Annotated in this window: 50 protein-coding genes and 1 riboswitch (1 of these 51 running past the window's edge); of the genes, 31 read left to right on the top strand and 19 right to left on the bottom strand. The window is 35.6% G+C overall.

Translation table 11 applies throughout. The features are described 5' to 3' along the window. Window positions 1-397, bottom strand: partial view of a DNA/RNA non-specific endonuclease gene (locus ACIQ1E_RS01235; RefSeq protein WP_396167994.1) — the 5' portion only. The gene continues 305 nt to the left of window position 1, outside the view; only the first 397 of its 702 coding nucleotides appear in the window; it begins with the start codon at window positions 395-397; its stop codon lies beyond the left edge, outside the window. 153 nt (window positions 398-550) lie between these two features. Beyond that, entirely contained in the window at window positions 551-2815 is a 2265-nt protein-coding gene (locus ACIQ1E_RS01230; protein ID WP_396167967.1) for a carboxy terminal-processing peptidase, read from the bottom strand. Window positions 2816-3005: 190 nt separating this feature from the next. Here ACIQ1E_RS01230 and surE point away from each other — a divergent pair, with 190 nt between their 5' ends. The 3 genes from surE to lpxB all read left to right on the top strand — a co-directional run bounded on the left by surE (window position 3006) and on the right by lpxB (window position 5278). After that, window positions 3006-3785: a 5'/3'-nucleotidase SurE gene (surE, locus tag ACIQ1E_RS01225; RefSeq protein WP_396167965.1), complete on the top strand. Its 780-nt coding sequence runs from the start codon at window positions 3006-3008 to the stop codon at window positions 3783-3785. Then, the gene (locus ACIQ1E_RS01220) at window positions 3778-4050 is read left to right on the top strand and encodes a hypothetical protein (protein WP_396167963.1); all 273 of its coding nucleotides are present in this window, start codon (window positions 3778-3780) and stop codon (window positions 4048-4050) included. The genes surE and ACIQ1E_RS01220 overlap by 8 nt, the downstream gene beginning before the upstream one ends. A gap of 103 nt (window positions 4051-4153) precedes the next feature. Then, entirely contained in the window at window positions 4154-5278 is a 1125-nt protein-coding gene (lpxB, locus tag ACIQ1E_RS01215) for a lipid-A-disaccharide synthase (protein WP_396167961.1), read from the top strand. Window positions 5279-5508: 230 nt separating this feature from the next. Here the strand turns inward: lpxB and accD are convergent, their stop codons facing one another. From accD to ACIQ1E_RS01200, 3 genes are all read right to left on the bottom strand, one after another. After that, on the bottom strand, window positions 5509-6363 hold the full coding sequence (gene accD / locus ACIQ1E_RS01210) for an acetyl-CoA carboxylase, carboxyltransferase subunit beta (protein ID WP_396167959.1): 855 nt from the start codon (window positions 6361-6363) through the stop codon (window positions 5509-5511). 105 nt (window positions 6364-6468) lie between these two features. Then, window positions 6469-7536 carry a class II fructose-bisphosphate aldolase gene (gene fbaA / locus ACIQ1E_RS01205; protein ID WP_396167957.1) on the bottom strand — a complete coding sequence of 356 codons (1068 nt, stop codon included), beginning with the start codon at window positions 7534-7536 and terminating at the stop codon, window positions 6469-6471. A gap of 65 nt (window positions 7537-7601) precedes the next feature. Further along, complete coding sequence (locus tag ACIQ1E_RS01200) at window positions 7602-10154, bottom strand: BamA/TamA family outer membrane protein (RefSeq protein WP_396167992.1); 2553 nt, start codon at window positions 10152-10154, stop codon at window positions 7602-7604. Window positions 10155-10189: 35 nt separating this feature from the next. Here ACIQ1E_RS01200 and ACIQ1E_RS01195 point away from each other — a divergent pair, with 35 nt between their 5' ends. Next, the gene (locus tag ACIQ1E_RS01195) at window positions 10190-10918 is read left to right on the top strand and encodes a TrmH family RNA methyltransferase (RefSeq protein ID WP_396167956.1); all 729 of its coding nucleotides are present in this window, start codon (window positions 10190-10192) and stop codon (window positions 10916-10918) included. A 47-nt stretch (window positions 10919-10965) separates the two neighbouring features. On the opposite strand, the gene ACIQ1E_RS01190 is transcribed toward ACIQ1E_RS01195, so the two are convergent. The 4 genes from ACIQ1E_RS01190 to ACIQ1E_RS01175 all read right to left on the bottom strand — a co-directional run bounded on the left by ACIQ1E_RS01190 (window position 10966) and on the right by ACIQ1E_RS01175 (window position 13372). Next, window positions 10966-11685: a porin family protein gene (locus tag ACIQ1E_RS01190; protein WP_396167954.1), complete on the bottom strand. Its 720-nt coding sequence runs from the start codon at window positions 11683-11685 to the stop codon at window positions 10966-10968. 1 nt (window position 11686) lies between these two features. Next, the gene (gene ubiE, locus ACIQ1E_RS01185; RefSeq protein ID WP_396167952.1) at window positions 11687-12418 is read right to left on the bottom strand and encodes a bifunctional demethylmenaquinone methyltransferase/2-methoxy-6-polyprenyl-1,4-benzoquinol methylase UbiE; all 732 of its coding nucleotides are present in this window, start codon (window positions 12416-12418) and stop codon (window positions 11687-11689) included. A gap of 123 nt (window positions 12419-12541) precedes the next feature. Continuing rightward, a complete protein-coding gene (locus ACIQ1E_RS01180) occupies window positions 12542-13027 on the bottom strand; it encodes a dihydrofolate reductase (RefSeq protein WP_396167950.1) in 486 nt (161 codons plus the stop codon). Between the two features lie 6 nt (window positions 13028-13033). After that, window positions 13034-13372, bottom strand: coding sequence for a 2TM domain-containing protein (locus tag ACIQ1E_RS01175; protein ID WP_396167948.1), 339 nt, complete (start codon window positions 13370-13372; stop codon window positions 13034-13036). Window positions 13373-13612: 240 nt separating this feature from the next. Here ACIQ1E_RS01175 and ACIQ1E_RS01170 point away from each other — a divergent pair, with 240 nt between their 5' ends. Continuing rightward, entirely contained in the window at window positions 13613-13909 is a 297-nt protein-coding gene (locus ACIQ1E_RS01170; protein WP_396167990.1) for an isoamylase early set domain-containing protein, read from the top strand. Window positions 13910-13990: 81 nt separating this feature from the next. On the opposite strand, the gene ACIQ1E_RS01165 is transcribed toward ACIQ1E_RS01170, so the two are convergent. The 5 genes from ACIQ1E_RS01165 to ACIQ1E_RS01145 form a co-directional block, all read right to left on the bottom strand. Next, window positions 13991-14416: an HIT family protein gene (locus tag ACIQ1E_RS01165; protein ID WP_396167947.1), complete on the bottom strand. Its 426-nt coding sequence runs from the start codon at window positions 14414-14416 to the stop codon at window positions 13991-13993. Window positions 14417-14483: 67 nt separating this feature from the next. After that, window positions 14484-15308, bottom strand: a complete 825-nt coding sequence (locus ACIQ1E_RS01160; protein ID WP_396167945.1) for a thymidylate synthase — start codon at window positions 15306-15308, stop codon at window positions 14484-14486. 55 nt (window positions 15309-15363) lie between these two features. Next, a complete protein-coding gene (locus ACIQ1E_RS01155; RefSeq protein ID WP_396167944.1) occupies window positions 15364-15987 on the bottom strand; it encodes a bifunctional nuclease domain-containing protein in 624 nt (207 codons plus the stop codon). A 164-nt stretch (window positions 15988-16151) separates the two neighbouring features. Next, window positions 16152-17117 carry an electron transfer flavoprotein subunit alpha/FixB family protein gene (locus tag ACIQ1E_RS01150; RefSeq protein ID WP_396167943.1) on the bottom strand — a complete coding sequence of 322 codons (966 nt, stop codon included), beginning with the start codon at window positions 17115-17117 and terminating at the stop codon, window positions 16152-16154. A gap of 73 nt (window positions 17118-17190) precedes the next feature. Then, a complete protein-coding gene (locus ACIQ1E_RS01145) occupies window positions 17191-17937 on the bottom strand; it encodes an electron transfer flavoprotein subunit beta/FixA family protein (RefSeq protein WP_396167941.1) in 747 nt (248 codons plus the stop codon). Window positions 17938-18179: 242 nt separating this feature from the next. Here ACIQ1E_RS01145 and ACIQ1E_RS01140 point away from each other — a divergent pair, with 242 nt between their 5' ends. Both ACIQ1E_RS01140 and ACIQ1E_RS01135 read left to right on the top strand, forming a co-directional pair. After that, window positions 18180-19157, top strand: a complete 978-nt coding sequence (locus ACIQ1E_RS01140) for a pyruvate dehydrogenase complex E1 component subunit beta (RefSeq protein ID WP_396167939.1) — start codon at window positions 18180-18182, stop codon at window positions 19155-19157. 110 nt (window positions 19158-19267) lie between these two features. Further along, the gene (locus ACIQ1E_RS01135; protein WP_396167937.1) at window positions 19268-21754 is read left to right on the top strand and encodes a DUF5686 family protein; all 2487 of its coding nucleotides are present in this window, start codon (window positions 19268-19270) and stop codon (window positions 21752-21754) included. 128 nt (window positions 21755-21882) lie between these two features. Here ACIQ1E_RS01135 and ACIQ1E_RS01130 read toward each other — a convergent pair whose 3' ends face one another. Both ACIQ1E_RS01130 and ACIQ1E_RS01125 read right to left on the bottom strand, forming a co-directional pair. Then, the gene (locus tag ACIQ1E_RS01130) at window positions 21883-22155 is read right to left on the bottom strand and encodes a hypothetical protein (RefSeq protein ID WP_396167936.1); all 273 of its coding nucleotides are present in this window, start codon (window positions 22153-22155) and stop codon (window positions 21883-21885) included. 17 nt (window positions 22156-22172) lie between these two features. Next, window positions 22173-22724, bottom strand: coding sequence for a hypothetical protein (locus ACIQ1E_RS01125; RefSeq protein WP_396167934.1), 552 nt, complete (start codon window positions 22722-22724; stop codon window positions 22173-22175). Window positions 22725-23341: 617 nt separating this feature from the next. Between ACIQ1E_RS01125 and ACIQ1E_RS01120 the strand changes: the two genes are divergently transcribed. From ACIQ1E_RS01120 to ACIQ1E_RS01110, 3 genes are all read left to right on the top strand, one after another. Continuing rightward, entirely contained in the window at window positions 23342-23944 is a 603-nt protein-coding gene (locus ACIQ1E_RS01120; RefSeq protein WP_396167933.1) for a DNA-3-methyladenine glycosylase family protein, read from the top strand. Between the two features lie 87 nt (window positions 23945-24031). Continuing rightward, the gene (locus ACIQ1E_RS01115) at window positions 24032-24559 is read left to right on the top strand and encodes an inorganic diphosphatase (protein ID WP_396167932.1); all 528 of its coding nucleotides are present in this window, start codon (window positions 24032-24034) and stop codon (window positions 24557-24559) included. 134 nt (window positions 24560-24693) lie between these two features. After that, window positions 24694-27294 carry a sodium-translocating pyrophosphatase gene (locus ACIQ1E_RS01110; protein ID WP_396167930.1) on the top strand — a complete coding sequence of 867 codons (2601 nt, stop codon included), beginning with the start codon at window positions 24694-24696 and terminating at the stop codon, window positions 27292-27294. Between the two features lie 153 nt (window positions 27295-27447). On the opposite strand, the gene ACIQ1E_RS01105 is transcribed toward ACIQ1E_RS01110, so the two are convergent. Continuing rightward, the gene (locus tag ACIQ1E_RS01105; RefSeq protein ID WP_396167929.1) at window positions 27448-28062 is read right to left on the bottom strand and encodes a deoxynucleoside kinase; all 615 of its coding nucleotides are present in this window, start codon (window positions 28060-28062) and stop codon (window positions 27448-27450) included. Continuing rightward, complete coding sequence (locus ACIQ1E_RS01100; RefSeq protein WP_396167928.1) at window positions 28062-28856, bottom strand: hypothetical protein; 795 nt, start codon at window positions 28854-28856, stop codon at window positions 28062-28064. The genes ACIQ1E_RS01105 and ACIQ1E_RS01100 overlap by 1 nt, the downstream gene beginning before the upstream one ends. A gap of 179 nt (window positions 28857-29035) precedes the next feature. Here ACIQ1E_RS01100 and ACIQ1E_RS01095 point away from each other — a divergent pair, with 179 nt between their 5' ends. Further along, window positions 29036-29956, top strand: a complete 921-nt coding sequence (locus ACIQ1E_RS01095; protein WP_396167926.1) for a GLPGLI family protein — start codon at window positions 29036-29038, stop codon at window positions 29954-29956. 44 nt (window positions 29957-30000) lie between these two features. Continuing rightward, window positions 30001-32703, top strand: a complete 2703-nt coding sequence (locus ACIQ1E_RS01090) for a carboxypeptidase-like regulatory domain-containing protein (protein WP_396167924.1) — start codon at window positions 30001-30003, stop codon at window positions 32701-32703. A gap of 148 nt (window positions 32704-32851) precedes the next feature. Here the strand turns inward: ACIQ1E_RS01090 and metK are convergent, their stop codons facing one another. Beyond that, window positions 32852-34102, bottom strand: a complete 1251-nt coding sequence (gene metK, locus ACIQ1E_RS01085) for a methionine adenosyltransferase (protein WP_396167922.1) — start codon at window positions 34100-34102, stop codon at window positions 32852-32854. Between the two features lie 697 nt (window positions 34103-34799). On the opposite strand from metK, the gene ACIQ1E_RS01080 reads away from it, so the two are divergent. The 19 genes from ACIQ1E_RS01080 to metF all read left to right on the top strand — a co-directional run bounded on the left by ACIQ1E_RS01080 (window position 34800) and on the right by metF (window position 57657). After that, a complete protein-coding gene (locus ACIQ1E_RS01080; RefSeq protein WP_396167920.1) occupies window positions 34800-36080 on the top strand; it encodes an O-acetylhomoserine aminocarboxypropyltransferase/cysteine synthase family protein in 1281 nt (426 codons plus the stop codon). 84 nt (window positions 36081-36164) lie between these two features. Further along, entirely contained in the window at window positions 36165-36377 is a 213-nt protein-coding gene (locus ACIQ1E_RS01075) for a hypothetical protein (RefSeq protein WP_396167919.1), read from the top strand. 174 nt (window positions 36378-36551) lie between these two features. Then, window positions 36552-36657: riboswitch (SAM riboswitch) on the top strand. Window positions 36658-36739: 82 nt separating this feature from the next. After that, on the top strand, window positions 36740-40126 hold the full coding sequence (gene thrA / locus ACIQ1E_RS01070; RefSeq protein ID WP_396167917.1) for a bifunctional aspartate kinase/homoserine dehydrogenase I: 3387 nt from the start codon (window positions 36740-36742) through the stop codon (window positions 40124-40126). 110 nt (window positions 40127-40236) lie between these two features. Continuing rightward, complete coding sequence (locus ACIQ1E_RS01065; protein ID WP_396167916.1) at window positions 40237-40671, top strand: OsmC family protein; 435 nt, start codon at window positions 40237-40239, stop codon at window positions 40669-40671. Window positions 40672-40695: 24 nt separating this feature from the next. Further along, entirely contained in the window at window positions 40696-41868 is a 1173-nt protein-coding gene (locus ACIQ1E_RS01060; protein WP_396167914.1) for a trans-sulfuration enzyme family protein, read from the top strand. A 38-nt stretch (window positions 41869-41906) separates the two neighbouring features. After that, on the top strand, window positions 41907-42485 hold the full coding sequence (locus ACIQ1E_RS01055; protein WP_396167912.1) for a hypothetical protein: 579 nt from the start codon (window positions 41907-41909) through the stop codon (window positions 42483-42485). Between the two features lie 125 nt (window positions 42486-42610). Further along, window positions 42611-43444: a Bro-N domain-containing protein gene (locus ACIQ1E_RS01050; protein ID WP_396167911.1), complete on the top strand. Its 834-nt coding sequence runs from the start codon at window positions 42611-42613 to the stop codon at window positions 43442-43444. A 28-nt stretch (window positions 43445-43472) separates the two neighbouring features. Further along, the gene (locus ACIQ1E_RS01045; RefSeq protein WP_396167909.1) at window positions 43473-43883 is read left to right on the top strand and encodes an RrF2 family transcriptional regulator; all 411 of its coding nucleotides are present in this window, start codon (window positions 43473-43475) and stop codon (window positions 43881-43883) included. A 112-nt stretch (window positions 43884-43995) separates the two neighbouring features. After that, window positions 43996-44907 (top strand): sulfite exporter TauE/SafE family protein, encoded by a 912-nt coding sequence (locus ACIQ1E_RS01040; protein WP_396167907.1) that lies wholly within the window; start codon window positions 43996-43998, stop codon window positions 44905-44907. Between the two features lie 56 nt (window positions 44908-44963). Then, window positions 44964-45665: a phosphoadenylyl-sulfate reductase gene (locus ACIQ1E_RS01035; protein WP_396167906.1), complete on the top strand. Its 702-nt coding sequence runs from the start codon at window positions 44964-44966 to the stop codon at window positions 45663-45665. Between the two features lie 110 nt (window positions 45666-45775). After that, window positions 45776-46675 carry a sulfate adenylyltransferase subunit CysD gene (cysD, locus tag ACIQ1E_RS01030; protein ID WP_396167904.1) on the top strand — a complete coding sequence of 300 codons (900 nt, stop codon included), beginning with the start codon at window positions 45776-45778 and terminating at the stop codon, window positions 46673-46675. A 190-nt stretch (window positions 46676-46865) separates the two neighbouring features. Further along, entirely contained in the window at window positions 46866-48110 is a 1245-nt protein-coding gene (locus ACIQ1E_RS01025; RefSeq protein WP_396167903.1) for a sulfate adenylyltransferase subunit 1, read from the top strand. A gap of 75 nt (window positions 48111-48185) precedes the next feature. After that, window positions 48186-50276 (top strand): HEPN domain-containing protein, encoded by a 2091-nt coding sequence (locus tag ACIQ1E_RS01020; RefSeq protein ID WP_396167901.1) that lies wholly within the window; start codon window positions 48186-48188, stop codon window positions 50274-50276. Further along, on the top strand, window positions 50269-51051 hold the full coding sequence (cobA, locus tag ACIQ1E_RS01015; protein WP_396167899.1) for a uroporphyrinogen-III C-methyltransferase: 783 nt from the start codon (window positions 50269-50271) through the stop codon (window positions 51049-51051). The genes ACIQ1E_RS01020 and cobA overlap by 8 nt, the downstream gene beginning before the upstream one ends. Before the next feature lie 186 nt (window positions 51052-51237). Then, window positions 51238-51882 (top strand): bifunctional precorrin-2 dehydrogenase/sirohydrochlorin ferrochelatase, encoded by a 645-nt coding sequence (locus ACIQ1E_RS01010; protein WP_396167897.1) that lies wholly within the window; start codon window positions 51238-51240, stop codon window positions 51880-51882. 226 nt (window positions 51883-52108) lie between these two features. Continuing rightward, window positions 52109-53110 (top strand): homocysteine S-methyltransferase family protein, encoded by a 1002-nt coding sequence (locus ACIQ1E_RS01005; protein ID WP_396167895.1) that lies wholly within the window; start codon window positions 52109-52111, stop codon window positions 53108-53110. 59 nt (window positions 53111-53169) lie between these two features. Then, entirely contained in the window at window positions 53170-53700 is a 531-nt protein-coding gene (locus tag ACIQ1E_RS01000; protein ID WP_396167894.1) for a hypothetical protein, read from the top strand. 219 nt (window positions 53701-53919) lie between these two features. Beyond that, complete coding sequence (metH, locus tag ACIQ1E_RS00995) at window positions 53920-56604, top strand: methionine synthase (protein ID WP_396167892.1); 2685 nt, start codon at window positions 53920-53922, stop codon at window positions 56602-56604. Between the two features lie 99 nt (window positions 56605-56703). Continuing rightward, the gene (gene metF, locus ACIQ1E_RS00990) at window positions 56704-57657 is read left to right on the top strand and encodes a methylenetetrahydrofolate reductase [NAD(P)H] (RefSeq protein WP_396167890.1); all 954 of its coding nucleotides are present in this window, start codon (window positions 56704-56706) and stop codon (window positions 57655-57657) included. The last annotated feature ends 14 nt before the right edge of the window (window positions 57658-57671 follow it).

The raw sequence follows: 57671 nt of genomic DNA, 5'->3' as shown, positions 1-57671 counted from the left end.
TCGTCGCCCAATATCGTGCTTTTTGCTCCAATCTATTCCAAACACCTCCATTGAAGTCACGAGTTTGCGGTGAAATATTTGAAGTGAAAAAAGTGTCTTTGTAAGCATTAAATGCAAATGCCATATCACCAGCCGGACAAAGATGTCCTTTGTCATAACCTGATTTTTTATAATTTCTCCAATCGGCTGAGCCCGTTTTTACTTTTGGATCTTCAATAAAATAAGGCCGATCATAATTACTACTTCGCACATAACTCCTTTTCAATTCATAAGCTACCCACTCGGCTTGCTCATATTTCTCGTTGTATGATAAAGTATAATAATCGTGTTTTACAATCTGCTTGGTGGTTGATGTTGGCAAATAATCGAACGATCGAGCCATAGTAGCTTGTTCCATTTTTGAACTTTCATCCGAAGAAATCGAAGCCGATATGAAGCTGAAAATTAAAACTGTAATCATCCCAAAAAAAATAACACTCCAGAACTTTAATTTGAATTTCTGGAGCGTTACACTGTTAAACAATTTCGTTTTATTCATTAAATCCTTTTTTTAAGACTTAACCTTCTTGTCTTTTTTTATGGCTACTGGAGTCGATTTCTTCAAGACTGGCTTAGATTGCAAATCATCTAGTATATTCAAAGCCTCTTCTACATAAACATCTTTGGATAAACTTTCGTGCCATCTTTCTCTCTTTTCTTTAAGCGAAGCATCTGTTTTCATAGCTTCGGCTTCTGGAGGTAAAGAAGTGAACTTTAAATGAGAATCGTAATCTCCAATTACCTTGTATTTTTTATTGGTTTCCTCAATGGCTTTCTGATTTTTTTTGAATGTATCAAACTTTAAACTATAGTTGTTTTCTTTGGTTCTTTCATCGATCCATTTGGCGTTTTCTTCAATCAAATTGAACTGCTGATTTTGAGCAATTCTATTCTTACTGTCAGCAATAGCTTTGTTGAATTTAGAATTATTAGTCCAAACATTATAGGATGCAGGATCTATTTTATCCCAAGGCATCGCGTTATCAAGATCGCGTTCTCCCATTTTCAAATAGGCATATCGGTCTGGCATAACCACGTCGCTACTAACTCCTTCGAGTTGAGTAGAACCACCATTTATTCTATAAAATTTTTGTGTAGTAGTCTTCAACGCGCCTAAATCTCCTTTGTCACTACTTCTGACAAACTGATTCAAATCGATTACATTTTGAACCGTTCCTTTGCCGTAAGTTTGCTTGCTTCCTATGACAATCCCTCTTTTGTAATCCTGAATAGCTGCCGCTAAAATCTCAGAAGCCGAAGCCGAAAAACTATTTACTATCACCACTAAAGGTCCATCCCATTCGATTTTCTTATCTCTATCGTATAAAACTTCTTTTTGTCTTCCAGCCGATTTCACTTGTACAATTGGGCCTTGTTCGATAAATAATCCTGCAATATCCACCACGGTCGAAAGAGAACCTCCGCCATCATCACGCACGTCAAACGCAATCCCGTTAACACCTGCTTGTTTCAACAATTCTACTTCTGCAGCCACGTCTTTTCCCGCGTCGCGACCGTTTCTATCTTCGAAATTAATATAAAATTTTGGCAAATAAATGACCCCATATTTTACGCCGTTTCTTTCTACAACGCTTGATTTCACATAGGTTTCTTCAATTTCAACAATATCCCGAATGATAGAAATCGTTTTGATTGATCCATCTACTTTTTTCACTGTTAAACGAACTTCGGATCCTTTTGGCCCTTTGATTTTTTTGACAACGTCATCCAAACGCATTCCCACAATATCAACGGGTTCTTTTGCACCTTGAGCCACTTTCATTATTACATCCCCTGCGTCAAGTAATTTACCTCTCCACGCAGGTCCTCCAGAAATAAGTTCGGTAATTTCGGTGAAATCATTTTTCTTTTGAAGACGTGCTCCAATACCTTCGAATTTTCCGCTGATACTCACATCAAATCGCTCTTTTTCCTCTGGTGGAAAATAATTGGTATGTGGATCGAATCTTGCAGTTATGGAATTGATGTATACAGAAAACCAATCATTCTGAGTTAATTCCTCCATAAAACCAAAGTATTCATCTAATGATTTCAGCGAACTTTCACGGGTAATTTTTTCTAATTCTTCGAATGTTTTAGGTTTTCCATTAGCTGAATTATCTTTTTCCGAAGGAGTCGTATTTTCGATGATATCTCCAGATTTTAAAACATCAGAATCATTTTTGTCCACTTTATCGACAATTCCTTTTTCTTTATTTTCTTGAATTTTCAAACGATCCGTCAAGGAAGAAAGTGTAGACAGTTTAATTTGTTTGCGCCACCTTTCTTTTAATTCAGCGGTGTTCTTTGCGTAAGGAGCCTTTTCATAATCTGTATTGAAAGATTCATCTATCGAATAGTCGAATGGAGAACTTAAAACACCTTTATAAAAGCCTTTACTCTCCGCCATTCGTTTTAGCAAACGATTGTAAGTTAAATTGAAAAAACTTAAATCTTTACTGAGTAATTGATTGTCTAAAAGCAATTCGTACTTAGAAAATTCATCAATATCTGACTGCAAGAAAAAACGTTTGGAAGGGTCTAAAGCTTCAATATAATCTTTGTATACTCCTTTAGATAAAGCATCGTCAATTTGGGTTGGATTGTAATGCCCTTTTTCGATTACAAACGTCAATAATTCTAGTAGCATCTTATCCTTTTCGGGATCTTCTGCTTTACCAGAATTCATCTTAAACGCAAATAAGCTTGCCGACAATAAGACAACAGCGATGAGGATTTTATAATTTCTTTTCATAAAGTTAATAATTGTATCCATAAATATTCAAAATTCAAATTACGGTAAAAACTATGCCATCGTTAGTATAACCTCCTATAAAATTTTGTTAAAGATATAAAATTGTTCTTTTTATAAAAGGAATAATCTTCGAACGTGATTAATTTTGTTTCTTTGCTAACATAAAATCAGATTTCTGCAGAAATTTATTAAATTTTAAAACAAATTAGTTGTGGAACAAGCCAAGCCTTTAATTTTAGTGACCAATGACGATGGAATTTCAGCGCCAGGAATCCGCGCGTTGATTGCAGTGATGTCCGAGATCGGGACGGTTGTAGTTGTCGCACCAGACAGCCCTCAAAGTGCTACCGGACATTCGATTACCATTAATAATACCTTGTTTATCAATAAAATTTCTAGTGATACCGATGCTATTCAGGAATACAGCACTTCGGGAACTCCTGTAGATTGTGTAAAATTAGCTACTAATGAAATTCTGCAAAGAAGACCAGATTTGTGTGTTTCGGGCATCAATCACGGTTCGAATTCATCGATAAATGTTATTTATTCTGGAACAATGAGCGCAGCTGTCGAAGCTGGAATCGAAGGTATTCCTGCCATTGGGTTTTCCCTCTTGGATTATGGATGGAATGCCAATTTTGAACCCATTAAATCATTCATTAAATCGATTACATTGGAAGTATTAGAAAAAGGACTACCCGAAAGTGTGGTTTTGAATGTTAATTTTCCTAAATTAGAAGAAAAAGAAATCAAAGGAATTAAAATTTGTCGCCAAGCAAAAGCACTTTGGATAGAAAAATTCGACAAACGTAAAACACCTCAAGGAAGAGATTATTACTGGCTCACTGGCGAATTTGTAAACGAAGACGAGGGCCAAGATACCGATGAATGGGCTCTTGCTAATGGTTATATTTCGATAGTTCCAGTACAATTCGACTTGACTGCACATCACGCGATTCAACAACTCAATACTTGGAAATGGAATGAATAAGAAAGATATAATAATAGGTTTTGTCATTGGATTAATCGCCTGCATTTTAGGTATTTTCCTTTTTATCACTTTTTTTACTGATTTCGATTTTTTAACTGGTGTACAAAGTATGAAATCGGAGGGAAAATTAGGTAAATTGATCACACTGGGAGCTATTCTTGATTTAGTGTCCTTTGGCGTTTTGCTTAAAATGAATAAAGAGTTAATGGCTCGAGGAGTCGTTTTAGCAGTAATTTGTATAGCGATTTTCACGATATTTGCATAAAAAATTAAATCATTAAGTTTGTTAAGAAAATTAAGGTTTTCAGCATTCTTAATGACCCTTAATTTTATTAGTGGATTGAAATAAAACAGCATTAAATTTCAAAATGAAATACTACATAATAGCAGGAGAAGCTTCGGGCGATTTGCACGGATCCAATTTGATGAAAGCATTATATAAAGAAGACCCGACCGCTGATATTAGGTTTTGGGGAGGTGATTTGATGCAAATTATTGGTGGCACTTTGGTCAAACACTATAAAGAATTGGCTTTTATGGGTTTTGTTGAAGTTTTATTTCATTTGAAAACGATTTTGAATAACATCAAAATTTGCAAAAAAGATATACTCGACTTTCAACCTGATGTACTCATTTTTATTGACTATCCCGGTTTTAATTTACGCATAGCCAAATGGGCAAAAGTCGCTGGTTTCAAAACACATTATTACATTTCACCACAAATTTGGGCTTGGAAAGAAAACCGAATTACCGATATTAAACGCGATGTCGATAAAATGTATGTGATTCTGCCTTTCGAAAAAGATTTCTACGAAAAGAAACATCAATATCCAGTTGAATTTGTTGGCCATCCGCTGATTGATGCAATTCACAATCATCCTGTAAAGGACTCGGCTATTTTCAGAAAAGAAAATCAACTGAATGACAAACCCATCATTGCGATTTTGCCAGGGAGCCGCAAACAGGAAATTACCAAAATGTTGTCGGTGATGCTTAGTGTTGTACAGGATTTTCCCGATTATCAATTCGTCATTGCGGGAGCGCCAAGTCAGGAATATTCCTTTTATGAAGGATTTATTTCTAATGAAAATATCAAATTCATTTCGAACAAAACCTATGATTTACTGAGCAATGCCACGGCGGCACTCGTAACTTCGGGAACTGCAACATTGGAAACCGCTCTTTTCAAAGTGCCTGAAGTAGTTTGTTACAAAGGCAGTTCGATTTCTTACCAAATTGCCAAACGTATTATTACCTTAAAATATATTTCTCTTGTCAATTTGATTATGGATACGGAAGTGGTTACCGAATTAATTCAAGGAAACTGCAATAAAAAACAAATTCGAGAGGAATTAAAGAAGATTTTAGACCCAAATTATCGCAATACTCTTTTACAGCAATACGAAGTTTTGGAAGAAAAGTTGGGAGGTATTGGTGCCAGCGAGAAAACCGCTCGGTTGATTATTGAGGATTTAAAAGGATTTATAAAATAAAGAAAGTTACCACGAATTACTACAAATTAAAAATTGGTAGTGTTTTTTTTGTTCTAGCGTGTTGCGGAAAGCTTGGGAGAAGAAGTAAGTAAAGTAAGAAGCTTGTCTTGTAATGTACTACAATAACCAAACAATCCAGTCTGCTTACATTAATAAACTAACCGGGATTTATATAATAAAGGCGCAAAAATTATTTTTTGCGCCTTTTTATATTGCCTAAATTGAAGTTCTTATCTAATATTGATATTTTGTATCAAATCGATATACAAATTAATTTTGTCTTTCAATTCTTTTCTTGGTGTAATGAAATCCAGAAAACCGTGTTCTAATACAAATTCAGCTGTTTGAAATCCTTCTGGTAGATCTTTTCCGGTAGTGTCTTTTACAACTCTTGGCCCTGCAAACCCTATCAAAGCTCCTGGTTCCGATATGTTGATATCGCCAAGCATAGCATAAGAAGCTGTTGTTCCTCCTGTAGTTGGATCTGTACACAACGAAATATAAGGAATTTTGGCATCGGCTAATTGAGCCAGTTTTGCCGAAGTTTTGGCTAATTGCATCAACGAATACGCTGCTTCCATCATTCTTGCTCCACCTGATTTCGAAATCATTACAAATGGTATATTGTTTTTGATTGAATGGTCGATTCCGCGCGCTATTTTTTCGCCCACTACAGCACCCATTGAGCCTCCAATAAAAGCAAAATCCATACAGCAAACTACTAAATCTTTCCCTTTTGATTTTCCAACTCCTGTTCGAACCGCATCATTCAATTTGGTTTTAGAAATAGTGTCTTTCAATCGATCTGAATATTTTTTGGTATCCACAAAGTTCAAAGTATCCTTAGAAGTCATTTTTGCATCTAATTCCTGGAATTCGTTGTTGTCAAACAATATTTCGAAATATTCTTTGCTGCCAATTCTTACATGAAAATCATCTTCTGGACTTACAAATAGATTACGAGCCAATTCGTCGGCATCGATAACTTTTCCGGTAGGAGACTTGTACCAAAGACCTTTTGGAATATCCATTTTGTCCTCAGTAGCTGTCGTAATTCCTTTTTCTGTTCTTTTAAACCAAGCCATAATTAAGTTGGAAGTTAGATGTTAGAAGTTGGGAGTAAAAATCCTTTTCTAAATTCTTATTAATATTTTATTTTACTTCTTACTTCGTATATTGTATTTCGTACTTTATAGAGTATTAACGTTATTTAAATCTGCAAACGCTTGCTCAAGTCTTGCATTGAAAGTTACTTCACCTTCACGCAACCATTTTCTTGGGTCGTAATATTTTTTGTTTGGAGCATCAGCACCAGTTGGATTTCCAATTTGAGTTCTCAAATAGTCAATATTGTTTACCATTGAGTCACGAATTCCTTCCGCAAATGCAAATTGCAAGTCGGTATCAATATTCATTTTGATAACTCCGTAGCTAATTCCTTCTCTGATTTCTTCTAAAGTAGATCCTGATCCACCGTGGAAAACGAAATCAACTGGGTTGTGACCTGTGTTGAATTTGTTTTGAACATAATCTTGAGAATTTTTCAAGATTTTTGGAGTCAATTTTACATTTCCTGGTTTGTATACACCGTGAACATTACCGAAAGAAGCTGCGATTGTAAATCTTGGGCTCACTTTAGATAATTCTTCGTATGCATAAGAAACTTCAGAAGGTTGAGTATATAATTTAGAGCTGTCAACATCAGAGTTGTCAACACCATCTTCTTCACCACCAGTAATTCCTAATTCGATTTCTAATGTCATTCCCATTTTGCTCATACGAGCTAAGTAACCACTACAGATTTTAATGTTTTCTTCAAGAGGCTCTTCAGACAAGTCGATCATATGCGAAGAGAATAATGGTTTTCCTGTAGCTGCAAAATTCGCTTCAGAAGCATCTAATAGACCGTCGATCCAAGGCAATAATTTTTTTGCGCAGTGGTCAGTGTGTAAAATCACAGTTGCTCCATAAGCTTCTGCTAAGGTGTGAATGTGTTTTGCTCCTGCGATTGCTCCAGCAATTGCTGCTTTTTCTCCTGCATTAGAAAGTCCTTTTCCAGCATTGAATTGTGCTCCACCGTTTGAGAATTGAATAATAACAGGTGCTTTTAATTTTGCTGCTGTCTCAAGAACTCCGTTTATTGTATTAGAACCAGTAACATTTACTGCAGGAAGTGCAAATCCTTTTTCTTTTGCATAGTTGAAAATTTCCTGAACTTGATCTCCTGTAGCTACCCCTGGTTTGATATTGTGTGACATTGTAAATTATTTAAGTTGTTTTTATAAGTTGTTTAACAGTTTGCAAAAATAAGAAATTATTAGCATTAGAATGGATAATTTATCCCAAAATTAAAAACAGAATGTGCGAAATCGTAATCGTAAAACCATCGTTTGCCCATTTCATTGGCAGGATTATAGGTTTTGAATCCCATATCAAATCGAACAACGAAAAAGTCTAAGTCGTATCGAAGCCCAAAACCTGTTCCTAAAGCAATTTCTTTTAAATCACTTAGACCGTCAAAAGTTGCTGGTTCATAGGTGGTATTGTCTAGTACATTCCAAATATTGCCTGCGTCGGCGAAAAGGGCACCTTTTATTTTTCCAGCAATTTTAAATCGAAATTCAGCACTCAAAGCAATTTTCATATTGGCCTCATTGAAGTCAAATATGGCGCCACTGCTTCCAGGACCCAAACGATACGGTTCCCAGGCTCTATTGTCATTAGATCCTCCAGCAAAATAACTTCGCGAAAATGGAATGTAATTGGAGTTTCCATAAGGTAAAGCTATTCCAAAAAAGGTCCTAACCGCTAATACTTTCTCTTTTGAAAGATCCCAGTATTTGACATAATCGAATTCGGTTTTTATGTATTCAGAATATTCTAAATTGAAAATTTCATAATTGCCACTTTGGTTTTGCGATAAATCTGCTGCATTGGCAATCAATGACAAGAGTGAGCCTGCAGATTCTATTTTGGTCCTGAATTGATAAAAGGAGTTGTCCTTGGGGTCTGTTCTTGTTGTTTTTGAAAAAGAGTAACTGGTAGAAAGGATAAAATCATTTTCAGTAAGTCTTTGTCTTCGTTCTTCAATACCTAAAACTGTGCTGTATTCCTCTGTAGGTACTGGAATTTTGGCGGTTAAGACATCGTATGTAAAACCTGTCGTTCCTTCCTCTATAATCAAATCGCCTGTTGTAGTGTCAACATAGTTGGGGTTAGTATTATACGTTTTTGAGATGTTATTTAATTCATTATAGGAAGATTCGTATACATTGTAGTAATTTTCAGGATTTAAATTTCGAATATATTGAACATTAAATATGTCGAACCGAGCTGTATTATTTCTTTTTGGATTCCAATTATAGGCTAAAATCCCAGTGGCATTTTGCTTGTCAAGACCAATATTTGTTTGGGTTGAAAAGCCAGCCGATAGTGTCGTCGAAGGGATCATACTTTTAGGAATGATTTTTTCCGTCTTGAAAGGGAACCAAATCCTCGGAAAACTCAGTTTTGCATTTACTCCATATTCAGAAACGTTAAAAAATCTACTTTCTGGATTGGCCAAATCTTTAGAGGACCCAATGTTTCCTCTAACCGAAAGTTCTAATGTCTCAGCGCCGTTTAGGACGTTTCTTATGGTTTCAGAAAGACTTCCAGCGATTCCAATATCCTGAATATTCGAATGGGTTACATCGAATGTAGTTGCTAAGCTGTATTTTTTTCGAGGCGATAAGTATACTTTTGCTATTAATGATTGAGCGGTGCTGTCTCTTTTATCTACTTCATACAAAATAGTAGGATAGTTGAAAACTTTCAGGTTGTTTAGATATCTCGTAGTTAAAACAGTTCTAGTATCGGCAAACAAGCTTCCTTTTGTAATAAAAACTGCATCAGTAATCGCTTTTGGCTTGTATTTTAATTTTGAGTGACTGTATAAATTGAAATTATTATAAGTAGTGCTGTCTGCAAAAACATTGCTATTATTGGTTGCAGAGTAATCAGTATAAATATTTACATCGCTTATTTTATAAATTTTGAAAGGCTCTGTTCTGGTCGTGTCTTTGTCTTGAAATGAATGGTCTTTTATTATGAGGTTAACGTTTACTTTTTTATTGTTATTGAGTGTGTCTAAATCAAAAGAGACATTGTTAGACTGAAAATGATATACACCATTGTTTCTGAATTGAGTGGTAATTCTATCTTTTTCATCTTCAAAATCTTTTGTGTTGTACTGTTTTCCAGACTTTATAACGCTATGTGATTTTCTAGTTTCATATAATGAATCTAAAGCAGGAGTTTGAATTTTTGTTGTTAAAGTGTCGATAAAAAAGGGGACACCCGTGTTAATACTGTATTTTATTTTTGCTCTTTTTGGGCTTAAACTGTCTACCGTGAATTTTGAATTTACGTTAAAGAATCCATTATTGAAATAATAATAATTGACTCTCGATAAAGATTTTTTAGCTTTGGAAGTGTCAATAATTACAGGAGGTTCACCTGTATTTTTCAAAAAATCATCTATTCCTTTATATAAAAAGGATTGACCCAAACGATCTACTTGCTTGGCGGATAACCATTTTGACATCCGTTCGTATTTCCCTGGATGCTTCGTAAATTTTGCCTGATACGTAGAATCCGGATTTGGGTTCGCGAGATTAAATAAATTCAGCCGTAAATGATACCCCAAAAAAGATGTGTTTGGTTTTTGATACAATTGATTTGAAACATCTTCAATAGTTGTAGCCTTCTCATTGACAAAAATCTCATTTTTAGTAAGACGCTGTTTATTGTTGGGAACTCTTTTCTCAGCGTCACAGGCTGAGATAATTATTCCAATTACAATAAATGTTGCTATTTTTGTACTGATATTTTTCAAATGCCCAATTATATTATTCAAAAGTACATTATTTTATGCTTAGTAAAAACCAAATAAAGCTTATTACAAGCTTGCAGCAAAAAAAACAACGAAACATCCATCGATTGTTTTTTGCCGAGGGCATAAAAGTAATTCAAGAATTGTTAGAATCAAAGTTTGAATTGGAACATTTATTTACCACTCAAAATGATTTTCAGGAGGTTTCTACTGATAAAAAAGTGCATATTGATGAAGGGGATTTGAAAAAAATTTCAGTATTGTCAACGCCTAACAGTTGTTTGGCGGTCTTTAAAATTCCTAATGAGAAGAAAATTCAAGATTCAGGATTGATTCTGGCTCTCGATGCTGTTAGGGATCCTGGAAATTTAGGTACGATTTTGCGATTGTGTGATTGGTTTGGAATTAATCAGTTGATTTGTTCGAAAGATGCAGTCGATATTTATAATCCAAAAGTAGTACAAGCTACAATGGGTTCAATAGCTAGAGTCAATGTCAATTATATTGATTTAGAATCTTTAATTAGTCAAACTCCATTGCCTGTTTTCGGAACCTTTATGGAGGGTGATAATATCTATAAAACTGATTTGCCGCAAGAAGGAATTATCGTTTTGGGTAATGAAGCGAACGGAATTTCTCCTGAAATAGAAAAATTAATCAAACAGCGACTTACAATTCCTCGATTTGGTCCAATTCAAAAAACGGAAAGTTTGAATGTAGCCACTGCTACCGCGGTAATTTTAAGTGAATTTCGAAGATTGTCATAAAAGACGATTATCGAGTTGGTTTTCGGGACAGAATGCTGAAGTTCTCGCTAATGAAATGTAAAATTAATCAAAACAGCGCGGCTTTTCAGCGATTCTATATTGCCTGTCCAAGGGCTATCAGGGTTGTTGTCTCGAATCAATTCGTCATTTAAACCAAAAACGCCTCTTATCGAAGGTGAGAAAATAAAGTATTCCGAAAAAATATCTATACCAAAGCCCAACTCATAATTTGTGGTCCAAGACTTAACTCTAAATCGATCTTCGTAATTATCATCGATCGATTTGGCATTGCTTGATAAATTTAGTGTTGCCGAAACGCCACCTACCAAATAAGGCCTTATATTTCCTGTTCTCAGCGAAGAAAACTTCAACAACAACGGAAAATGAATGTAAGTGCTATTTACTTCGCGCAGTAAATCCGACGGAGTTGGTTTAGTTGGGAAATAGCTTGTGGGGTATTGCAAATCTCTTTTGGTGTAATACAAACCAGGTTCAAATCGCAAATCGATGTACTCCTGAAGCCTCAAATTGGCAACAAGCCCAACATTGAAGCCCGTGTTCTTCTTAACCTGAATATCTTCACTAATGGTTTTATAATCTATTTTGAAATCATAAGAATTAAGGCCCAAAAAGAATCCGAAATGCAGCTTTTTCTTTTGAAAGTTTTCTAAGTTTATAATCGGGTCCTTGCCAAAAAGTTTATTTGGTGCTTGTGCGACGCCTTTTGAAGCAAGGAATATAAGGAGAAAAACAACTATTTTTTTCATATTATTTTTTGGAAGCTGAATAAATGGTTGCTACTCCAAACGTTTGGGGGAAAGCAACTACATCTATAAACCCAATTTTTTTTAAAATATTGTTCAAGGCTTCACCATAAGGAAAAGCTGCTGCCGATTCTGACAAATAACCGTAAGCAACATCGTCTTTAGAAAATAATTTTCCAATAATTGGAAGGATGTTTTTACTATAAAAGTTGTATCCTTGTTTGTATGGTGTTTTGTCTGGAACTGAAGTTTCAAGAATGACAAAAACGCCGTTTGGTTTCAAAACTCTCAAAATTTCACTTAATCCTTTTTCTAAATTCTCAAAGTTTCTAACGCCAAAAGCTACGGTTATCGCATCGAAATAATGATCTTCAAATGGCATATTTTCTGAATCAGCCAAAACCATTTCTATTCTTTTTGATAAGTTTTTATCATTGATTTTTTGTTTTCCTACTTCAAGCATCCCAGCCGAAATGTCCAAGCCTATGATTTTTTCGGCTTTAGTTTGCGCCATCAAAATTGCCAAATCGCCTGTTCCGGTAGCAATATCCAATATGGTTTTTGGATTAGTTTTAGATACTATTTGCAAGACTTTTTTACGCCATTTCACATCAATCCCAAAAGAAATTACCCGATTGAGATTGTCGTAATTGCCTGATATGGTATCAAACATCGAGGCAACCTGCTCTTTTTTGCTCAATGATGAATCTTTATATGGTGTTATGTTTTTTGACATTTTCTAAAATTTGAAGGCAAAGGTAAACTAGATTTTCGATTAATAAATAACTAACCGCAGATTCGCAGATTTTTTTTAATAATTTTAATAAATCTGCGAATCTGCTGTTGAATCATGTGTTTTTTATTTTCGTCTCACAAATGTTTGAAAAGTATAGTCATACTGGTGTTTTTCATCTTTTGGATTGAAAGTTTCAGCAGTTACTTCCCAAATTTCCGGGTCAATATTAGGGAAGTAGACGTCGGCTTCGAAGGAGTGATGTACTCGAGTAATGTCAAGTTGATCGGCCAAATGGATAGATTGTGCGTAAATTTCTCCTCCTCCAATAACAAAGATATTTTCAGTTGAGGGACATACAGAAATCGCTTTTTCTAAATCTTGAACGACAATACAGCCTTCGTATTGATAGTCTTTTTGTCGAGTAATGATTACATGAGTTCGATTTGGGAGTGGTTTGGGAAAACTTTCAAAAGTTTTTCGTCCCATAATAATGTAATGTCCTGACGTGATTTCTTTAAAACGCTTGAAATCATTGGGTAAATGCCAAAGTAAATCGTTGTTTTTGCCAAGAGCATTGTTTTCTGCGACAGCAGCAATCAAAATAATCATTTGCTATTATTGTGTTTTAGAAGAATCATCTTCTATTTGGTTTTGCAATTGTTCGATTTTTTGCTGTTGTTTAGCAACTAGTTTATCGATTTGCTCTCTTTCCCAATTTTTATTCATAAAGCGGTCTGTAATGTACACTTTTATAAAATTTAGAACAAATAGAAATGCCCAAAATGTAATTACCCAAATCGCCCAATTGGATTGAATTCCAAAAATTAAAAAATGATTGGCAACAAACATGAAAGCACTTCCCAAAACAAAAAGCACAAAATGAAAGTAGAGTCCTTTTTTTTGTTTTAGCCTTTTTCGGGCATATTCATATTGTTCGTGAAGTTCTTTTTCCATAATTGCAAGATTTAGATTATAAAGGTAAGAATTATTTACAAATTTAGTTATTTTTTGTTCAAGAATATGTTACAAGAAAACGTTTTATGATTTTGAATACAAAAATAAATTTTATATATAATTAGGAATCTAATTTATTTTTATGAGGATTGTTGTCATACTCATAAAAGTTAACCTCAAAAAATGAAAGTTAAAAAATCTATTTTACATTTGCGCCATAATTCTAAAAATGAAATAGTTATGTCTATCAAGAAACAAGTTATAAAAACAAAGCCAGTTTGTAAGGTTACATTTTCAGTTGAAGCTAAAGAAGCAAATTCTGCTGCAGTAGTAGGAGATTTTAATAATTGGAATCCAGCTGAAGGTGAATTGTCAAAATTAAAAAACGGAACTTTCAAAGGAGTTTTTGATTTAGCAAAAGATGCATCTTACGAATTCAAGTATCTAATTGATGGTGCTTACGTAAACGATCCAGAAGCTGATTCTTTCAAATGGAATGAATTTGCTGGAACAGAAAACGGTGTTGTAACTGTTTAGAACAAAATAAAAATCCGCTGAAAAGCGGATTTTTACTTTTTTATACCAATAGTTTTTGCAAATTTTATATTTGAGCTAAAACTAAAGAGCTGCTTTTATCTTTTCGATCATTGCAGCGTATTCCAGATCCGTAAGCGTGATTTTTTGTGGGTTCATTTCAAAAACACCCCCAAAACCATAACCGTTTTTGTATTTAGGAACTACGTGCATATGTAAATGTGAAATAGTATCGGCGTAAGCTCCATAATTTACTTTATCAGGGATAAACGCTTTACTGATGGCTTTTGCTGTTGTTGCTACATCACGCATAAAGGCATTTCGTTGGTCGTCGCTTAGTTCGTAGAACTCTATACCGTGGTCTTTGTAAACTACATTACATCGACCTATATAGGATTGTTCTTTAAATAGGAATAATTGTGATACTTCTAAATCACAAATTTTTATCATTAAATTGTGTAATGTTTCATTGTTTTGGCAATACAAACATTCTGAAACTGGGGTTGGCATTTTATTTATTATTTGGTGAAAAAAGCATTCATTCTGTTTCGGATTGTAATCGTTTTTCTTGAATAATTTACACCGCTACATTTCCCTTAATCAAAGGATGCGGGTCGTAACCTTCTAGGGTAAAATCCTCAAAAGTAAAATCGAAAATGTTTTTTATAGCTGGATTCAAAATCATTTTTGGCAATGGTTTTGGTTCGCGCGACAATTGCAATTCTACTTGCTCAAAATGATTATTATAGATATGTGCATCTCCAAAAGTGTGAATGAATTCGCCCACTCCCAAATCACAAACTTGCGCAATCATCATCGTAAGTAAGGCGTAAGAAGCAATATTAAAAGGCACACCTAGAAAGATATCCGCACTTCGTTGGTACAACTGACAAGATAATTTGCCATCGGACACATAAAATTGAAAGAAAGCATGGCAAGGAGGAAGCGCTGCTTTAGTATTGGCCACATTTTCGGAAAATGATTTAGAGGTATCTGGCAAAACACTAGGATTCCAAGCGGAAACTAACATTCTTCTGCTGTTCGGATTGGTTTTTAATTCTTGAATTAGATCAGCGATTTGGTCTATTTCTTCACTATTCCAGTTGCGCCATTGATGTCCGTAAACAGGGCCTAAATCACCATTTTCATCCGCCCAAGCATCCCAGATTTTCACCCCGTTTTCTTGCAGGTATTTGATGTTGGTGTCTCCTTTTAAGAACCAAAGTAGTTCGTAAATTATAGATTTTAAATGTAATTTCTTGGTAGTTACCATCGGAAAACCATCCGCTAAATCAAAACGCATTTGGTAGCCAAAAACGCTTTTTGTTCCAGTTCCAGTCCTATCTCCTTTTTGATTTCCGTTTTCTAAAACGTGTTTTACTAAATCTAAATATTGTTTCATATCATCCTAAATTCCATACTTCCAACTTCCCACTTCTGACTTCCCACTTCTAAAACTATCTTTTTGAAATTTCGTCTCTTATTTTTGCTGCTTTTTCGTAGTCTTCGTTTTGAACAGCTTGATCCAATAATTCATTCAATTGTTCTAAACTATGTTTTGAATATAAATCCCCTGATTGATTGCTTTCTTCTTCTTGTCTAAAGGTTTCTGGATTAGAAAGGGCATCGTCAATTTCTTGAGAATCTTTTTCTGGATTCAAAGGATTTGCTTTTAAGAATATACCGGCTTTGTCAAGAATGTTTTTGTAGGTAAAAATAGGAGCATTAAAACGCAAAGCCAAGGCAATAGCATCTGAAGTTCGAGCATCAATTATTTCTTCGATTTTATCTCTTTCGCAAATGATACTCGAGTAAAAAACACCATCTACCAACTTGTGGATTATGATTTGTTTGACAACGATATCAAATCGATCCGCAAAATTTTTGAATAAATCGTGAGTCAAAGGACGAGGAGGTTTGATTTCTTTTTCAAGCGCAATTGCAATGGATTGAGCTTCGAAAGCGCCTATCACAATGGGTAATTTTCTATCTCCGTCGACTTCGTTCAATATCAAGGCATAAGCTCCGTTTTGGGTTTGACTATAGGATATTCCTTTGATGGATAATTTAACTAAGCTCATTTTTTTAATTGAAAAAGCAGATCGTGCTTGTTTATAAATAATTATTTTTAATTAAAATAGTGTGCAATTTTAATCAAAAAATGTGGAACTAAAAAGCTACCTAAAGCAAAGATACGATTATCTTATTTTTAGGCAGCTATTTTGAAGTGAGAATTCTATTTTTTTTAATTCTGTGCTTTGAAGGCTTTTAGTTTTTCTATTAATCTTGGCACAACATCAAATGCATCTCCTACAATTCCGTAATCGGCTACTTTGAAAAATGGAGCTTCAGCATCAGTATTGATAACCACTTTTACTTTTGAAGAGTTAATCCCAGCGATATGTTGGATTGCTCCTGAAATCCCAACAGCGATATACAAATTAGAAGCAACCGGTTTTCCAGTTTGTCCTACGTGTTCTGAATGAGGTCTCCAATCTAAATCAGATACAGGTTTCGAGCAAGCGGTTGCCGCTCCAAGTACTTCAGCTAGTTCTTCGATCATTCCCCAGTTTTCTGGGCCTTTCAATCCACGTCCAGCCGAAACCACAATATCTGCATCGGCAATTGAAACTTTTCCAGAACCTTTTTCAACCGATTCTACTTTTATTCCAAAATCATTTTCGCCAACAGAAGGGTTAAAATCTTCAGTCGTTAAACTTGAAGTGTTTTCGAAAATACCATAGGAATTCTTAGCTAAGCCTATAATTTTCAAATCACTACTAATTTCGGTAATATTGAAAGCTTTGTTCGAAAAAGCGGTTCTTCTCACTTGAAAAGGAGTAGTGCTCAAAGGGAGCCCAACAACATTTGAAGCAAGTCCAGCTTCGAGTGAAACAGCAACAAGAGGAGCAAGGTAGATGCTGTCAGTTGTCGAAGATAAAACGACTAGTTTGGCATTTTCTTTTTGAGCCGCTTGTTTGATGACATCAGCATAAGCCTTAGCTGAAAACAAAGCTAGTTTGTCGTTGCTAATTTTTAGTACTTTATCAACACCATACTTTGATAATTCTGAAACATCATCTGTATTTATGGTAACTGCAGTTACAGTTGTTCCTATGGAATCAGCCACTTTTTTTGCATACGAAGCCAATTCGAATGCGATTTTTTTGAATTTTCCTTCGGCAGATTCTGCGTATATTAATATTGACATAAATTTTTTGTTTAAAGTTTCAGGTTTAAAGTTTCGAGTTGCACACTGAATACTAGACACTGAACACTGATTACTATATAACTTTCGCTTCGTTGTGTAATAAATTGATTAATTCATCTAAGTTATCTGCAGCAACTAATTTTACTGCCGATTTTGGCGCTGGTTTTTCAAATTTCACGGCTTTTGTAGCTATTGCTGCATCCACTGCCTCTACAACCGTTAAGGTTTTAGTTCTAGCAGTCATAATTCCTCTCATATTCGGAATACGCAAGTCTTTTTCTTCGACCAATCCTTTTTGACCACCTACTATTAAAGGTAAACTGGTTGAAACTTTTTCTCTTCCACCGTCAATTTCACGGACTGCTTTTGCATTTGTTCCTTCGATAGTTAATTCTGTACAAGAATTTATAAAATTATATCCAAGAATCCCTGCAACCATTCCAGGAACCATTCCGCCATTGTAATCTAAAGATTCTTTACCGGCAATTACTAGGTCATATCCACCATTTTTAATTACTTCGGCAAGTTGTTTTGCTACAAAAAAACTGTCGGTTGGATTAGCATTTACGCGAATGGCGTCATTTGCACCAATTGCTAAAGCTTTTCGCAAAGTTGGTTCTGTGTCTGCTCCTCCAACATTAACAACGGTAACGGTTGCTCCTTGTTGTTCTTGGAGCCAGATGGCACGAGTTAGCCCAAATTCATCATTTGGATTAATAACAAATTGCACTCCATTGGTGTCAAATTGCGAATCGTCGCTGGTAAAATTGATTTTTGAAGTAGTATCAGGAACGTGGCTGATGCAAACTAATATTTTCATAACTACGGTTTAAATTTCTAAAATTGTTGCACAAAATTATAATATTAATTTGAATAATATACTATGCACGCATAATGTTTTTATTAATTATATCGTTTTCGTACAGCTTTCAAAATTTTTAATAATTCTTAACCGGATGAAATAGATAAATGGCATTAACATTTTAAACTTATTTTATGCTTTAAAGTGATATAAAATAATTATTTTTGCGTTTCGAAATTTACAGAACATTTATGAAAACTATGAGAACGATACAATTTAGAGAAGCCATTTGTGAGGCAATGAGCGAAGAAATGCGTCGCGATGAGTCAATATACTTAATGGGGGAAGAAGTAGCTGAATACAATGGTGCCTACAAAGCATCTAAGGGAATGCTTGCTGAATTTGGCGAAAAACGAGTTATTGATACTCCGATCGCTGAGCTTGGTTTTACCGGAATCGCTGTAGGTTCTGCAATGAATGGATGCAGACCAATTGTTGAGTATATGACTTTCAATTTTTGTTTAGTAGGAATAGATCAAATTATAAATAATGCTGCCAAGATGCGTCAAATGACAGGAGGACAATTTAATATTCCTATCGTTTTCCGTGGGCCAACTGCTTCTGCGGGTCAGTTAGGCGCAACTCACTCCCAAGCAATTGAAAATTGGTTTGCGAATACACCAGGTCTTAAGGTAGTTGTTCCTTCAAATGTTTACGATGCAAAAGGACTTTTGAAATCGGCTATCCGCGATAATGATCCAGTAATTTTTATGGAATCGGAGCAAATGTATGGTGATAAGGGTGAAGTTCCAGAAGGAGAATATACTATTCCGATAGGTGTTGCAGATATAAAAAGAGCAGGTACTGATGTGACTATCGTTTCTTTTGGTAAAATTATTAAAGAAGCGTATATCGCTGCAGATGAGTTAGCGAAAGAAGGAATTTCTTGTGAGATTATCGATTTGAGAACTGTTCGTCCGATGGATAATGAAGCAATCCTTACTTCAGTTAGAAAAACAAATAGATTAGTTATTCTTGAGGAAGCTTGGCCGTTTGCTAGTATTTCATCTGAAATCACTTATATTGTTCAAGAGCAAGCTTTCGACTTCCTTGATGCGCCAATTCAACGTATTACTACTGCTGATACCCCAGCACCTTATTCTCCAGTTTTGCTAAAAGAGTGGTTGCCAAATTCGGAAGATGTTATCAAAGCAGTAAAAAAAGTTATGTATAAATAAGCTGTTAAACTTTTCGGAATATTAGAGTATTAAACCAATCTAGTATAAGAAATCAACTATATTTGAAACTTCATCAGAACTTAAAATTTGATGAAGTTTTTTTTTAAATTATGAACAAGAATTTTTTGTTACTGCTGTTTTTAATATTTGCTTTTACTAGCACTGTATTTTCACAAACTAAAGTAAGCGGTGTGATTTTAGATAAGCTGAACAAGCCCATTCCTTTTGCCAATGTTGCCTTCAAAAACTCAAGCGAAGGTGTTGTGTCTAGTGAAGACGGCGTATTTTATTTAGAATCCAGAAAAACATATAAAACTGTTATTATCAATTCTGTTGGTTATTCGGATCGAGAAATTGAGTTGGAAAAAGCCAGTAATTATAATGTAAAAATTCAATTAAAGGAAATAGAGGCTTTAAGTGAAGTGGTCATCTTCAAAGGGAAAACCTCCAAAAAAAACAATCCAGCCTTAGATATTTTGCGAAAAATTTGGGAACGAAGACGTAAAAATGGTTTGAATATGTTTGACCAATACCAAATGGAGAAATATGAAAAAATTGAGTTTGATATGAACAGTATTGATAGTGTTTATATGAAAAACAATTTGTTCAAAGGGATGGAATTTATTTTCAAGCACGTCGATACTTCGAAGATCACCGGAAAAACCTACTTGCCGATTTTTATAAACGAAGCTTTGGTAGATGTCTATGGGGATAACAAATTAAAAAAGTTAAAAGAAAAAACAAAAGCAAATAAAACCTCGGGATTCAATGGCAATCAGCAGATTTTGGCTTTTGTAAATGATTTATACAGCGATTTTGATATTTACGACAATCACCTCAATTTTTTCGATAAAAGTTTCACTAGTCCGCTTTCGACAACAGGAATCGATGTGTACAATTATATTTTAAGAGACACCGCATACATCGATAACAAAAGGTGCTTTAACATTGTATTCTACCCCCGACGCAAAAACGAACTGACTTTCAAAGGTGATTTTTGGGTGAGCGATACCACCTATGCTATTAAAAAAATTAATATGGCAGCTACCCGAAGTGCCAATATCAACTGGGTAAAAGACATCTATATCGAACAGGAATTTGAGGTGATGAACGACTCCATTTTTCTGATGACCAAAGATTATATGATGACTGATTTCGCTCTGAACAAGAAAGAAGATTCGAAAGGAGTATATGGGAAACGAACTTCATTTTACAGAGACCATAAATTCAATATTCCAAAGCCTGAGAAATTTTATCGAGAGGAGGTAAACTACATGGACAAAGACGTGTATAATAAATCCGATGAATATTGGGAAGAAAATCGATTCGAAAGCCTCACCAAAGACGAAAAAGGTGTCTATAAAATGCTTGATACATTGCAGACGGTTAAAAAATTCCAGCAATTGTATAGTTTGGTCGAAATCATTGATAGCGGCTACATTCATTTAGGTGAATTGGATTATGGACCAATTTATTCCGTAATTGGACAAAATTCCGTCGAAGGATTGCGTTTAAGAGCAGGAGCTAGAACCTATTTTGGGCCTAACGACCCTTGGCGAGTGCAAGGCTATCTCGCATACGGATTCAAAGACGATAAGTTCAAATATGGACTAACCGGAAAATGGATGCTGAATCCTAAAAATCGCTTCATAATTTCTGCGGGAAATCGCCGTGATATAGAACAAATGGGCGCCTCCCTTACCACAACCAATGATATTGTTGGGCGAAGTTTTGCTTCGTCGGCCTTGATAGTTGTGGGTAGCAATAATAAATTGACCAATGTCAATTTGAGTAATATTGAATTTGAAATGGAACCCATAAAGAACTTAACTTTTTTCACAGGTGTTTCTTATCGGACTTTAATTTCGGCTTCGCCAGAATTTAGCTTGGATTATTATACCGATCTAACTCAAACCAAAATTCAAAGTCAGGTCAAACAATCGGAAGTGAATTTCCAAGTCGAATATACTCCCAAGAGGATTCCAGTGGCTTTTGGCGTAGAAAGGTACAATGCCGATAGCCCTTTTACAACTATATGGGTGACCTACAGTCAGGGTTTCAAAAACTTATTTTCAAGTGATTTCAATTACAAAAAATTGCAATTATATTACAAACAACCTATAATCATCGGCCCATTGGGACGGTCCGATATGACTATCGAGGCAGGAAAAACGTTCGGTTTTGTTCCCCTTGGTTTGATGAGTGTTGTTCCAGGAAATCAGTCCATTTTCAATATTGCCAATACCTTTAATAATCTGCAATTTTACGAATTTGTTACCGATCAATATGTAACTTTCAAATGGGATCATGATTTTCACGGACGGTTTTTTGCCCGAATTCCATTTATGAGAAAACTCAATTGGCGCGAAAACCTTGGTTTTAGATCGGTTTACGGAACGGTTTCAGACGATAATAGAATCATAAACGCGTCCGGGTTAACCTATAATGCACCGGACAAGGTATATTGGGAATACAGTGCGGGCGTAGGCAATATTTTCAAATTATTGCGAGTTGATTTTTCCTGGAGAGGCAGCTATTTAGAGATGCCTGATGCCAATAAATTTGCCGTTAAAATCTCTTTTGGGTTTTATTTTTAGAAGTCAATCCTGCTGTACATCACAAGCTTTCTTTTAAAAAACTACATTTTTTAGGATGTAGCATTTTGTTTTGTCTGCTCTTGTTTGTGGGCACAGAATGCAATTCTGTGCTATCTACATGATGATATTTAGGGCATGTCCGAGCGATCGGATTTTTTGGTGTAAACAAACAAATCACTTAACCCAAATATCTGATTAAATGGTTTTGATAATTTTATTCCAAAATTGATTGAAGTACTAGTACTACTTTGTAAATCAATAGTACCACAACTAGCTGCAGCAACGGTCGACTGTCCATTGTTTGTATATTGCAACGATTGTATTGTAATTGTTGCCTGTGCAGAAGATTTGTTGCTTATAGAAAGTAACAATAAAATAGATAGAACTATTGTTTTTTTCATTTTTATAAGTGTTTAAATTATTTTTCTAAATGAATTTGTAGACCGAAACCAACATTTATTCCACTTGTTTTACTTGTAACATCTTGATTATTATAAGTATTAACTGTATAATCTACCAGAAACTCTAAGCCTACACTACTATTAAAATAGACTACTGGACCCGCTTTGATAGAAAAATTATCCCCATCACTACCACTACTATTTTTAAAATAACCATAACTAATTTGTGTTAATATATTTATAGTTTTTTCTGGTTTTAAGAAATAGTATCGAGCAAATGGGCCAAAGCCGTAACCGTTACTTGAACTGCCGCCAGTTGGTAATGATAATACAAAGGAACCACCTAAACCAAGCGCGAGTTTATCGATTATGAAATACCCTAACGTTGGCGAAATAGCGAGAGCGCTTCCTTTAGTTATGACAGTATCGTTATTAAAAGTACTTTCGCTTTTTGAACTACTAAAATTAGCATTTCCCCCCACCATCCAATTTCCTTTTGTGACTTGGGCATTAGCGGTTATTGTGCAAAGCAAAATAAAGCTTGCAGTTGTTTTTAAAATTTTCATCATTCTTAGTTGTGTTTTTAAATTATTATTTTTTTTATATTATTTCAATGTTTAATAAACATTTGTAAATATTTTTTTTGCTTCGAGTGCAACCACATACCGCGGTGGCTTTCTCTCTTTTTTTGTTTTTAATTCACGTTGTTTGTTTTTTTTAGGATTTTTATAGTTGTTTTGAATTTTCATCATCAAAAACAGTATAATAAAAACGAAGCTGCTTATGGCATAAATAGAATTATATTTTTAAAATTTTTCGGTTTATGGAAGTTAGTGTTCCTTCGCACAAACGATAAGCTACAATAATTAATCGCGCCGGTAGTTGAGCGCACAAATAGTAAAATTGTGGTCATATTGTGTAAATTGGGGTATTCAAATATAAGAAAGTGCTTTCAATTTTTCTATGAAAATAGTGCTTATTTTGAGCCTAATTTTTACCTTTGTGAGGCTTTGAAATCACTAGGTTCCTCGATGAAATGCATGCAAAAGCACAAAGAAAGCTATCGCGTGCTCGCCATTTTTCACCTATTTTACCGCGTATCATCTATTTTAAGATGTATTTTTGAAATCGGTATTACACAATGACCTTATAACTTTCGTCCCGAGCGTCAAAATTTATTTTTAGTATGGAAAAAGCCATCAAATATCTTTCAGAAACAGATCCCATTTTCAAACTCATTGTCGAAAAATATGGTTTGCCAACCATTCCAAAACGGCCACAAGGATTTGAAACTTTAGTGTTATTAATCCTCGAACAGCAAGTTTCCATAGATTCGGCCAAAGCTACTTTTTTAAAATTAAAAGCTAAACAACCCAATTTTATTCCAGAATCGCTACTTTCTTTTTCGGACGAGGAGTTTCGTGGTCTTGGTGTAAGCCGTCAAAAAACTACTTACATAAAGGCTTTGTCCCTTTCGATAATCAACAATCACATTGATTTAGAAAGTCTGGCAACCAAATCGGCTGAGGAAGTTCGAGAGGAATTAATCAAAATCAAAGGCATTGGTAACTGGACCATCGATATCTATTTGATGTTTTCACTCCAAGCTCCAGACATCATTCCGCTGGGTGATATCGCGGTCATAAACACCATCAAAGAGTTGCTCGATATTCATGACAAACAAGAAATGGAAAATTATGTGTCAAAATGGAGTCCACATAAATCGGTAGCAACTTATCTTCTGTGGCATTATTATTTAAGAAAAAGGAACCGGAAAGTTGTTTATTAAGATGGTAGTCTGCGGAATATGCCATATTTATATTGTAAAAGAAGATTGTTTGCTTATTTTTGCGCTACTAAATAACAAAAAACAAAAATGGTAAGAGAAAAATACAAATCTTTTGATGTTCTTATAGAGATACCAAGAGGAAGTAGAAATAAGTATGAATACGATTTCAAATTGAAGCGAATACGATTTGATAGAATGTTGTTTTCTTCGATGATGTATCCAGCTGATTATGGATTTATCCCACAAACATTGGCTTTAGACGGAGATCCGCTAGACGTTTTAGTACTCATCAACGAGCCTACTTTTCCGGGTTGTGTGATGGAAGTAAAGCCAATTGGTGTTTTCCATATGGCAGATGATAAAGGGCCAGATGAAAAAATTATATGCGTACCCGTTTCAGATCCAATTTGGAATTCCTTGAATGATTTATCAGATATAAATGACCACTTATTGAAAGAAATCGAACATTTCTTCCAAGTATATAAAGATCTTGAGCATAAAATTGTCGATGTTGAAGGTTGGGGCGATTTGAGTCAGGCATTAGCTATTATAGATGAATGTACCGAACGTTTTAATCAACTTGAGAATAAACCAGAAGATTTATTCAAGATTTAATAAATTATTACAAAAAAAATTCCGATAAAGCAATATTTATGCATTTGAGTATTGCTTTATTAGTTTCAATATAGTACGTTTGCATCGAAACATAGTAATTTCGCTAACCTGAAAATTAAATTAAATTTATTTTTATGAACACAATTATGATTTACTTGCCTTTAATAATGGCATTAGTAGGATTGGTTTTTATGGGTATTAAAAGAGCCTGGGTTTTAAAACAAGATGCCGGAGATGGTAAGATGGCAGCCATTTCAGAATATATCCACGAAGGGGCTTTGGCTTTTTTGAATGCAGAATACAAATTGATGACTGTATTTGTTATTGTTGCTAGTATTGTTTTAGCTGGACTAACATTTTTACCAGGTAATTCCTCTCATTTATTGATTGTGGTTGCGTTTATTTTTGGAGCAATTTTCTCGGCTTTAGCTGGAAATTTAGGAATGAAAATAGCAACAAAAACAAACGTTAGAACCACGCAAGCTGCTCGAACAAGTTTGCCACAAGCACTGAAAGTTTCTTTTGGAGGCGGAACCGTTATGGGACTTGGCGTTGCTGGATTAGCAGTTTTAGGATTAACGGGATTCTTTATTATACTATATTATTTTTTCATGGATGGTGTTTGGACATCAACAGAACAAATGACGGTTGTACTTGAAACCTTAGCGGGTTTTTCTCTTGGAGCGGAATCTATTGCTTTGTTTGCTCGTGTTGGTGGAGGAATTTATACCAAAGCTGCCGATGTTGGAGCTGATTTAGTGGGTAAAGTTGAAGCGGGAATCCCTGAAGATGACCCTCGTAATCCTGCGACAATTGCTGACAATGTTGGTGATAACGTAGGAGATGTAGCTGGAATGGGAGCGGATTTATTTGGTTCTTATGTTGCAACAGTCCTTGCTACAATGGTACTGGGTAACTATGTAATAAAAGACATGGGGGGCGACATTGAAGATGCTTTTGGCGGAATTGGTCCAATTTTATTACCTATGGCTATTGCAGGCTTCGGAATAGTTGCTTCGATTATAGGAACAATGTTGGTGAAAATTTCGGATAATAATGCAAAGGAGGCCGAAGTGCAAAAGGCATTAAATATTGGAAACTGGATTTCAATCGCGTTGACTGCTGTAGCATGTTTTGTTTTAATTAAATATATGCTACCTGAAACTATGAAAATGAATTTCTTTGGAGAAGGTTTAAAAGAAATTTCTTCTATGCGAGTTTTTTATGCTTCGATGGTAGGATTAGTAGTGGGAGCAATTATTTCATCTGTTACCGAATATTATACTGGATTGGGAACAAAACCAGTTTTGGCTATTGTTGCAAAATCGTCAACTGGAGCAGGAACCAATATTATTGCTGGTTTGTCAACAGGAATGATTTCAACTTTTCCAAAAGTGATTGTTTTAGCTGCGGCCATTTGGATATCGTATTCCTTTGCTGGTTTTTATGGCGTAGCACTTGCTGCTTCTGCGATGATGGCTACAACGGCGATGCAATTAGCAATTGATGCTTTCGGTCCAATATCGGATAATGCCGGTGGAATTGCAGAAATGAGCGAATTGCCAAAAGAAGTTCGTTCTAGAACTGACATTTTGGATTCTGTTGGAAATACAACTGCAGCAACAGGAAAAGGATTTGCTATTGCCTCGGCGGCAATGACTTCTTTGGGGTTATTTGCAGCTTATGTTACTTTTACAGGAATTGACGGAATCAATATTTTCAAAGCACCAGTATTATCAATGTTATTTGTGGGTGCTATGATACCAGTAGTTTTCTCCGCTTTAGTGATGAATTCAGTTGGGAAAGCTGCGATGGATATGGTGCACGAAGTGCGTCGTCAGTTTAGAGAGATTCCGGGAATTATGGAAGGAACTGGAAAACCAGAATATGCAAAATGTGTTGATATTTCGACAAAAGCCGCTTTGCACGAAATGATGTTGCCAGGAGTTTTGACCATTGGTTTTCCAATCGCGATCGTACTGTTGGGAAAATTGGTGTATATGGGTGATGCCAATGCCAATGCAATGGTAGCTGAAATGCTTGGAGGTTATATGGCTGGTGTTACTGTTTCAGGTGTGGTTTGGGCTATTTTCCAAAACAATGCTGGTGGAGCTTGGGATAATGCTAAAAAATCTTTCGAAGCAGGAGTTCTAGTTGACGGATTAATGAGCTTCAAAGGTTCTGATGCTCATAAAGCGGCTGTAACTGGTGATACTGTTGGAGATCCATTCAAAGATACTTCTGGACCGTCAATGAATATTTTGATTAAATTGACTTGTCTAATTGGATTAGTAATTGCTCCAATTTTAGGAAATGGAAGCGCTTCTCACAGCCAAGGAATGAAATGCACAACAGAAATGAAATCATCTTGCGCTGAAGGAAAAATGATGGGCAAATGCGATATGTCTAAATGTGCCACAATGACCAAAGACGAGTGTGCTAAAATGTGTGACGAAAACGGATGTACTCCTGAGCAAAAAGAAATGTGTTTGTCAAGTTTTGATGAAAATGGCAAGTATGATGGAGCAAAAGGAAAAAAAGAATGTTGCGCAAAGAAAACTTCTTGTTTTAACACTGACGCTGTAAGCAAAAAACAGATTAAGGTTGAAATGATTAAAACAAAGGAAGGACAGGCAAAAGCTACTGTTACAACTACCGAAAAAGGGAATGAAAACGTTCAGGTTTTTGAAGGTTCATTGGAAGAAGTAAAAGCGAAAGTTGAAGCTTTGAAATAGTTATTTTAGTTTGAATTTTACAAAAAAATGTCCCGAATTTTCGGGACATTTTTTATTATTATAACTGAACTAAAGTCCATCCATACGCTTGCGAAAGGTTCAAGTTCCATGGGAACATTTCATATTATAGCAACGGATTTTAATCCGTTGAATCTAAAACAACCCATTCAGTTCAGCATCGATTTTATTAATGATCATCCCTAAATCTTCAGGATTATCCACAAAATTGATGTTGTCCACATCAATAATCAATAATTTTCCTTTGGTGTACGTTTGAATCCAAGCTTCATAACGTTCGTTCAATCTGTTAAGGTATTCTATAGAAATAGTGTTTTCATATTCACGACCGCGTTTGTGAATTTGTCCCACCAAATTAGGGATAGAGCTGCGCAAATAAATAAGCATATCAGGAGCAGATACTGTAGATTCCATCAATTCGAATAGTGAAGAATAGTTTTGGAAATCACGATTGGTCATCAATCCCATAGCGTGAAGGTTGGGCGCAAAAATATGTGCATCTTCATAGATAGTTCGATCTTGAATGATTTTTTTACCACTTTCTCGAATTTGCATCACTTGACGAAAACGACTATTTAAGAAATAAATCTGCAAATTAAACGACCAACGTTCCATTTGGTGATAAAAATCGTCGAGATAAGGGTTGTCAACCACATCTTCATAATGAGGTTCCCATTTGAAATGTTTGGCTAACAAACGGGTCAATGTTGTTTTTCCTGCTCCTATGTTTCCTGCTACTGCTATGTGCATTATGGTATTGTGATTTTATAATTTGTAATTTCTTGGTTGGTAAAAATAGCTAAAATTTGGTCTTTGTAATAGAATTTCTTAAATGATTTATCCACATTTTCAATCGTGTAGATTCGATTCTTTTTCAAATCTTGTAGAAACAAGGTTCCGTTTTTCGAAAATACAATCTCTTGATTCGAAACGACTTGAATTTGGTCGAACTCCGGAGCCTTCCCGATGGTTGTGATTTTTCCGAAAACATCCACTGCATACCAATTCATTTTATCGTCAATCCATTGAAAGATGTTAAAACTGGATTCATAATATTTTAAATTTCCATCAAAAGGAGGGGTTATCGATTGAAAACTGTTTTTCAAAAAATCATAAAGACCAATTTGCTGTGTGAGACTATTAAATATCCAAAGCCTATTTTGAGAAGCAATTCCAGCGCCCAAAGCTAGTATTGGAACCTCATTCTCAGAAAAATTTATCTTTTGGGTTTCGTTCAATTGATTGTCTAAAAGTATAATGGTGTTGAAATTTTCATAATACAACATGATTTTCAATTGATTTTGAATGTCAATTTTAGTGATTTTTCCCAAAGCAATATTTTTGTACTGCCATAATTCTTTCTCGTTTTTTTTATAAAAAACATTATTTTTTATGTAGTAAAAGTTTCCCATCCCATCAAAACCAACAAAAACTTCGATATCTGTTTTTTGCGATGACAATTGTTTTGCTTCTATGATTTGTTCTTGGGCAAACAATGAAGCAAGTTGGAAAAAAATGAAAAGGAATACTATTTTTTTAGGCATACGATTGGTTTCTATTTCAGGGAATTAGGAATTATTATGGGTTTTTAAAAATTAAGCTAATTTACGTTAAACCTATTTAAAATCTATCGATCTTATTATAATATTCTTAACATTTTAAATGTAACAATATTAGTTTTTAATTGTCATATTTGATATTTAAAATTTAAAACATGAAATTTATGAACAAAATTATTTTTGCCCTAGTGTTTTGGCTTACTTCTTATTTTGGACTGCAAGCTCAAGAATTTCAAGGAATGGCCGTGTACCAATCTAAAACAAGCACCGAAGATATGAAAATGCGATTGTCTGGAAATAAAGACCTGACTCCTGAAATGCAAAAAACTATCGAGGAGAGAATGAAAAAAATGTTCGAAAAAACATTTATTCTAAATTTTAACAAAACGGCATCTATCTACAAAGAGGAAGAAAAACTCGATGCGCCAACTCAAGGTGGATCGGGTGGAGGAATGCGGTTTATGGCCTCAATGGCAGGCGGTGGCGGAACTTATTACAAAAACGTCAAAGAAAAAGCCTATACTGTCGATAAAGAATTTATGGGGAAGGAATTCTTAATCAAGGATTCGTTACCTAACTTAAAATGGAAAATGGAAGGGGAAACCCGAGTAATTGGAGGTTATAATTGTTTCAAAGCTACTGCAGTTAGACAAGTAAGTAAGACGGATTTCAGGAATTTTAGACCTAAACCAGACGATAAAGATGCTAAGAAAAGCACCGATGCTGCAAAACCTGCTGATGCTGATAAGAAAACTAACTTTATGGACGAAATGAATATCCCTAAAGAACAAGTGGTTACGGCTTGGTACACTCCAGAGGTTCCAGTAAACCAAGGCCCTGAAAATTATTGGGGATTACCCGGTTTGATTTTAGAAATCAACGATGGCAAAACGGTTATTTTGTGTTCGAAAGTAGTATTAAATCCAAAAGAGAAAGCGGATATCAAAGCATCTACCAAAGGAAAAGTGGTTACTCAAGCGGAATATGATGATATTATGATAAAGAAAATGGAAGAATTTCGTGAAATGAATCGAGGTCGTGGAGGCAATGGAACAATGCAAATTCGCATGGGCGGACCAAATTAAAATTGCTTATTACGACTTTCCTAAAAATTCACTCCAACATTCTGATGAAAAAATTACTCATAGCTGCCCTTTTCTTTATTAGTTCATTGTCTTTTGCTCAAAACGTTAAGTTAGATGGAGTCATTTCAGACACTAAAAATGTGGCACTGGAAATGGTCAATGTGATGGCTGTAAACACAGCCACCAAAGCAATGGATTCCTATGCTATTACCAATGATAAAGGAAAATATTCCTTGAATTTAAAGCCTAATACGGTCTATAATCTTAAAATCAGCTTTCTGGGAATGCAAAGCAAAGAGATCGAAATTGTGACCTCGACTGTGGCAATCAATAAGAATGTGTCTTTAGAAGAAAGTGCCACGGAGTTGGATGGAGTCGAAATAATTCGCGAGATGCCCGTTTCTATCAAAGGCGATACTATTGTGTACAATGCTGATTCTTTTAAAACAGGAACGGAACGAAAGCTCGAGGATGTACTAAAAAAATTACCTGGAGTCGAAGTCAATGCCGATGGGGAAATAGAAGTCGAAGGAAAGAAAGTGACCAAATTAATGGTCGAAGGAAAAGACTTTTTTGATGGTGATACCAAACTTGGCGTCAAAAATATTCCAGCCGATGCCATTGATAAAGTGCAAGTCCTTCGCAATTTTAATGAAAATTCTATTCTTAAAAACGTTGAAAACAATGAGGAAAACGTAGCGATGAATATCAAACTGAAATCAGGCAAAAAGAATTTTTGGTTTGGAGATGTTACAGGTGGAATCGGCGTTGGTCATACCGATTTCAGATATGTTGCTAACCCAAAATTGTTTTATTACAGCCCTAAATACAGTATAAATCTGATAACAAATTTCAACAATATTGGCGAGTTGCCCTTGACGGTTCAAGATTATTTCAAATTGACAGGTGGTTTTAGGGGACTGAATAGAAAGGGGGGCTCTACTTTTAGTGTTTCGTCTAATGATGCGGGTATTTCATTGTTGCGGAATGATAGAGCCAAAGAAATTGAGACCAAATTTGGAGCAGCCAACTTCTCTTATAATGTGAACAAGGCTTGGAATCTGAGCGGTTTTGGAATAATGTCATCTTCTATTACAGATGTCGAAACCATTTCTCAAACCAATTTTTTAAAGCCCAATTCCTCCGAAATTCAATCTACAGAAAATCGTAAAGAAACGGCGCACCAAAAAAGTGATTTGGGAATGTTCAAATTGAGTTCGCTTTACAAACCTTCAACTAATTTTCAATTGGATTACGATATCTTGACAAAGATTTCAAAGCAAGAGGAAGAATCCCCTTTACTACGGGAAACTATTGTCAATGCTGTTTCGACAACCGAACTTATCAATACTTCTAAAAATCAAGATCCCGTTTCGGTCAATCAAAACCTAAGTTTGTTTTATACCTTGAGCGAGAAAAACATTTTTGCAGTTGAAGCGCAACATTTATACCAAGAAGAAGATCCTTTTTACAATGCGAACCTTAAGAGCCAGCCCTTTAAATTGGTAGGATATATTCCCGGACAAAACAGAAATGATATTAGTCAAAATCGTTTTGTTAAAACAAATAAAATAGATGCGAAAATCGACTATTTTTATATGCTAACCGCCAAAAGTAATATAAATATCACGCTCGGGAACACCTATTCTTACCAAAATTTCAACTCGAATATGTATCAAATTCTTGACGATAAATCCGTCAATGAATTAAATAGTCCAGTAAACGTAAACGATGTAAGTTACCAATTCAATGATGCTTTTTTAGGATTGCATTACAAATTTTTAGCAGGTAAATTTACTTTTACACCAGGGGTGAGCTTTCATAGTTTTAATATGACCGATACGCAACGGGGCAGTGATTATACTCAAAGTTTCACCCGTTTTTTACCTGATTTATTGGCCATTTACCAAATCAAGAAAGCCGAATCCTTAACTTATAATTTTTCTTACACCAATAATTTTACCGATATCAATCAGTTGGCCGAAGGCTTTGTATTTTCCAATTACAATAGTTTGCGAAAAGGAAGCCGAATGCTCGAAAACGCAACCAATATTCAACATTCTTTGCGCTATTTCAAATACAATATGTTTAATTTAGAAAACATTTCCGCCTTTCTGAATTATTCAAAACGGATCGATGCGATAAAAACTGCAGCCATTTTCGATGGGGTCAATCAAACTTCGGAGCCATTCAATTCGGCTTTTGCTGACGAAACCTTTTCAGGAAGCGGCTCGTATGGGCGTTCCTTTTTAAGAAATTATAAAGCTTCGTTATCGGCAAATATCAATTGGTCTTTATTCAACAACATACAAAATACAGTGAATATCAGCAACGAGAGTTTTACACAAAGCTACACGATGAGGGCCTCGACGAATTATAAAAATATGCCCAATTTAGAGTTAGGTTACAATATTGTAATAAATAATTACGCCGATAATGTGTTTTATACCGACAAACCCTTTGCAAAATTGGATTATTACTTTTTGAACGCCTTTTCTTTCGTGGCCGAATATGAATTTTATCACTATTACAATACCGAAAAAACGGTAAATAACGAGTACGATTTTCTAAGTGCAAGTCTAATTTACCAGAAGAAAGACAGCAAATTTGAGTATAAACTTAGCGGAACCAATCTCTTGAATACCAAGTCCATCAACGACGACAGTTTCTCGCAATTTTCTACAAGAACTTCGCAATATACCGTTCAGCCACGCTATTTGATTTTCTCTTTGAAGTATAATATTTAGGAGCTTAATCCAGCTATCCATTACAACCTTCACTCAAGAAAAATACATTTTTTTCAGCAAAGGGTTTCCATTACTATCTGGGCTAAAAACAATAAACCCTGACAAATTTAGTCGTCAGGGTTTTTCTTTTTGTACTTGCGGTTAAACTTTATAGTCCAAAAGCTGCTTTTACTTGATCTACGAAATCTAATTTTTCCCAAGTGAATAATTCCACTTCAACTGTTTTTGTTTCTCCACCTGGAGCAGAAAAAGTTTTGGTTACAGTTTCAGGAGTACGACCCATATGTCCGTATGCCGCAGTTTCGCTGTAGATTGGATTTCTCAATTTCAAACGTTGCTCGATAAAATAAGGGCGCATATCAAAGATTGCTTCTACTTTTTTGGCAATTTCACCATTGGTCAAATTCACTTTTGAGGTTCCGTAAGTGTCAACAAAAATACCCATTGGTTGGGCTACGCCAATTGCATACGAAACTTGAACCAAAATCTCGTCGGCAACACCAGCTGCAACAAGGTTTTTAGCGATATGACGAGTGGCATAAGCCGCACTTCTATCTACTTTACTTGGATCTTTTCCAGAGAAAGCACCACCACCGTGAGCGCCTTTTCCACCGTAAGTATCCACAATGATTTTTCTCCCTGTCAATCCAGTATCTCCGTGAGGCCCACCAATAACGAATTTGCCTGTTGGGTTAATATGGTAAGTGATTTTGTCATTGAAGAAGTGAGCATATTGAGGATATTTCGCTTTAATTCTAGGAACCAAAACCGAAACTAAATCAGTTTTGATTTTGGCTAACATTTCAGCTTCTGGAGCGAAATCATCGTGTTGAGTCGAAATTACAATCGCATCAATTCGTTGTGGTTTGTTGTCGTCTGAATATTCTAAAGTTACTTGCGATTTTGCATCTGGACGCAAATATGTAATTTCAGCATTTTCTCTTCTAATATTGGCCAATTCAATCAATAAAGCGTGAGCAATATCCAAAGCCAAAGGCATATAATTTTCAGTCTCATTGGTTGCATAACCAAACATCATTCCTTGGTCACCCGCTCCTTGATCTTCTGGTTTTGCTCTTTCTACACCTTGATTAATATCGGCAGATTGTTCGTGAATAGCGGAAAGAACACCACAAGAATTGGCTTCAAACATATATTCACTTTTAGTATATCCAATTTTTTTGATGACATCTCTTGCAATAGTTTGAACGTCTAAATAAGTGTTCGATTTTACTTCACCAGCAAGAATAACCTGTCCTGTTGTTACCAAAGTTTCACAAGCTACTTTCGACTCAGGGTCAAATGCCAAGAAATTATCAATTAATGCGTCTGAAATTTGATCAGCTACTTTGTCTGGATGTCCTTCACTCACTGATTCTGACGTAAATAAATAAGCCATAATAATATAATTTTTAAATTAAGCGAGGAAGAAAAAAAATAATTGCAGGGAAATACTAAAGGAGAGTTCTGCTTTAGCATTTTTTTAACGAGGTTGCAATCAGTTCAAATTTTTCCTCTAATATTCGGGTGCAAATGTATGAAACCAAATTGAATTCCAAATTAATCTTAACTTATTTTTTGATGTTTATTGTTAAAATAACTTTTAGGTGAATTTATAGATTGTTTAAATAACTGTTAAGTTGAATATAATTTTTTAAAATTTATTTGGATTTCTAAATAAAAGTTTGGATATTTGTCAAACAAAAGAAAGAAAAATGAATTTTAATGTTTGCAATATTTCAAAGTCGATGTAGGAAAAATCCTGCGGGTCGTTTATTGTATAAATTTTTAAATCAAAATTATATAGATAAGCCTCCCACAAAACGGGAGGCTTTTTTTTTTGAATTATTATAAAACTAAAATTAATTCTAATATGAACATTTTACAGCAAAAACAAATGAATAAATGCAATGTCAAATCGATGATTTGTGCAATGTCTATGGTATGTTTTTGTATCAGTTGAATCCGAAAGTAAAAGTTATAACAAAACTTAAAAACCCTTTTGGATATTTTTCTAAAAGGGTTTTTGTTTTTTAAGATCGAAAGCACAAGAATATTTCAAAATAAAATAAAATCTTAAATCAAAAAATAATATTATGAGTACACCAAAATTCGCAACAAACGCATTACACGCAGGGCACGACACTACTAAAACAGCAGGAACAAGAGCGGTACCTATTTATCAAACCAGTTCTTATGTGTTTAATAATTCGGATCACGCGGCCAATTTATTTGGACTTGCCGAAGCGGGATTTATATATACCAGATTGAATAATCCAACCAACGATATTCTAGAACAACGATTAGCCGCTCTCGAAGGTGGAATTGCCGCAGTAGTTACAGCATCAGGAACGGCGGCCATTGCTACTTCATTATTGGTTTTGCTAAAAACCGGCGATCATATTGTAGCTTCTAATAGTTTATACGGAGGAACCTACAATTTATTGAGCGCTACTTTGCCTAGATTGGGAATCACAACCACGTTTGTTGATCCATCGGATGCTAGCAATTTTACCAAAGCAGCCAATGAAAGTACTAAAGTATTCTTCGCAGAAAGTTTAGGAAATCCAAAATTAGATGTCTTGGATTTGAAGGCTATTGCTGCCGAAGCCAAAGCATTCAAAGTGCCATTTATTGTGGACAACACGGTTCCTTCGCCTTATTTGCTAAACCCAATCGAGCACGGAGCCAATATTGTGATTCATTCCTTGACTAAGTATATTTCTGGAAACGGAACTTCGCTTGGAGGAGCAGTGGTCGATGCAGGAACCTTTGATTGGAGTAGCGGAAAATTTCCTGAATTTACTGAGCCCTCGGCAAGCTATCACGGATTAATTTATCACGAAGCTTTGGGAGCGGCCGCGTTTATTGCCAAAGTCCGTATAGAAGGATTACGGGATTACGGAGCAGCTTTGAGTCCATTCAATGCCTTTCAGATTATTCAGGGACTAGAAACTCTAGAAGTTCGCGTCAAGAAGCATAGCCAGAACGGATTGGCTTTGGCTCAATGGTTAGAAAATCAAGATGAAGTGGCTTGGGTTAATTATCCAGGTTTACAGTCGAATAAATATTACAATTTGGCAACACAGTATTTACCTAAAGGACAAAACGGATTGCTAACTTTCGGACTTAAAGGAGGCTTTGAAGCTGCCAAGAAAGTAGCCGATGAAACCAAGCTTTTCTCACTCTTGGCCAATATTGGAGACACAAAGTCATTGATTATTCATCCAGCGAGTACCACGCATCAGCAGTTGACAGATGCAGAGCAGGTCGCCACGGGAGTAACCAAGGATTTGATTAGACTCTCGGTCGGACTGGAAGACATAGAAGACCTAAAAGCCGATTTGAAAGCCGTCTTCGAAAATTTAAAAGTATAAAAACCAACATATTTGAACTTAGGAAAACTGAATTCGATATGTTTTAAAATAAAAAAAAAGTATAACATATAAAATATAGATAGTATGAAAACTCTAAAATATTATTTAAGCCCATTAACTCAGTTTTTCAAAAGTGCAAATAAAAAATCAATGAAAACTGGTATAAATTCTGATGATTTTGAATTTACATATCCAAAATTAGGAATCAACCTTAATCAAGATCCAGAGAATAAAAAATCTCAAAAATCATTGCTATCGTTGATGTATTCTGATGAAAATCAAACTCTTTTCATCTAAAAATGGTTAGTTTGAAATTAAATTTTGCTTAAAAACAAACAGCGGATGAGGTCAAATTTCTGGCTTCTTCCGGTGTTGGTTTTAGGTTTATAAAAGGAAATCAGCCAATTTTAAATTTGGTTGTTTAAAAAAATAGTGGTTAATTTGCACCATTAAGTTCACATACGTACTGAAATGTTATAAAGAAAGCTCGAGGGAATAGACCCGATGAAAGCTTAGCAACCCTTTGAAAACGAAGAAGGTGCTACATTCTATCCCGATCATCGGGAACAGATAACAACAAGAATTCTTCTAGCATACTTCTAGTTTTCTTTCTAATATTTCCAGACACAAATCAAAAAAATAAACAAATAGATTTGAAATTGGAAAATAAACCAACAACAATTAAATTACAAGATTTCACCACCGAAAGTGGTGTGCTTATTCCGTCTATAAACTTAAGTTATCAGGTTTTTGGACAGGTATTAAACACGGCTCCTATTGTATTGGTGAATCACGCTTTGACTGGCAATTCTCACGTAGTCGGCGAAAATGGTTGGTGGAATAATCTTATTGGCGACAATAAAACCATCGACACCAATAAATACACCATTTTGGCTTTCAACGTTCCAGGGAATGGATTCGATAAAACCTATATCGATAATTATTTGGATTATACAGCGCGCGACATCGCTAGACTTTTCATAGAAGGCCTTCGTTTTCTAAAAGTGAAAGAGTTGTTTGCTCTTATTGGCGGATCGGTAGGAGGTGGAATTGCTTGGGAAATGATCGCTTTGGAACCAAAGCTAACCCATAATTTTTTCCCAATTGCTTCCGATTGGAAATCGACCGATTGGTTGATTGCTAATTGTTATTTGCAAGAAAAAATTCTTTGCAATTCGTCTAAACCAATCGAAGATGCCCGAATTCACGCGATGTTGTGTTACAGAACGCCAGAATCTTTCAAAGAAAAATTTCAAAGAACGTCAACCGAATCTTTCGAATCGTTTCAGGTTGAAAGTTGGCTGAATCATCACGGCGAGAAATTGCAAAAACGGTTTCAGCTTTCGGCTTATAAAATGATGAATCAATTGCTTAAAACCATAGATATCACTAGAGGAAGAGATTCATTCGAAAATATAATTTCTGAAGTCGATGCCAATATTTATATTATCGGAATCAATTCGGATTTGTTTTTTACGGCTAATGAAAATAAGGAAACCTACCACGAAATCAAAAAATTCAAGCACAATGTTTTTTATAGCGAAATTGAATCGCAGCACGGGCACGACGCTTTTTTAATGGAATACGAACAATTAAACAATTTATTGGATGTTGTTTTTAAAAACAAAAAAAACAAAATGAAAATATTAAAATTTGGCGGAAAATCATTGGCCAACGGAGAAGGAATTAATAAAGTTTTAGACATTATTATTGATAAAAAAAGAAGAAGTGAGAATATAGCAGTCGTAGTTTCGGCTAGAGGAAAAGCCACCGATGAATTAGAAGATATTTTGACCATTGCCGCCAAAAACGGGAATTACAAACCCTTGTTGGAAAGTTTCAAAAGCTATCAGCAAGACGGTTATACTGTCGATTTATCCGAAGAATTTGCTGTTTTAGACAAACTTTTCGAAGGTGTAAGTCTGATTGGTGATTATAGCGAAAAAATTAAAGACCAAGTTTTGGCGCAAGGCGAATTGCTTTCGGCAAAATTAATTACTGCGATTTTGAATGAAAAGGGTATAAAAGCTCGTTTTGCAGATACCAGAGAATTAATAAAAACCGATTCCAATTTTGGCGATGCGCAACCTATCGAGCAAATTTCCAAGAAAAATGTAGCCAATTATTTCAAGGAAAATCACGATAAGGTAAACATAATCACTGGTTTTATTGGTTCTAATAACAATGGAGATACAACTACTTTAGGGAGAAACGGTAGTAATTACACAGCTTCTTTAATCGCCAATTATGTCGATGCCGAGGAGTTGCAAAATTACACTCACGTTGACGGAATTTACACTGCCAACCCAGAATTAGTTCCCGATGCCAAAAAAATTGACCGTTTGTCTTTTAACGAAGCGAACGAAATCGCCAATTTTGGAGCCACTATTTTACACGCAAAAACTATAATTCCGTTGTTGGAAAAAAATATTCCACTTCGAATTCTAAACACTTTCAATCACGAAAATCAAGGAACATTAATCACTTCAAAATCGAATAAAGAAGGAATTAAAACACTTTCTGTACTCGAAAATGTGGCTTTGGTCAACTTAGAAGGAAGAGGATTATTAGGAAAAACAGGCGTCGATGCTCGAATTTTTAGAGTGATGGGTGACAATAACATTAGCGTGAGCATCATTTCGCAAGGTTCTTCTGAAAGAGGAATTGGGCTTGTGGTTAATTCCAATCAGGCGACCAAAGCGATGATTGAATTAGAAAAAGAATTCGAAAATGATTTCTATTCGAAAGACGTCAACAAGATTTCGATTACCGATGATGTTTCCGTGATTTCGATCATTGGTCAGGATTTGAGTACTTTCCATAAACCCTACACTTCGTTGATAAAAAACAAGGTGGTACCTATTCTTTTCAACAATACGGTAACGGGAAAAAACGTGAGTTTGGTGGTTAAAAAAGCGCAATTAAACAAAGCGTTGAACGTGATTCACGGGGAAATTTTTGGAGTTTCTAAGAAAATCAACATTGCTGTTTTTGGACACGGATTGGTTGGAGGCACTTTGATTAATCAAATTCTAGAATCGGCTGCGACTATTGAAAAAAGAAAAGACATCAAGTTGAATGTTTTTGCAATTGCCAATTCTAAAAACTTGCTTTTGAACAAAAATGGAGTTTCTCCAAATTGGAAAAACGAAATTCAAACCAACGGTTTCTCCTATACAATTGATGATGTTATTGCTTTCGCCAATGAAAATAATATGGAGAATTTAATTGCCATCGACAACACGGCAAGTGCTGCTTTTGTTGAAAATTACGTGACATTGGCAGAAAATAGTTTTGACTTAATTTCTTCGAATAAAGTGGCAAATACTTTGAGTTATAAATTTTACAAAGACTTGCGAAAAGTTTTGGCAGAAAATCAGAAGAATTATTTATATGAAACCAATGTTGGTGCAGGTTTGCCATTGATTGATACCATAAAATTATTGCATCTTTCGGGTGAAAATATCACCAAAATCAAAGGTGTTTTCTCGGGAACATTGAGTTATTTATTCAATAATTTCTCTGCCAAAGATGTTCCTTTTAGTGAAATTCTGAAAGAAGCCATCGACAACGGTTATACCGAACCCGATCCAAGAGAAGATTTATGCGGAAATGATGTGGGAAGAAAATTACTAATTTTGGCGAGAGAATTGGATTTGCAAAACGAATTCGAAGAAATCAGCATTCAAAACTTAATTCCAGAACATTTGCGTGAAGGAAGCGTTGCCGATTTCTTGAATAAATTGAAAGAATTCGACCCAATTTATACCAAAATAAAAGAAGAACAAGAACCGAATCACGTTTTGAGATACATTGGTGAATTATCGGGTGATTTACAAAATGACAAAGGAAATCTAGAAGTAAAATTAGTTTCCGTACCTTCGGATACCGCTTTGGGCGGATTGAAAGGATCGGATTCGTTCTTCGAAATTTACACAGAATCTTACGGAGACCGACCAATTGTAATTCAGGGAGCTGGCGCAGGTTCGGCAGTTACGGCAAGAGGGGTTTTTGGAGATTTATTGAGATTGTCGGATAAAGGGTAAAAAAAGTGCTCAGTATTCAGTTCCGATAGCTATCGGAATGAGTGTTCAGTAAAAAAATATAAAATCCGCGTTTGAAAATCCGTTTCATCTGCGTCCAAAAAAATAAAATAATGAAAGTAACATTAAACCGAGTAAACGAAAACTTCCACTTCGAATTGAAAAACGAACGTGGACATATAGTAAATGTAGATGCACGCCCTGATTTTGGAGGTAATGATATGGGAGCAAGTCCAATGGAATTAATCTTGATGGGTGTGGCAGGTTGCAGCGGAATTGATATGATTTCGATTCTAAAAAAACAACGTCAGGAAATCACTTCTTTCAAAGCAGATGTTGAAGGCGTGAGGGAGGAAGTAGGCGATGCCAAACCTTTCAAAGATATTTATGTGGTATTTTATTTGGAAGGAAATATCAAAGAAGACAAAGCTTTGAAAGCAGCACAATTATCATTCGAAAAATATTGCTCAGTGGCTAAAACAGTCGAGCCAACAGCAACCATACATTATAAAGTAGTTTTAAACGGTGTAGAATTAGCGAAAATTTAATTTAAACAACTTTAAACTTTTTAAATGAACGAACAAGATTTTGGTTTCGAAACCAATGCCATACGCAATCAATTAGAGCGCACCCAATATTTAGAACATTCTGTGCCTTTGTACTTAACTTCCAGTTTTGTATTTGAAGATGCCGAAGATATGCGTGCCTCATTTGCCGATGAAAAAGATAGAAACATTTATAGCCGTTACAGCAATCCGAATACCAATGAGTTTGTGGATAAAGTTTGTCAAATGGAAGGTGCAGCAGCTGGATTTGCTTTTGCGTCCGGTATGGCTGCTGTCTATTCTACTTTGGCGGCTTTGTTGAATTCAGGTGATCATATTGTTTCGGCAGGCAGTGTATTTGGCGCAACACACTCCTTGTTTATCAATTATTTTCCAAAATGGGGAATAGAAACAACCTATTTTGACATTAACATGCCAGAAACCATCGAAAGTTGTATCAAACCAAACACCAAAATTCTTTTTGCCGAATCGCCTACCAATCCAGCGGTAGATATTATTGATTTAGAATTACTTGGAACAATTGCTAAAAAACACAATTTGATTTTGATAATCGACAACTGTTTTGCAACGCCATATTTGCAACAACCTATAAAATGGGGTGCCGATTTGGTTATCCATTCGGCAACTAAATTAATGGACGGTCAAGGGCGTGTATTGGGAGGAATAACCGTTGGTGATGCCGAATTGATTCAAAAAATCTATTTGTTTTCTCGATTGACAGGACCTTCTTTGTCACCGTTTAATGCTTGGGTTTTGTCTAAAAGTTTAGAAACTTTGGCCATTCGATTAGACAGACATTGCGAAAACGCCTTGAAAGTAGCCGAGTTTTTAGAACAACATTCAAATGTAAGTTTGGTGAAATATCCGTTCCTGAAATCGCACCCTCAATATGAGATTGCCCAAAAGCAAATGAAATTGGGTGGCAACATTGTGGCTTTCGAAATCAAAGGTGGAATTGAAGCGGGAAGAGCTTTCTTAGATAAAATAAAATTGTGTTCATTGTCACCCAATTTAGGCGACACCAGAACTATTGTAACGCATCCAGCCTCAACAACACATAGTAAATTGTCTGTCGAAGAACGTTTGGCAGTAAGTATTACCGATGGTTTGGTACGTGTTTCTGTAGGATTAGAAACCGTGAAAGATGTTATTGCTGATTTGGAGCAGGCATTGTCGTAAAAAAATACTATATTTGATTAAATCTAATAATTGTAAATATGGTAGCAGAATATAATAAAGAAATGCTTTTGATTGACATAGATACAATTGTTGAGACTTTTCGAGCGTTGGTTTATGCTACAAGAGTTACTTTTGATAGTCAAAAAGAACTTGGTCTACCGATTGATAAAATTGATGTTGACGCGAAGGGAACATCGGATAGTTGTATAATTCGTGGAACAGAATTTAGTTGTTATTTAAATTCTCCGGAAAAACTTGAAGCTTTGATTAATCATTGTGCAGCATTTTCAAGAGCAAACCTTTTGATTGCTATTCAAGAAAGAATAAAGGGTTATTGTTTGAATAGTACACAAAACAACAAGACTCAGTTTTTGGAAACTAAAGATGACTTTAAACATCGTAGTGCTTTATATATGTTAAAATGTCTTAGAGATTCTGCTACCCACTGGAAACCTGCAAATGAAGTATTTTATTCTGATAAATACGGTGATGAGTTAGAGATTGACGGTTTGATTATAAAACAAAAAATGCTAGAGTCTAATCTTAATGTGAGTAACTTTAAATTACTCGAACTTGTTGGCAAAGTTAGGAAATTTGTAGTTGAAGAATTAAATTAAATTCAAAAATCAAACATAAAAATGCTCTCATAAAAAACAAAATACGGCATCAAAGGGTTGACTTTTTTGACAAACCTAGAAGCTCAAACGATTTTATAAATTGCTGAAAAACAAAATACACTACAATGCAAAATCCAAACGAAATAAAATTATTTGAAGAAAAAAAAGTTCGCACTTTATGGAGTGAAGATAAGGAAGAATGGTATTTTTCTATTATTGACGTTATTGCCGTTTTAACAGAAAGTGTGGACGCAAATGCGTATTGGCGTAAGCTAAAACAGCGTCTAAAGGTTGAAGGAAATGAAACCGTGACGAATTGTCACGGGTTGAAAATGCAAGCTGCTGATGGCAAAATGCGTTTAGCCGATGTTGCTACCACCGAGCAGCTTTTTCGATTAATACAATCTATTCCTTCGCCCAAAGCAGAGCCTTTTAAGTTGTGGTTAGCTCAAATAGCTAACGAGCGATTAAACGAAATGCAAGACCCAGAACTAACTATTGATAGGGCTTTAGAGCAATATTTGAATCTTGGATACAGCGAAAATTGGATCAATCAGAGACTGAAAACTGTCGAAATTCGTAAAGAATTGACCGATGAATGGAAAAGATTAGGACTGAAAGAAGGGCAACAATTTGCTAGCTTGACCGATATTATTACCAAAACTTGGTCGGGAAAAACAACCAAAGAATACAAAACATTAAAAGGGTTGAAAAAAGAAAATCTTCGGGACAATATGACCAACACCGAATTGATTTTGAATATGCTGGCTGAAGCTTCGACTAAAGATATATCCCAAGCCGTGAATCCGAAAAATTTTATTGAAAGCGCAACCGTAGCAAAACGAGGAGGAACTATTGCTGGAAATGCTCGTAAAGCATTAGAAGAACAAACAGGTAAAAAAGTAGTTACTAACTTAAATGCAAAAACTTTTTTAGAGGATAAAAAGAAATTGTTGTAAATTTAACAACTATTCATAAATCTTATAAATGCTCTCAAAAAAAACAAAATACGGAATCAAAGCACTGACTTTCTTGGCTCGCCAGAAAGACAATACGCCAGTGCAAATTGCTGAAATTGCCAAAGCAGAGCATATTTCGCTGAAATTTTTAGAAAGTATTTTGTTACTCCTGCGTCATTCTGGTTTTTTGGGTGCCAAAAAAGGAAAGGGCGGAGGTTACTATCTCATCAAAGAACCCAAAGACATCAATATGGCTAAAGTCTATCGTATTCTTGAAGGCCCAATTGCCTTATTACCTTGCGCTAGTCACAACTTCTACGAAAAATGCGACGATTGTAACGATGAATCTATTTGTGCCGTTCGCAAATTGATGATGGAGGTTCGGGACAACACTTTAATGATTCTCGAAAACAATACGCTCGCTGATATTGCATTTTAATCCGTAATTTTTTTTAAATATTATTTTGTTATTTGGAATAAAGTAGTATTTTTGCCAACTAATCTATTAAGCCGATAGGGTAATAGATTTTTGTAGAAAATACAATAAAATTATGATTAAGAGATTTGTAAAAAGTTTTAGTGACTCTGTAGGTGTAGCGCAAAATAGTTCTTTTGCCAAACAACTTTGGATTTTTGTCCCCGTTTTTTTGATTGTGGTTTTATTAACCGTTTTGATATACAATCATTATGCTGATTTTACTTGGAACAATTTCTTAGCTGGATTTAACAAAGAGTTTTTGGTGTTTTTTGCTATTGGTGTTTTTGCACAATTGGTTGATGGAACTCTAGGGATGGGTTATGGTGCGACTTCTACTTCGTTTTTGTTGGCGTACGGTGTTCCGCCAGCAATCAGTAGCACTGGAGTTCACGTTGCCGAAATGTTTACTACCGGAGCTTCTGCAGTTTCCCATCATAAATTTGGAAATATCAATAAAAAATTGGTCAAACATCTTTTAATCCCTGGTGTTTTAGGCTCGATTGCAGGGGCTTATTTGTTGGCTGATGTAATTGATGGAGATGTTATAAAGCCTTTTATAGCAGTATATATGATTGTGTTGGCTGTTATCATCATTAAAAAGGCATTAGTTAAGAATATTGTAAAAAAGAAAACAAAAAGATTAGATCTTTTAGCCTCTTTTGGAGGTTTTATGGATTCTGTAGGCGGTGGTGGTTGGGGGCCAATTGTAACATCTACCTTGTTAGGTCGTGGTAGAAATCCTCGCTATACCATTGGTTCAGTAAATGCGGCGGAGTTTGCAGTTTCTTTTGCCAGCGGGGTTACCTTTATGATTTTCGGAGGAATTAGCGGATGGCAAGTAATCATTGGATTGATTTTGGGTGGCGTTATTGCAGCTCCTCTTGCTGCTTTTCTGGTGAATAAAATTCAAAGAAAACCTATGATGATTGCTGTAGGAATCCTGATTATCATTTTAAGTTTAAGAACTTTGTCTAAATTAATATAAATCCACTTTTCTCCCTCTCCTTTGGAGAGGGTTGAGGTGAGGAAAAAATTATTATAATGAGTGTAGCAATTGTAAATGCTTTATTAGAAAAAACGAAAGGATTTTCCATCGAGGAAACTTTAGTTTTTTTGGCTAGCGAATATCAAGGAAAAGTGGTTTTTTCGACTTCTTTCGGACAGGAAGACCAAGTGATTACGGCTTTAATAGCCAAAAACGATTTACCAATAACCATTTTTACTTTGGACACTAGTCGATTGTTTCAGGAAACCTACGATGTTTTTTATAAAACGTTGAAAAAGTATAAAAAAGAAATAAAAGTCTTTTTCCCAGAAGCAGCTTCGGTAGAAAAATTATTGGAAACCAAAGGACCGAACAGTTTCTACGATTCGGTCGAAAATAGAAAAGAATGTTGTTTTATTCGAAAAGTAGCGCCTTTGACCAAAGCTTTGAAAGGAAATGCCATTTGGATTACGGGATTAAGAGCCGAGCAATCAGAGAATAGAAATAGTTTCGATTTGTTTGAATACGACGCACATTTTGACATTATAAAATTCAATCCATTATTAAAATGGTCTTTGAAAGAAGTCGAAGACTATTTAGAAAAAAATAATGTGCCACAAAATGCATTACACAAACAAGGTTTTGTAAGCATTGGTTGTGCGCCTTGTACCAGAGCAATCACAGCGGATGAAGATATTAGAGCCGGAAGATGGTGGTGGGAATCGAGCCACAAAGAATGCGGTTTACATCAAAAATAAAATAAGTATATAATTAAGAAACGGCCACGAATTTCACGGATTTAAAAAACTTTGTTGAATTAGTAATTAATAGAATAATTCGTGAAAGGGTGGCAAAATATTAAAACAAAATGAGTTCGATGTTAAAAACAAATGCTTTAGAAAGCGAAGCGATTTACATATTTAGAGAAGTTATTTCTCAATTCGAAAAGCCGGTTTTGCTTTTCTCAGGAGGAAAAGACTCCATTACATTGGTGCGTTTGGCGCAGAAAGCATTTTTCCCGGCCAAAATTCCTTTTCCTTTATTGCACGTAGATACAGGACACAATTTTCCTGAAACTATCGAATTCAGAGATCGTTTGGTTGCTGAATTAGGATTAGAGTTAATTGTTCGCAATGTGCAAGATTCTATCAACGAAGGAAAAGTAATCGAAGAAACAGGGCGTTATTCAAGTAGAAATATGTTGCAAACGACTACACTTTTAGATGCAATTGAAGAATTCAAATTTGATGCTTGTATTGGTGGTGCACGTCGTGACGAAGAAAAAGCGAGAGCTAAAGAACGTATTTTCTCGGTTCGTGATGATTTTGGTCAATGGGACGAAAAAAACCAACGCCCAGAATTATTCGATTTATTGAACGGAAAAATCGAAATCGGACAAAACGTTCGTGTTTTCCCAATTTCAAACTGGACAGAATTAGATGTTTGGAGTTATATCGAACAAGAAAAAATTGAAATTCCATCTATTTACTTTTCACATAAAAGAAAAGTATTCATTAGAGATGGTATGATTTGGTCACATTCTCCATTTGTTTACCAAGAAGAAGATGAGGTTGTAGAAGAAAGAATTGTGCGTTTTAGAACTGTTGGAGATATGAGTTGTACCGCAGCAGTTGATTCGTATGCAGCTACAATTGCTGAGGTTGTTGGCGAAATCAGAACTTCTACAATTTCTGAAAGAGGAGCCAGAATCGATGACAAACGTTCGGAAGCTGCAATGGAAAAAAGAAAACAACAAGGATACTTTTAGAGAATTGTATAATGTAAAAAATGTATAGTGTATAATGACAAATTGTAAAGAAGGGATTTGCTAATTTACAAAGCATCTTTATCACATTAATTTCATAAGAATACAATATACATTCTAGTACAATACAATAGACATTCTACAACAATACAATATACATCATACAATAAATTACAATATATAATTTCAGAATATGGAAGTTTTAAAAATAGCAACAGCAGGAAGTGTAGATGACGGAAAGAGCACATTAATCGGGAGATTATTATACGATACAAAATCGTTGACAACCGATAAAATTGAAGCAATAGAAAGAAGCAGTAAGCAAAAAGGATACGATTATCTGGATTTTTCTTTGGCTACCGATGGTTTAGTTGCCGAGCGTGAACAAGGTATTACGATAGACGTGGCACATATTTATTTTTCGACAGCCAAGAAAAGTTACATCATTGCCGATACGCCAGGTCACGTTGAATATACTAGAAATATGGTTACTGGAGCTTCGACTTCGCAAGTTTCCATTATTTTGATTGATGCTCGAAAAGGAGTTATTGAGCAAACCTACCGTCACTTTTTCATCAATAATTTATTGAGAGTGAAAGAAGTGATTGTTGCGGTAAACAAAATGGATTTAGTTGATTATTCGGAAGAAGTTTACAACAAAATCAAAGCCGATTTTCAAGCCTTAAATGCCAAAAGCACGTTCAAAGAACAAGTAGTAAGTTACATTCCTTTAAGTGCAATCAACGGTGGAAATGTAGTAGACAAATCCGAAAATATACCTTGGTATGACGGGCAAACTATTTTGGAACATTTAGAAGGTTTAGAACCGAAAGACGTTTTCGAAAAAGGGAAAGTGCGTTTCCCAGTTCAAACAGTGATTCGTCCAAAAACCGAAGAATACCACGATTTTAGAGGATACGCTGGAAAATTATACGGAAATAATATCAAAGTTGGAGATGCCGTAACGGTGCTTCCTTCATTGACTGAGTCAAAAGTTTCTAAGATTCATTTCTTCGATGCACAATTCGATGAAGCCGTTGCAGGTTCGTCAATTACAATCGAATTGGAAAATGATATCAATGTGACTCGTGGCGATATGATCGTAAAAAGCGGCGAACTTCCTAGAGTGGAGAAAGACATTGAAACTACAATTTGCTGGATGGACAGTAAAAAATTAGTAGCTGGAACAAAATACATCGTTCAGCACAATACAAACCGTGTTTTAGCCAAAATAGATGCGGTACAAAATACGATTTCTACTGACTATTCAGGAACAAAAGAAGCGTCACAATTAGCTATCAACGAAATTGGAGAAGTGAAAATAAAGTTAAGTAAGCCTTTGTATTTTGATGCTTACAGCGAGAACAAGTCGAATGGAGCGTTTATACTAATTGATACGTCGACCAATACAACTGCAGGCGTTGGATTTATAAAATAGTTATTAATTTATGGTTGACGATTCGTTGTTCGACACAAACAATAAACCATAAACAACAAACACAAAAGAGAAAGTATGGAAAGTTTTAGAACTGAAATAGAGAACCCAATTGTCCAAAAAGACATCATCGATTTAGAAAGAAAAATTGCTTTATTCCGTGACGGAAAAATCGATGAAGAGCGCTTTCGTAGTCTTCGTTTGGCGCGTGGTGTTTACGGTCAACGTCAAGAGGGTGTGCAAATGATTCGTATTAAATTACCGTTTGGTAAAGTAACGAGCGAGCAATTGCATCGTATTTCTGATGTTTCTGATGAATATTCAAGAGGTCGTTTGCATATTACAACACGTCAAGATATTCAAATTCACTATGTGAGTTTGGATAGAACTCCGGAACTTTGGGCCGAGTTAGAAAAAAGTGATATTACGCTTCGTGAAGCGTGTGGAAATACCGTTCGTAACATTACCGCTAGCGAAAACGCAGGAATTGATCCCGAAGAGCCATTTGATGTATCTCCGTATGCTTACGGGTTGTTTCAATATCTTTTGAGAAATCCTGTTTGTCAGGAAATGGGACGAAAAGTTAAAATGTCATTTTCATCATCGGATAAAGATACAGCTTTGAGTTATTTGCACGATTTAGGATTTATTCCAAAAATAGTAAATGGAGAAAAAGGGTTCAAAGTAATGCTGGGCGGTGGATTGGGTTCTCAGCCACATCACGCCGAATTGTTGTCGGAATTTATTCCCGCAAACCAAATAATTCCAACCACGGAAGGAATTCTTAGAGTGTTTGACCGTCACGGCGAAAGAGCCAAACGTTTGAAGGCCCGTATGAAATTCTTAGTGAAAGATTTAGGAAAAAATGAATTTTTACGATTGGTCGAAGAAGAGAAAAAAGCTTTGTCTTGCCAATCTTTCGAAATTGATACAACGGCTTTTGATAGCCCAATTCCAGAACCGTTGAAAGTAGCGCCAAAAGTAGAAATTGCTGATCTTGCCGCTTTTGAAGCTTGGAAAAAATCGAATGTAATTCAACAAAAACAATCAGGATATGTAGCCATCGGGATCAAAGTTCCTTTGGGTGATTTTTATACAGACAAAGCCCGATTATTGGCTGATTTGATTAAAAATTATGGAGCGAATGAATTGCGTTTTTCACTAAGACAAGACATTCTTATTCGTAATATAAAAGAAGATAATTTAGTCTTTTTTTACCAAGAATTAGAAAAACTTGGATTCGTAGCTTTAGGATACAATTCAACTGCCGATATTACCGCTTGTCCAGGAACTGATACTTGTAATCTTGGAATTGCAAGCAGTACAGGAATCGCAACAGAGCTAGAAAGGGTTTTGGCCGCCGAATATCCACAGTACAACGAGAACAAAGATATTACCATAAAAATCAGTGGCTGTATGAATGCTTGTGGGCAACATAATATGGCCGAAATTGGTTTTCAAGGAATGTCGATTAATTCAGGAAAGCTAGTTGCTCCAGCACTGCAAGTGTTGTTAGGAGGAGGAAATTTAGGTAATGGAAATGGAAGATTTGCTGATAAAGTAATCAAAATTCCGAGTCGTCGTGGTCCTGAAGCCTTGCGTTTTATTTTGAATGATTTCGAAGCGAATGCCAACGGACTTAAATTTTTGGATTATTACGATGCCAAAGGCGAGAAATATTTTTTCGATTTATTGACGCCACTTGCTGATATTACAAATCTTACTGACGCTGATTTCGTCGATTGGGGAAATGCAGATAATTATGTAAAAGCCATTGGTGTGGGCGAATGTGCAGGAGTTGTAATTGATTTAGTGGCTACTTTAATTTTCGAAGCCAAAGACAAATTGACTTTTGCACAAGAAGCTTTCGAAGAGAAAAAATGGTCAGATGCAATTTATTTAGCATATGCCGGATTTGTAAATGGTGCCAAAGCCATATTGCTTGCCGAAAACGAAAAAACAAATCATCACGCAGGAATCATCGATTTGTTCGACACTATTTTTACAGCGACAAACAAAATCGAATTGAAATCTACTTTCAGAGATTTAGTGTATCAAATCAACCAAAATGAGCCTTCTGGCGAATTTGCAAAAAAATATATTGAAGAAGCAATTGCTTTTTTTGAAAAAATTGAATTGTATAGAGTCAAAGATTTAAAAAATGAATAAAATCGTAAAACCCAAAGTAACATTAGTAGGCGCTGGTCCCGGCGATCCAGATTTACTGACTATCAAAGGTGTAAAAGCACTTGCTGAAGCCAATGTGGTTTTGTATGATGCTTTGGCAAACGAAGAAATATTGGCTTACGCACCAAAAAAGTCCATCAAACTATTTGTTGGCAAAAGAAAAGGTTGTCACGCCTATTCGCAAGATCAAATCAATCAGTTAATTGTAGATAATGCATTGACTTACGGAAATGTAGTACGACTAAAAGGTGGCGATCCTTTCATTTTTGGTCGTGGAAGCGAAGAAATCGAATATGTTGAAAGTTTCGGAATTCCTACTGTTGTAATTCCAGGAATTTCATCTTCGGTTGCTGTTCCCGCCAATCAAGGAATTTCATTGACAAAAAGAGGCGTTTCCGAAAGTTTTTGGGTAATCACAGGCACCACTTCAGATAGAAATTTATCAAAAGATGTGGCTTTGGCAGCCAAATCTACTGCAACTGTTGTAATTTTGATGGGAATGAGCAAGTTAGACCAAATCATTGCTTTGTTTCAAAACGAATCCAAAGGAGAAACTCCCGTTGCGATTATTCAAAACGGAACAATGCCTAACGAAAAAGTAGGTTTTGGAACTATTGATACCATTGCTGAAGTTGTACATAAGAAAAATTTGAGTTCGCCAGCCATCATCGTTATTGGTGAAGTCGTGAAAGAACGCAATAAATTAAAAGGATTTTACAAGGAATTTATTTCCGATAAAGTTTGCGCTAGAGAATAAAACAATTCGATTTTCTGCAAAGCAAACAAAAATTAAAATGTTTATTGAACCATTAAGAGATTAAGAAAATTAAGTTTTAGCCTTAATGAACCTTAATCTCTTAATGGTTTCAAGCTAATAAAACTTTATTTTTTATAAATCACATACTGTAAAATGGGCATCAGTAACTGATATGCAAATATAATAATGGACAAAAACACATCATATTCTAACAATCAGGACTCGACTTCATCTCCTTCGGAGAGGGCTGGGGAGAGGAACGAACTATACCCAATTTTTCTAAAACTAAACCAACTCGATGTGCTCATTGTGGGTGGAGGAAATGTAGGTTTAGAAAAATTGTCCTTTATGCTCAAATCCAGTCCGAATGCCAATGTTGAGGTAGTAGCGATACATTTTTTACCAGAATTAGAAGCATTAGTCGAAAAACATCCTTCGGTAAAATTGACGCAATCCAAGTTCAAGAAAAAAATGCTCAAAAAACGACATTTGGTTATTGCTTGCACCGACAATTTGGAAGTCAACAAACGAGTGTACGATTTATGCCGAAAACGACATTTGATTTGCAACATCGCCGATACACCACCTTTGTGCGATTATTATTTGGGTGGAATCGTTACCAAAGGAAATGTAAAAATCGCTATTTCCACCAATGGTAAATCCCCAACTACTGCCAAAAGATTGCGCGAATTTTTCGAAGAAATTATCCCAGACGACATTAATTCAATGGTCGAAAACCTGAATGAATACCGCAAAACCCTAAAAGGCGATTTTCAGGAAAAAGTGGATAAAATGAACGAAATCACCCAAGCTTTAAAAGGTAAACAATAAACACTCCTTATATTTGCGATTCATCGCGCTATGTCTTTACTTTGCACCGATTATTTTTTAGCAATAAATAGTGCCGAAACGGTTCATTTTTAGGCTAATCAAAAATACAATACTCATCAAAATTAACTAGATACCCTTTGCGCCTTAGCGTCTTCGCGGTAAAAAGAAAATGACAAAAAGCTTTTGCGTCCTTGCGACTTTGCGGTGAAAAAATAAAAAATAAGTTATGTCAAACATTCAAGAAGAAATCATAAAACGAATTCTCGTGCTCGATGGAGCAATGGGAACGATGTTGCAACGCTATAATTTCTCTGAGGAAGATTTCCGAGGAGAACAATTCAAAGACTTTCCACATTCGCTCAAAGGGAACAACGATTTGTTGTCTATTACCCAACCAAAAGCGATAAAAGAAGTGCACGCTTTGTATTTTGAAGCCGGAGCCGATATCGTGGAAACGAATACTTTCTCAGGAACCACTATCGGAATGGCGGATTATCATCTTGAAGAATATGTTTATGAACTCAACTACGAATCGGCAAAAATTGCCCGTGAAGTAGCCGATGAATTCACAGCCAAAAATCCAGAAAAACCCCGTTTTGTAGCCGGTTCAATTGGGCCGACAAACCGTACGGCAAGTATGTCGCCAGACGTTAACGATCCAGGTTATAGAGCTGTAACCTTCGATGATCTGCGTATTGCTTACAAACAACAAGTTGAAGCTTTAATTGACGGAGGAGTAGATTTACTTTTGGTAGAAACTATTTTCGATACCTTGAATGCCAAAGCTGCGCTTTTCGCTATTGAAGAAGTGAAAGAAGAACGCAAAATAGATATTCCGATTATGGTTTCAGGAACCATTACCGATGCTTCTGGAAGAACACTTTCGGGACAAACGGTGGAAGCCTTTTTAATCTCGGTTTCACATATTCCGCTGTTGAGTGTAGGTTTCAATTGCGCTTTGGGAGCCGATTTGTTGAAACCTTATTTGCAGACATTGTCACATAATACTTCATTCAATATATCAGCACATCCCAATGCTGGATTGCCCAATGCATTTGGAGAATACGACGAAACACCAGGGCAAATGCAAGCTCAAATACGAAGTTATCTAGAAGATAATTTAGTAAACATTATAGGAGGTTGTTGCGGAACAACTCCGGAACATATCAAGTTGATTGCTGATATTGCGAAGGATTATAAACCTAGGGTTTCAGAGGCGGTGATGTAATAATTTGATTTTGTGTATTACGAATTTTTTATTTGTTGATACTAAAACAGCAAAAGACTATGCCTAAAATTAAAACATATAGATTACTAAATTTCAAATTTTTATTTGAAATTCTTTTGATTATTTTATTAATCTTGTTTTTCCCTTTGATGATTTATGGCAATTTCAAATGTCTATCTGGCTTTTGGAATAATAATTACAAAGCAGGATTTTTCGGAGTATTTTTTTTGATTATTAATTCTTATTTATTTTACTATTTCAGTTTGGTAATTTATCAATTCATAAAATATGTTTTTTATGAAAAAAACACAAAAATTACAATTGATTATGATAACAGAAATGTTACAATAATTAAAAATACGTATTCGTATATTATAAATTCTACAAATTTAAAATCAGTTGAATTTCATTTGTCAACAAAACATTATAAAAATCTATTACGTAATTTTGGATATACAAAGTTATTATGCAAAGATGGGAATGAATTTATTATTACAAATTTTGTTTTAGATTTTGAAATTATTGAGAATATGTTTAATGATGTAAAAAAAATTAAAAGGTTAAGTGAAATTATTTATCTGCCCAGCTAGCGCGAGTCCCCTGCTAGCGCGAGCTTCTAGCCCGTGCCTTCAAACAAAGGCAGGAAAAAGATTTAAAAAAAAATTAGAATAGGCACGAGCGTGACGCTCGCGATAGCATCATAAGAGTTCCGTAGGAACGACCCGTTTTGTAGCAACGGATTTTAATCCGTTGGATGAAGATGTCAATTGCAACGGAATTTATTCCGTTGTTAAATAAAAAATAAAAAAATGGCAGAAGCAGAAAAAAGAAGAAACCTAGTTTTATCGGGATTGGAACCCTTAATCATTACGCCGGAAAGCGTATTTGTAAATATTGGGGAACGTACGAACGTAACCGGTTCACGAAAATTTCTTCGATTGATCAAGGAAGAGAAGTACGATGAGGCACTAGATATCGCCAGACAACAAGTCGAGGGTGGAGCCCAAGTTATCGACATCAATATGGATGAAGGAATGCTCGATGGTGAATATGCAATGGTGAAATTCTTGAATTTAATCGCTGCCGAACCGGATATTTCTCGTGTGCCGATTATGATTGACAGTTCGAAATGGGACATCATTGAGGCCGGTTTGAAGGTTGTGCAAGGAAAATGCGTGGTCAATTCGATTTCCTTGAAAGAAGGAGAAGAAGCCTTTATTCATCACGCCAAATTAATCAAACGTTATGGCGCCGCTGCTATTATTATGGCTTTTGACGAAGTAGGACAAGCTGATAATTTTGATCGTAGAGTAGAGATTTGTCAGCGTTCGTATGATATTTTAGTCAATAAAGTAGGTTTTCCTCCACAGGATATTATTTTCGATTTGAATATATTTCCAGTGGCAACCGGAATGGAAGAACACCGCTTGAATGCATTGGATTTCTTTAGAGGAACCAAATGGGTTCGCGAAAATTTACCACACGCACACATCAGTGGTGGTGTGAGCAACGTATCGTTTTCGTTTCGAGGAAATGACACCGTTCGTGAAGCAATGCACTCGGTTTTCTTGTATCACGCCATCAAAAACGGAATGACGATGGGAATCGTGAATCCAGAGATGTTGTCTATTTATGATGAAATCCCAAAAGATTTATTAGAACACGTAGAAGATGTAATCCTGAACCGTCGTGATGATGCTACAGAACGTTTATTGGATTTTGCCGAGAATGTAAAAGGTGATGCCAAAAGTAATGAAGTTGCGGTACAAGAATGGCGTTCCGGAACTGTTCAGGAAAGAATCACACACTCATTGGTAAAAGGAGTTGATGCTTTTATAGAAATTGATGTGGAAGAGGCTCGATTGGCAGCCACAAAACCCATTGAAGTAATCGAAATCAACTTGATGGCGGGAATGAATGTGGTTGGAGATTTGTTTGGTTCAGGAAAAATGTTTTTGCCACAGGTGGTAAAATCAGCACGTGTAATGAAAAAAGCTGTGGCCTATTTGTTGCCTTATATCGAAGCTTCAAAACAAGCGGGCGACAAAGAAGGGAACGGAAAAATATTGATGGCAACTGTAAAAGGCGACGTTCACGATATTGGAAAAAATATTGTTTCGGTGGTTTTGGCTTGTAACAATTACGAAATTATTGACCTTGGCGTAATGGTTCCTCCCGAAAAAATTATCGCTGCAGCCATAGAGCACGAGGTTGATATTATCGGTTTGAGCGGATTAATCACGCCATCTTTGGATGAAATGGTTTATTTAGCCAAAGAATTAGACAAAAGAGGAATGAAAATTCCAGTAATGATTGGTGGAGCAACGACTTCGCGTGCGCACACTGCCGTGAAAATTGCACCACAATACAAAGGAACAGTAATTCACGTTAACGACGCTTCGAGAGCCGTTACGGTAGCTGGAAATTTATTGGACCATAATAAAGAACAATACACCAGCGATATTCGAACCGATTACGATGCTTTTAGAGAATCGTTTTTGAATCGTTCGCGTGACAAAAATTTCTTGAGTATTGAAGATGCTCGTAAAAATAAATTACAATTGGATTGGGCAAATTTCACTCCAGTAAAACCAAATATCATTGGCGAACAAGTGATTGAAGTGGATTTGGATGTTTTAGTTCCTTACATCGATTGGACGCCGTTTTTTAGAACTTGGGAATTGTTCGGAAAATATCCTGCTATTCTAACGGATGAGGTTGTTGGTGAACAAGCAACTTCAGTTTTTGCCGATGCACAGGAAATGTTGAAAGTAATTTTGAAAGAAAAGAAATTACAAGCCAAAGGGATTTATGGCATTTTCCCAGCGAATACAATAAATGATGATGATATTGAAATTTTACCGACAACGGATAACGGACAACCGATAACTTTCCTCACTTTGCGTCAGCAAGCACAGAAAACTGCGGGAGCTCCAAACATCGCTTTGGCGGATTTTATCGCTCCAAAAGATAACGGAGTAACCGATTATATGGGAGCTTTTTGTGTAACGACTGGTTTTGGCGTTGACGACTGGGCAGCTGAATTCGAAAAGGATTTGGACGATTACAATTCGATTATGGTCAAAGCATTGGCAGACCGTTTTGCAGAAGCATTTGCCGAATATCTTCACGAAAAAATCCGTAAAGAAATTTGGGGGTATTCAAAAGATGAAGTCTTGACCAATGATGAAATGATTGCCGAAGAATACAAAGGAATTCGTCCAGCACCTGGTTATCCAGCTTGTCCCGACCATTTAGAGAAACCGACCATTTGGAAATTGCTTGATGTAGAAAATAAAATTGGAGTAACATTGACCGAAAGTATGGCAATGTGGCCGGCTTCTTCGGTTTCTGGTTATTACTTTGGAAATCCTGAAAGCAAATATTTTGGTCTCGGAAAAATAAAAGAAGACCAAGTTATTGATTACGCGAAACGAAGAAGTATTTCTACCGATAAGGCAATGAAATGGTTGAATCCGAATATAGCAGATTAAATTTCTGTATATTGTAGATTGTAGAATGTATATTGAAAGAAAAAATACAGCTACAAATACATTATACAATTTACAAAATACATTATACATTTTTTTTAAATGAAAGTAACACAACATATAGAAGACGCTCAAGGAAAACCTTTGTTTTCTTTCGAGATTGTTCCGCCACAAAAAGGGAGTAATATCAAAGATTTATACGCTAGTATCGACCCTTTAATGGAGTTTAAACCGCCATTTATTGACGTAACTACTTCTAGGGAAGAATATGTATATATCGAGAAAGATGGGCTATTTGATCGTCGCATTACGCGTATGCGTCCTGGAACGGTTGGAATTTGCGCTTCTATTCAACATAAATACGGTGTAGATGCAATCCCTCACGTACTTTGTGGCGGTTTTACTAAAGAAGAAACAGAGTATTTATTGGTCGATTGTCATTATTTAGGAATTGACAATTTGGTTGCTCTTCGCGGTGATCCAATGAAAGGGGAAAAGTATTTTGAACCTACCAAAGGAGGAAATCATTATGCAGTGGATTTGGTAAAACAAATCAAAGCGATGAATGCCGGACAGTTTTTGCACGATACTTTGCCAATGCAAAACGCGCCTGATTTTTGTATTGGAGTTGCGGGTTATCCTGAAAAACACATCGAAGCACCAAGTCTAGAAGCTGATTTAAAAAGGCTGAAAGATAAAGTCGATGCTGGTGCCGATTATATCGTGACACAAATGTTTTTTGATAACCAAAGATACTTCAAGTTTGTCGAAGCTGCCCGGGCCATCGGAATTACGGTTCCAATCATTCCAGGAATAAAACCAGTAGCAGTAAAACGTCATTTGCAATTATTGCCACAAGTATTTTGGTTAGATATGCCGCAGGATTTGATTCATTCTATAGAACAAGCGAAAGATAACGCTGCTGTGCGTCAAATAGGGGTTGAGTTCGCCGTACAGCAATCGAAAGAATTGATTGAATTTGGAGTGCCTTGTGTGCATTATTATTCGATGGGGAAATCTGATAATATTCAGCAAATAGCCACACAAGTTTTTTAGATTTATACTATTTA

It is taken from the genome of Flavobacterium sp. (assembly GCF_044348915.1).
Taxonomy (GTDB): domain Bacteria; phylum Bacteroidota; class Bacteroidia; order Flavobacteriales; family Flavobacteriaceae; genus Flavobacterium.
This window is presented reverse-complemented; position numbering and strand designations above follow the sequence as displayed.

Bases quoted from the DNA above. Each gene is read 5' to 3' on its own strand.
- ACIQ1E_RS01230 (WP_396167967.1), bottom strand. From the start codon at position 2,815: ATGGATACAATTATTAACTTTATGAAAAGAAATTATAAAATCCTCATC.
- ACIQ1E_RS01220 (WP_396167963.1), top strand. From the start codon at position 3,778: ATGAATAAGAAAGATATAATAATAGGTTTTGTCATTGGATTAATCGCC.
- lpxB (WP_396167961.1), top strand. From the start codon at position 4,154: ATGAAATACTACATAATAGCAGGAGAAGCTTCGGGCGATTTGCACGGA.
- accD (WP_396167959.1), bottom strand. From the start codon at position 6,363: ATGGCTTGGTTTAAAAGAACAGAAAAAGGAATTACGACAGCTACTGAG.
- fbaA (WP_396167957.1), bottom strand. From the start codon at position 7,536: ATGTCACACAATATCAAACCAGGGGTAGCTACAGGAGATCAAGTTCAG.
- ACIQ1E_RS01195 (WP_396167956.1), top strand. From the start codon at position 10,190: ATGCTTAGTAAAAACCAAATAAAGCTTATTACAAGCTTGCAGCAAAAA.
- ACIQ1E_RS01190 (WP_396167954.1), bottom strand. From the start codon at position 11,685: ATGAAAAAAATAGTTGTTTTTCTCCTTATATTCCTTGCTTCAAAAGGC.
- ubiE (WP_396167952.1), bottom strand. From the start codon at position 12,418: ATGTCAAAAAACATAACACCATATAAAGATTCATCATTGAGCAAAAAA.
- ACIQ1E_RS01180 (WP_396167950.1), bottom strand. From the start codon at position 13,027: ATGATTATTTTGATTGCTGCTGTCGCAGAAAACAATGCTCTTGGCAAA.
- ACIQ1E_RS01175 (WP_396167948.1), bottom strand. From the start codon at position 13,372: ATGGAAAAAGAACTTCACGAACAATATGAATATGCCCGAAAAAGGCTA.
- ACIQ1E_RS01170 (WP_396167990.1), top strand. From the start codon at position 13,613: ATGTCTATCAAGAAACAAGTTATAAAAACAAAGCCAGTTTGTAAGGTT.
- ACIQ1E_RS01165 (WP_396167947.1), bottom strand. From the start codon at position 14,416: ATGCCAACCCCAGTTTCAGAATGTTTGTATTGCCAAAACAATGAAACA.
- ACIQ1E_RS01160 (WP_396167945.1), bottom strand. From the start codon at position 15,308: ATGAAACAATATTTAGATTTAGTAAAACACGTTTTAGAAAACGGAAAT.
- ACIQ1E_RS01155 (WP_396167944.1), bottom strand. From the start codon at position 15,987: ATGAGCTTAGTTAAATTATCCATCAAAGGAATATCCTATAGTCAAACC.
- ACIQ1E_RS01150 (WP_396167943.1), bottom strand. From the start codon at position 17,117: ATGTCAATATTAATATACGCAGAATCTGCCGAAGGAAAATTCAAAAAA.
- ACIQ1E_RS01145 (WP_396167941.1), bottom strand. From the start codon at position 17,937: ATGAAAATATTAGTTTGCATCAGCCACGTTCCTGATACTACTTCAAAA.
- ACIQ1E_RS01140 (WP_396167939.1), top strand. From the start codon at position 18,180: ATGAGAACGATACAATTTAGAGAAGCCATTTGTGAGGCAATGAGCGAA.
- ACIQ1E_RS01135 (WP_396167937.1), top strand. From the start codon at position 19,268: ATGAACAAGAATTTTTTGTTACTGCTGTTTTTAATATTTGCTTTTACT.
- ACIQ1E_RS01130 (WP_396167936.1), bottom strand. From the start codon at position 22,155: ATGAAAAAAACAATAGTTCTATCTATTTTATTGTTACTTTCTATAAGC.
- ACIQ1E_RS01125 (WP_396167934.1), bottom strand. From the start codon at position 22,724: ATGATGAAAATTTTAAAAACAACTGCAAGCTTTATTTTGCTTTGCACA.
- ACIQ1E_RS01120 (WP_396167933.1), top strand. From the start codon at position 23,342: ATGGAAAAAGCCATCAAATATCTTTCAGAAACAGATCCCATTTTCAAA.
- ACIQ1E_RS01115 (WP_396167932.1), top strand. From the start codon at position 24,032: ATGGTAAGAGAAAAATACAAATCTTTTGATGTTCTTATAGAGATACCA.
- ACIQ1E_RS01110 (WP_396167930.1), top strand. From the start codon at position 24,694: ATGAACACAATTATGATTTACTTGCCTTTAATAATGGCATTAGTAGGA.
- ACIQ1E_RS01105 (WP_396167929.1), bottom strand. From the start codon at position 28,062: ATGCACATAGCAGTAGCAGGAAACATAGGAGCAGGAAAAACAACATTG.
- ACIQ1E_RS01100 (WP_396167928.1), bottom strand. From the start codon at position 28,856: ATGCCTAAAAAAATAGTATTCCTTTTCATTTTTTTCCAACTTGCTTCA.
- ACIQ1E_RS01095 (WP_396167926.1), top strand. From the start codon at position 29,036: ATGAACAAAATTATTTTTGCCCTAGTGTTTTGGCTTACTTCTTATTTT.
- ACIQ1E_RS01090 (WP_396167924.1), top strand. From the start codon at position 30,001: ATGAAAAAATTACTCATAGCTGCCCTTTTCTTTATTAGTTCATTGTCT.
- metK (WP_396167922.1), bottom strand. From the start codon at position 34,102: ATGGCTTATTTATTTACGTCAGAATCAGTGAGTGAAGGACATCCAGAC.
- ACIQ1E_RS01080 (WP_396167920.1), top strand. From the start codon at position 34,800: ATGAGTACACCAAAATTCGCAACAAACGCATTACACGCAGGGCACGAC.
- ACIQ1E_RS01075 (WP_396167919.1), top strand. From the start codon at position 36,165: ATGAAAACTCTAAAATATTATTTAAGCCCATTAACTCAGTTTTTCAAA.
- ACIQ1E_RS01065 (WP_396167916.1), top strand. From the start codon at position 40,237: ATGAAAGTAACATTAAACCGAGTAAACGAAAACTTCCACTTCGAATTG.
- ACIQ1E_RS01060 (WP_396167914.1), top strand. From the start codon at position 40,696: ATGAACGAACAAGATTTTGGTTTCGAAACCAATGCCATACGCAATCAA.
- ACIQ1E_RS01055 (WP_396167912.1), top strand. From the start codon at position 41,907: ATGGTAGCAGAATATAATAAAGAAATGCTTTTGATTGACATAGATACA.
- ACIQ1E_RS01050 (WP_396167911.1), top strand. From the start codon at position 42,611: ATGCAAAATCCAAACGAAATAAAATTATTTGAAGAAAAAAAAGTTCGC.
- ACIQ1E_RS01045 (WP_396167909.1), top strand. From the start codon at position 43,473: ATGCTCTCAAAAAAAACAAAATACGGAATCAAAGCACTGACTTTCTTG.
- ACIQ1E_RS01040 (WP_396167907.1), top strand. From the start codon at position 43,996: ATGATTAAGAGATTTGTAAAAAGTTTTAGTGACTCTGTAGGTGTAGCG.
- ACIQ1E_RS01035 (WP_396167906.1), top strand. From the start codon at position 44,964: ATGAGTGTAGCAATTGTAAATGCTTTATTAGAAAAAACGAAAGGATTT.
- cysD (WP_396167904.1), top strand. From the start codon at position 45,776: ATGAGTTCGATGTTAAAAACAAATGCTTTAGAAAGCGAAGCGATTTAC.
- ACIQ1E_RS01025 (WP_396167903.1), top strand. From the start codon at position 46,866: ATGGAAGTTTTAAAAATAGCAACAGCAGGAAGTGTAGATGACGGAAAG.
- ACIQ1E_RS01020 (WP_396167901.1), top strand. From the start codon at position 48,186: ATGGAAAGTTTTAGAACTGAAATAGAGAACCCAATTGTCCAAAAAGAC.
- cobA (WP_396167899.1), top strand. From the start codon at position 50,269: ATGAATAAAATCGTAAAACCCAAAGTAACATTAGTAGGCGCTGGTCCC.
- ACIQ1E_RS01010 (WP_396167897.1), top strand. From the start codon at position 51,238: ATGGACAAAAACACATCATATTCTAACAATCAGGACTCGACTTCATCT.
- ACIQ1E_RS01005 (WP_396167895.1), top strand. From the start codon at position 52,109: ATGTCAAACATTCAAGAAGAAATCATAAAACGAATTCTCGTGCTCGAT.
- ACIQ1E_RS01000 (WP_396167894.1), top strand. From the start codon at position 53,170: ATGCCTAAAATTAAAACATATAGATTACTAAATTTCAAATTTTTATTT.
- metH (WP_396167892.1), top strand. From the start codon at position 53,920: ATGGCAGAAGCAGAAAAAAGAAGAAACCTAGTTTTATCGGGATTGGAA.
- metF (WP_396167890.1), top strand. From the start codon at position 56,704: ATGAAAGTAACACAACATATAGAAGACGCTCAAGGAAAACCTTTGTTT.